A 53,704-nucleotide genomic window follows, 5' to 3' on the forward strand; every position below is an offset into this window, starting at 1 on the left:
CGAGCACCTGCAGCTGGGCCGCGCGCCGGAGGCGGCCGCCGTATTCGATTGCACCGTCGAGTCCATCGAGTTCATGGGCGCGCAGTCGCAGCTCAACCTGCAGAGCGTGACGGGGCCCATCGTCATCAACGTCGCCGATCGGCCGGGGCTGAGCGCCGGCGACCGCATCAGCGTGTCTGCCATGCACGACCGGCTGCATTTCTTCGACACGCAAAGCGGTCTGCGCCAGGAGGCCGCATGAAGCGGCGGACCCTGCTGCTCGGCCTGCTGGCGAGCCAGGTCCACGCGTCGCAGGGCCAGGCCCCGCTGTTGACGCTGGACCTCGCCGCCCTCGACGAAACGCGCCGCCGCCTCGCCGCCGGCGACCCGCAACTCGCGCCCGCCCATGTCGCCTTGCTCGCCCGTGCGGCCAAGGCCCTCAAGGCACCGCTGCGCAGCGTCGTCGACAAGACGATGACGCCGCCCTCGGGTTCGCGCAACGATTACATGAGCATGGGCCCCTACTGGTGGCCCAACCCCGCCACGCCCAATGGCCTGCCTTACGTGCGCCGCGATGGCCAGCGCAACCCTGAGGTGGCCGGCGATGCGCTGGACGCCGACCGCATGCAGGCCTTTGGTCGCGACGTGCTGGATCTGACACTGGCCCATCACTTCGGCGCGTCGAACGCTCATGCCGAGAAGGCCGTCGCTGCGTTGAAGCACTGGTTCCTTGCACCGGCCACGCGGATGCGGCCGCACCTGAACTACGCCCAGGGCATCCCGGGCATCGTCGACGGACGGGCCGAGGGCCTCATCGACACGCGCAACCTGTGGATGCTCATCGACGCCGCGTTGCTGCTGAACGCCAGCGGCGCGCTGAGCGATGCCGACCTGGCCGCGCTGCGCCAGTGGTTCACCGAGTTCACGCAATGGATGCATACCAGCCCCATCGCGCTGGAGGAAGACGCGGCCAAGAACAACCACGGCATGTTCTTCGACTCGCAGCTGGTGAACTACCTGCTCTTCGTCGGCGACACCGAGCGCGCGCGCGCCCGGCTGGCCACCGTGGTGGCGCGGCGCTTTGCGCCCCAGGTCGACGCCGACGGCCGCATGCCGCACGAGCTGGGCCGGACGCGGCCCTTCCACTACACCGCCTTCAACCTGGAAGCCGCCACGCGGCTCGCGCAGTACGGCCGCGCGCAGGGCACCGACCTCTGGCGCGACCGGCATCTGCTGCAGTCCATCGCCTTCATCCAGAAGGCAGCGCTGGCCCCCGACTCCTGGACCTACGCCACGCCCACCGAACCCCGGCCCGAGATTGACAAGCTGCTGCCCGTGCTGACGATGGCCCGCTGGGCCACGAAGGCCGACCAGCCGCTGCTGAAGCCGCTGTCGGCCTCACGGCCTGCCGAATTGGACTGGCTGCTGTGGCCCGAGCTCAGCCGAACCTGAAGCTGGAGGCGGTGACACCGCCCATGAACTCGGTCTCGTGATAGCTGCAGCTGGCGGTGTCGCCCTCGGCGGCACCGGCGGCAACCATCAGCGGCAGCAGGTGTTCCTCACGTGGGTGAGCCAGCCGCGCTGACGGTGCGCGTGCCCAGGCCTGCAGCCGCTCGGCGCGGCCATCCGCCAAGGGCAGGGCGTCCTGCAGCCAGCCGTCGAACTGCACCGACGGCTCGCGGCCGGCGGCGCCGTACAGGCGCAGGTTGTGGAAGCTGAAGCCGCTGCCGAGGATGAGCACGCCTTCGTCGCGCAAGGGCGCCAGCGCCCGGCCCAGTGCCAGGTGGTCCGCCGGGCTCAGGCCGCGCTTCAGCGACAGCTGCACGACCGGCACGTCGGCGTCCGGGTACATCGGCACCAGCGTGCAGAAGGCGCCGTGGTCGTAGCCGCGCTGGGCGTCCCGCGCGGCGGGCAGGCCGGCGGCCTGGATCAGCGCGACGACGCGCTCGGCCAGCACCGGGTCGCCCGGTGCCGGGTAGACCACCTCGTAGGTGTGCGCCGGAAAGCCGCCGTAGTCGTACAGCATGCCCGGCGCGGGCGAAGTCATCACGGTGAAGGCGTTCTCTTCCCAGTGGGCCGAGATCATCAGGATGGCCTTGGGCTTTTCCGGCAGCGTGGCCGGCAGCGCCTGCAGCGAGGCCTCCAGCTGGGCGTGCGCCCGGCGGTAGTCGCCGTCCATGAACGGCCAGGGGCCGCCGCCGTGGGAGAGGAAGAAGGTGGGCAGGCGAGGGGATTGCATGCCCGCAAGACTAGGCCCGGGCGGCTTGGTCTCGTTTCAACCAGCTTGACGCCGGCGTTCGCAAAACTCGAACGCCGGAGGTGCTGGAGGCTTTTCAGCCGCGGCGACGGCGGCTGGCCAGCAGCGCTGCGCCGCCGGCCAGGGCCAGCAGTGCGATGTTCGCCGGCTCGGGCAGGCGGCCGGGGCCGACGATGGAGGTGTCGTTGGCCAGCTGCCAGTTCAGGATGTCGTGGTTCTGCCACCCGGAGCCGGTTGCGGCTGTGAAGCCGACGAAGGCGTCGTTGGTGCCCAGTGCGGAGGCGATGTCGATGCTGTAGTTGGTGATCAGGTTGATCAGGGCCGAGCCATCTTCCTGCACGCTGACATTGAGTTTTTGCGTCGTGCCGTCGTAGTTGATGAAGGCCGACCAGATCTTGCCGTTGCTTAGGCAGCCCGTGGCGCCATAGTTGCCGGAGTCGCAGCTGCTGATGCCGTAGGGGCTGGCCGTGACCAGGCTGGCCAACGAGCCGCCGACGTCCAGCGCGACATGGTTGCTGCCCCCGACTTCACCGTTGTTGTAGGTGTCGAACTCGATGGCGACGCTGTCGGCCACACCCTGGTAGCCGAGGCCGCCACCCGCACCGCCCAGTCCCGAGGAGGCCTTGGACACCACGAAGGTGAAGCCGTCTGCCGGGTCGATGCCCCCGGCCTGGCTCATGCGGAACTGGAAGCTGGTGCTGAAGGTTGCGCCACCGCCGAGGGAAATAGCCGTCGTGCTGAAGCCTGCACCTGCGGTGTTGAAGGCGGACGGCGTCAGCCGCAGGTCGCCACCCGTCACGCCGGTCGCGCCGACGCAGGTCAGCGAGCCGCCACCGCCGCAGGCGCCGGTGAAGTTGGCGTAGTTGATGACGACGGCAGCCTGGGACTGCGGTGCGATGGCGGCCAGGGCCAGTGCGGCGGAGGCGAACAGCGTGCGGCGGGTCATGTCTCACTCCTCGTTATGGATGGAGTCGATGCAAATTTGGTGCCACTGATCATTTCTCATGGGCAGGCGAGCGGGGCCTGGGCCGGCTTGGGACTGGTTTGTCAAACCATCCGACACCCCTAGGTTGGCGATTTCGGGGCGCGTCGATAATCCGCGCCCCATGCTGACCCTGCCCCCGGATACCGACGACGCGCTGCGCCCCGACCGCCTGGAAGACTACTTCCGCGACGGCGCCGCGCCGGCCGATGCGCTGCTGTGGTGGCAGCTCGAGCGCCAGGACGCGCTGCAAACGGCGCTGAGGGCGCTGTTCCAGGGGCCGGCGGGCCTGACCCGGCTGCGCCTCTGGGTGTTCTTCGAGCTGATGGCGCTGCGCGAGTCGCGCCTGACGCGCGAGGCGCTGAACCAGGCCTTCCATGTGCTGCGCGACGAAGCGCTGGACGGTGTGCTGAAACGCTTCCGCGAGGCCGACCTGCTGGCCTGGGACGCCACCGCGCAGACCTATGCCGTCACGCCGCTGGCCCAGCAACTCGTCGGCCTGCTGCAGCCGCTGACGCAGGAGCAGGCGCCCGACGGCGACCTGGCCTCGCTGCTCGCCGGCGTTGCCGGCGCCCACCAGCTCGGCACCTTGCAGCCGGCACAGTTGCAGCACTTGCTGGCCCAGCTTTCGCGCTTGTATGACGAGTTTGCCGACGCCATCGCCAGCGGCAGCGAGTTCGCGTTGCGCCGGGCTCGCCAGCGTTTCGAGCGCGCGCTGACGCTGGTGGACCGGGCCGGCGAGGCGCTGGGCGCCATCATTGCCCAGGCCGAAGCCGCTGGCGACGCCCGCCTGGAGCGCCTGGCCCGCGAGCTGGGCCTGGCGCAGGCGCGGCTGCTGGCGATGGCCAGCCAGTTCAACCGCGCACTGCAGCAGGCCGACCGCCAGCGCGTGACGCTGGGCTCCACCGGCATCACGACGACCGACGTGCGCCGCTGGCTGCAGAGCCAGGGTGACTTGGTGGGGCTCATCAGCGGTGCCTGGGAGCGACCGGTGCACCCCGTGCTGGTGTCCCAGCACGACCTCGTCGACACGGCCGAAGCCGAATTCGAACGCGACCGCCCCAAGCCGGCCGAGATCTCTGCGTTGCCGCAAGGCCAGGCTGCGCCGACGGGCGAGCTGGCCGTCATGCAACTGCCGCCCGACATGGACCAGATGCAGGCGCTGCTCACCGCCTGGGCCGCTGCGGGTGCGACGGAGCGCGACCTGGCGCCCGCCGTCCTGGGCGACAGCTACGCCCGCTCCGCCTACCGCGCCCAGTTGCTGCCGCTGCTGGGCGATGCACAAGCCCGCCACCTCAAGGGCGCCACCGGCGACATGGCCCGCCAGCCGTGGAGCGTGCGCTGGTCTGCCGAGCAAGGCCCCGTGGACGACGAGTTCGTCAAATGGATGAGCCACGGCGTCCTCACACCTGAATCTTCTTCATGAGCCAACCTCTCGACGATGCCGCACAACTGGCGGCGCAACTGCTGGCCCGGCGCTGGCTGCCGCGCAGCCACCCGCTGGTGCGCCGCGCGCTGATCGACACCGAGCTGTGGACCCTGCTGGGCCAACGCCTGGGTGCCGTCGGGCTGAAGGTGGTGGACAACGTGCACGCCGACCACATCGCCGTGGCGCTGGTGCGCCCCGCCGAAAGCGCTGTGTTCGGCGAGATGGGCCTGGCCGCCAACAACAACCTCGACCTGCCGCGCGACGGCGTGGCGCTGCTGGTGGTGCTGTGGTCGCTCATCGTGCTGCCCAAGCGCCAGCGCCAAGTGGCACGCAGCGACGCCATCCACGCCGGCCAGGGCGAGATGTTCGCCGCCGACAAGCCCATGCCCCAGGCTGCCAGCGTGGCGCCTCTGATCAGCTACCGCAGCCTGCTGGCCGACTTCGGCGACCAGCTCGGCAAGAAGCTGCGGCTGGACACCAACCTCAAGCTGCTGGAGCGCCACGGCTTCGTTACGCGCCGCGGCGAGGACATTGCCGAGGGGCCGCTGCTGGACCTGCTGATCGACTACGACCTGCTGGCGCCGCGCATCCTCGACGGCGCCCTGGGCGACGTGCTCACGCGCGCCGGCCACGCGCTGCCGCGTGAAGAAGAACAACAACATATCGACGACTGATGTTCCACCTGCAATCGCTCGAACTGCTGCACTGGGACTACTGCCAGCGCGTCACGCTGCCGCTCGACGGCGCCATCATCACGATCGCCGGCCCCAACGGCTCGGGCAAGACCACGCTGCTGGATGCCATGCGCACGCTGCTGGGCCTGGAGTGCTCGGGCGGCCGCACCTACAAGACCTACGCCCGCCACGCCAACGCCGAGACGGCCTGGCTGCGCGCGCTGGTGGACAACCGCCCGCGCTCGCGCCAGAACAGCAGCCGGCCGTTCGCGTCGTCGCTGCTGTATGCCGACCAGGTGACGCTGGCCTGCCGCATCGAGCGCCATGGCGGCGACTGGGTGCGCCGCTACGTCATCCTGGATGGCGTGCACGAGATCGAGCAGCTGGCCGAACGCGGCGACCGCGACTGGCTGGGCATCGAGGCGTGGAAGAAGCGGCTCGAAGCCGCCGGCCTCACGCGCGCCATCGGCCGCGTGCTGGCGCTGGAGCAGGGCCAGACCGACCGGCTGTGCGAGCTGAGCGCGAAGGAGCTGCTGCGCCTCGTGTTCGAGGTGTTTGGCGACCAGGAAGTGCTGGACCGCTACGAACAGGCGCGCAGCCACCAGCAGCACCTGGGCAAGGAAGTGGAGCAGGCCGGTGCCGAGCTGGCGCATACGCAGGCCCAGCTCAGCGACCTGGCCAACCGCGTCAACAGCCATCGCCAGTACCAGCTCAAGATCCAGGAGCGCGAGCGCCTGGCCACCGAGGTGCTGCCCGTGCTGCGCTGGAGCGAGGCGCGTGAGCGCATCACCCGCGACGCGCGCGAGCTGCACCGCCAGCGCCTGTTTGCATCGGGCGATGTGAAGGCGCTGACCGAGAAGCGCGCGGCACTGCACAGCCTGTTCACGGCGCAGGAAGTTGCCAAGGAACGGTTGAAGGCGCTGGACGGCGAGCGGCGTGAGGCCCGTGCCTCTTTCGACGCGGCTCGCGAGGCCGAGCGGCCCGCCGAGGCGCTGGTCAAGCGTGAGGACGAGTTGAAGGCGTTGGCCGACGTGGAGGCCGACGCCGCCGCGTTGACCGCGCGCATGCAGGAGCTGGCCGGCGAGCGCGAGCGCCTGCGCGCCGACTACACCCGTGCCAGCGACAAGGCTGCGCGGGCTCAGACCGCCTTGGGCGAGCTGAGCGGCAAGCGCCTGCCCCCGCCGCCGCCCGAAGTCGCGCCGATGAAGCGCGCGCTGGACGACGCCGGCATCGCCCACCACCTCGTGGCCGACAGCATCGACATCGCCGACGAGACCTGGCGCGCCGCCGCCGAAGGCCTGTTGCGCCCGTCGCGCTGGGTCGTGGTGCTGAAGCATCGCAGCGACGAGGGCCGCGCCTTCGACATCGCCGCCAAGCAGCGCTACCGCCACTACGTCGTCGCCGACACGCAGGCCGCAGTCCAGGCGCCGGCCGGTTCGCTGCTGGCAGCACTCAACGTCAGCGCGCCGCTGCCGACCTGGCTGGTGCGCCAGCTGGGCGGTATCCGCTGCGTCACGTCGACGGAAGAGGGCGCCAAGGCCGGCGGCGAATGGATCACGACTGACGCGTACTACCGCGACGGCCGTGGCGGCCGCAGCGTGTTCGTCGAGCCGCGTGACCACCAGTTCGGCGCGTCGGCAGTCGATTCACGCCGCGGCGCTTTGGAAGCTGAACTCGCCCGCTGGGACGGTGAACTGAGCCGCATTGCCAAGGCCCAGGCGGAAGTCGAACGCCAGTTCAAGGACGTGCAGCGCGCGGCCGTGGGCCACAAGGCGGCGCAGGAGCTTTCAGAGCGGTCGGACGAGTTCGCCGAGGCCCGTGCCCGCCTGCCGGTGCTGCGCCAGGCGCGCGCCGAAGCGTCCACGCGCATGAGCGCGCTCGACAGCGAACACGACCGCGTCGTGCGCGACTCCACGCGCAGCGAGCAGGCCTACGAAGGCGCGCAGATCGCGCTGCGCGATGGCGAGGGTTCCGCCGCCGGCCGCGTGCGCGAGCACGAAGCCAAGCGCGAGGCGCTGCGCAAATCCTCCAAGGAGAGCCGCACACAGAAGGCCCAGTTCCCCAAATCCTGGGTCACGTCCATCGCACTGGCCGCGCTGCGCGACGAGTTCGAGAACGCCCGCCAGGCCGAGATCCGCGCCCATCACGTGGACCAGGAACTGCAAGGCGGCCACTGGGAGGTGGACGCCAGCGTGGTGGACCGCCACGCGCGCATGTCCGCCCAGGTGCATGAGCAGGACACCCAGCTCAGCGACCGCCGCGCCAGCAACGAGCTGGCCCGCATCGCCGCCTTCAACGCCCGTGAGCGCTATATCGACGTGATGCGCGCCACCGTGCGTCGCTACAAGAAGAACGTGGCCGAGCTGGGCGAGCTGGCCGGCGTCACCGCCGAAGCCGTGCTGCCGCACCTGGACAACGACGACACCGTGCTCGCCCAGGCCGGCCTGCAGGTGAAGTTCAACTTCGACGGCAAGGGTGAGGTGGGCTTGAACGACGGTGAGGCTTCGGGCGGCCAGCAGGTGTTGAAGAGCCTGATCCTGCTGGTCGGCCTGATGAAGGACGACGAGACACCCGGTGGTTTCGTCTTCATCGACGAGCCTTTCGCCCACCTGGACGTGCGCAACATCCAGCTCGTCGGCCATTTCCTGCGCAGCACCCGCGCGCAATACCTGCTGACGACGCCCATCACGCACAACGTCGAGGTCTTCGAGCCCAGCGAGATCACGCTGGTGACGAGCAAGAAGCCGCGCGGCGAACGCTGGGCGCCGCCGATTGCCGTGCTGGCGCGCCGGCCCGAGACTTCCGCGTATGAGTGACTGGGACTACCCGTCGCCGTTCACGCTGGCGCTGACGCCTGCGCCGGAGCACATCGACGGGCTGGCCCATACCAACAACGCGGTCTACGTACAGTGGTGCGAGCAGGCCGGATGGGCGCATTCCGATGCGCTGGGGTTGTCGCTCGACGATTACCGCCGTCTGGACCGCGCGATGGCCATCCGCGAAGGCCACTACGACTACCTGCTGCCGTCTTTCGAGGGCGAGGCTTTGACGCTTGGCACCTGGCTGACGGCAAGCGACGGGCGGCTGACGATGGAGCGGCGCTTCCAACTGCGCCGGGCCGCTGATGGGGTCACCTTGCTGCGCGGGCGATGGGCCCTGGTGTGCATCGAGATCAGCAGCGGCAAGCCCAAGCGCATGCCGCCCGAGTTCCTGAGCGCCTACGAAGCGGTGGTGGTGCCCAAGCCTGAGTGATATACGTTTCGTATACGAAGCGTATATAGTCGTGGCATGGGAATCGTCAAAATATCCGATCCGATGCACGAGAGCCTGCGCGTTGCGAGCCAGGCCTTGTCGCGCTCCATCAATGCCCAGGCCGAGCACTGGATGCGCATCGGCATGTTGGCCGAACTGCATCCGCAGCTGAGCCACAGCGAGATCTGCCAGCTGCTGATCCGCGCTGAGCAGGAGGGCGGGCTGGACCTGGCGCGCCTGGCCGGCTGGGCTCAACAGCCCAAAGCCAAGGGAGCGCGGGCATGAAGAGCCTCAAGCTGCGCACGCCCGCCGAGGTGGCCAAGGCCCGCGAGGCCGGGCATCTGATCGCCGAGGTGCTGGCCATGCTCAAGCCGCACGTCGTGCCCGGCGTGACGACGGAGGAGCTGGACGACATCTGCCACGACTACATCGTGGGCACGCTGAAGTGCATTCCGTCCAACGTCGGCTATCACGGCTACCCCAAGACGGCCTGCATCTCGCCCAACCACGTCGTCTGCCATGGCATCCCGTCCAAGGACAAGCGGCTGAAGAAGGGCGACATCGTCAACGTGGACGTCACGCTGACCAAGGACGGCTGGTTCGGCGACAGCAGCCGCATGTTCATCGTCGGCGAGGCCAACGTGCTGGCGCGCCGGCTGGTGACGACGACCTACGAGGCCCTGCGCGCTGGCATCCGCCAGGTGCGCCCGGGTGCGACGTTGGGCGACGTGGGCCATGCCATCCAAAAGGTGGCGCACGCGGCCGGCTTCAGCGTCGTGCGGGAGTACGGCGGCCATGGCATCGGTGACGTCTATCACGACGATCCGCACGTCAACCACTTCGGCCGCCCCGGTGAGGGCCTGAAGCTGCAAGAGGGCATGATCTTCACGATCGAGCCCATGATCAACGCGGGCGCGGCCGGCATCCGCGAGCTGAACGATGGCTGGACGGTGGTGACGCGCGACAAGTCGCTGTCCGCCCAGTGGGAACACATGGTGACCGTGACGGCCGACGGCTTCGAGATCCTGACGCCGTGGCCGGACGGCCTCGGGGACTATCCGGCCATCGAAGGGGCCTGACCGCTTCGTCAGCCCACGAACTGCGTCAGCGCGAGCATGTCCAGCTTGGCGGGCAGGCCCAGCAGCTCTTGCGAGGGATCCCCGCGGGGCTGAGGCAACGTGCAGCCGTCAGGCGTTGGGTCGAGCGGATTCCTCGGCGCGCATTCGTGCCTTCACGTCTGCGTAGGCTGCATCGATCAGTGCCTGCAGGGCCGTCGAGTCCGCGGCCTGGCCCGGCCTGAGCTTGACGTGGCGCATGAACTTGCCCGTGCCCTCCAGCAGGCCCGCGGGGTCGGGCAGCTCGGCGCCGCAGAAGAAGCCGACGTTGACGTGGGCCTTGAAGGCGTTGACGTAGGCGAACGCCGCATCGCCCACGCAGGCGGTGGGCATGCCGTCGTGCAGCAGCTCCGTCACGTCCGCGCCGCAGCCGCGCAGCGCCGTGAACCATTGGCGGGCGATGGCGCCCAGCTCCACATCTCGGGCAACCAGCCAGGCCTCGACCGCCGCGTCTTGCCCGGCCGCGGTAGGGAAGCGCATCAACGCGCGCATCACGGGCCGATGAACCTCAGTTGCGCGCGTGCGTGACGCGGTAGCTGGCCAGGCCGGCCAGCTCGGGCAGCCGGCTCGCGAACCGCGACAGCGTCTGGCCCCGGTAGTTGCGCCGCGCGGTGCAGACGAAGCGCCACTCCTGCTGGTCGCCCACGCATTCGATGGCGACCGAGCCGGGCGCGAAGTCGTAGCCCAGCGTGGCAGCAAAGGCGACCAGTTCGGCCTGCTCGAAGCTGCGCCCCGGCTGGCCCTGGATCTGCACCGAGATGGCCGGGTGCGAGGGCAGGGCGGCCTCCAGCTTGGCGCCCCACATCATCAGCGAGGCGCACAGCAGCGTCAGCGTGATGGCCGCGAAATAGAAGCCCATGCCGAGCAGGATGCCGATGGCCGACGCCGCCCAGATGGACGCGGCCGTCGTCAGGCCTGAGATGTTCATGCCCTCGCGCATGATGACGCCGGCGCACAGGAAACCGATGCCGGTGACGACGCCTTGGATGACGCGGGTCGGGTCCATCAGCGGCGGCACGATGGCTGCCGCACTGCCGCCGAACCACTGGTGCGGCAGACCCAGCAGCACGATGACGGCGGTGGAGGCCATGCAGACAAGGGCATAGGTGCGCATGCCCGCCGCGCGGCCATGAAACGCGCGCTCGTAGCCGAGCACGAGGCCCAGCAGCCCGGCGCCGACGAGGTGCATCAGCACCAGCAGATTGGCCTGCCATTGAGACAGGGTCCAGTAGCGCAGCAACTGGTCGGGTTCGAGCATGAAGGGGCGTGGGTGAAGTGGCGCTTCACCGTAGCCGAGTTCGCGCCAACGCGCCAGCGGGGCGAGCCCGGCGCTAGGGCCTGTTAACGCTACGGCAGCAGGTCGCGAAGGTCCGCAGCCAGGGGCCAATCAAGGCGCAGCACGCTGCCCGCACTGATGTGCGGGCAAGTGGTGCAACGCCGAGTGGCCCCTGGCTGCGGACCTTCCCTTCGGGTTGTGGCGAGAAAGGCCGCGCGCGGCGTTGCAAATCCTCGCCGGGTGGCCAACCCGGCTGCGGTTTGCGCCTTGCTCGCGGCCTTTCTGGCCACAACGCGACCTGCTGCCGTAGTGTTAACAGGCCCTAGGCACCCCTGTCAGGCCAGGGCGGTCATGCGTTCGACGAGCACGCAACGCACCCACTGGCGCGCGGTGATCTGCGCCGTTTGCGCGAGCAGGAATTCCTCGGCCTGGGAGTTGGACGACTCGAACTCGAAGCCGCAGAGCTGCACGCTGCGGCTCAGCGGCCGGCTCCAGACGCGGCGCACGTCGGCGCTGAACAGCGGCACGCCCTCGTCCTCCCCGAGCAGCAGGCGCAGTTCGTAGTGCTGGGCGTCCAGCGCAGGGTCGGCCGCGGTGAGGATCTGCAGGCCGGCCCCGCTGAGGTTGACGACAACCCCGGCACGTGCCCCGGCCAGGCCCTCGGGCTTGATGACCCAGACCGGCAGCTGCTCATGCTCGTCGGGCACGAGGAAGAACTCGACGCGGGGGAAGCGGCGCTGGTCGGTGGTGGACATGGCGGTGGGCTCCATACAAGTAGCGGGCAGATGATGCAAACGGCACGCAGAAGACCAGCGTGGCATGACAACGTGGTGAAGTCGATCGTTACGATCCCCCAAACGGCAAAGCAGCCGGTTGGAAAACGCTTTCATGACGCGGGCTGAAGGGATTTGGGATCGTTTGCGGCGGACCTTCGAGCTTTACGCCGACGGTGATGCCGAGTCCTCCCGCATCCGTGGTGAGCATCTGGGCCAACTGGCGCGGCTCACCCCGGTGCTGATGGGCGCCAACCTGATCGCCGGTGGATTCGTCTGGCTGGCCGTGGGTCGCAAGGGTGGTTTCTGGCTGGTGGGCTGGCTGAGCCTGTTGTCGCTGCTGGCGGCCTTGAGCATTGCCGGCTGGTGGGCCAGGCGGCATCGCCCGGCCGGCCGGGTGTCCAGCAGGGGCTACGGGCGCGGCACCTGGCATGCCGCCCTGCTCGGGCTTTGCTGGGGGCTGGCGGCGGCCCTGTGGTTTGCGCCGGCCGCGCCGGCAGAGCGCGTGCTGATCGCGACGCTGGTGACCGGCATGCTCGGGGCTGGTGCCTTTGCGCTGGCCATGCTGCCCTGGGCCAGCCTGACCTACGCTTGGCTCATCGTGGCCGGCGCACTGGTGGCGCTGTGGCGGGCGGGCGACCCCATCTTCCTGGCGGTGGCCGTGCTGCTGCTGAGCTATGCGAGTGTGGTGTCGCTCGCGGCCATGGCGCTGGCGCGCCAATCCACCGCGCTACTCAGAGCACGCTTCACGCATGTGCGCCAACAGCAGGTGGTGTCGCTGTTGCTCAGGGATTTCGAGGAAAACGCCAGCGACGCGCTGTGGGAGACGGATGCCGCGGGCCACCTCGTGCACCGCTCGGCGCGGCTGGCCAGCCTGCTGGGTACGCCCGAAGACCGGCTCGGCGAGGTCAAGCTGCCGCAGTGGTTCGCCTCGCGCTCGAAGGACGCCGGGCCGCTGCTGGCGGCCTGGGCGCTAGGGCAGCCGTTTCGTGACGTGAAGCTGCAGCTGGGCCGGGGCGAGCAGGCACGCTGGTGGGCGCTGAGCGCCAAGCCCATCGCCGCGGCCGACGCAGCGGCTGGCGGTGGCGGCTGGCGCGGCGTCATCGCCGACATCACCGAGGCCCAGCGCTTCGAAAACCAGCTGCGCATGCAGGCCGAGCAGGATGCGCTGACGGGGCTGGCCAACCGGCGCAGCCTGATGAACGCCGCGCAGGCCGCGATGTCGCTGGGCCGGCCGGGCTGGCTGCTGTCCATCGACCTGGATCACTTCAAGGTCGTCAACGACAGCGCGGGGCATTCCACCGGCGACGAGGTGCTGCGCGTCGTCGCGGGGCGGCTGCTGGCGCTGGTGGAAGAGGGCGACATCGTCGGCCGGCTCGGTGGCGACGAGTTCGCGATGCTGCGCCTGGGCGCCTCGCCGTCGCGCGCCCCGCAGGCGATGGCTGCCCTCATCATCGACAAGCTCAGCGAGCCCATCGAGCTGGGCGCCAAACGCATGCACGTCGGCGCCAGCGTCGGCCTGGCGCGGCTGGACACGAGCATCGCCAACGTCGACGACCTGATGGTCAACGCCGACCTGGCCCTGTACGACGCCAAGCGCTCGGGCCGAGGGCGCAGCGTCGTCTATGCCAGCTCGCTGGGCGCCGCGAGCCGGCGCATGCACACGGTGGAGCAGGCGCTGCGAGAAGGCCTGGAGCGCGGCCAGTTCGAGCTGCACTTCCAGCCCAAGGTCGACTCCCACAGCCTGCTGGCCCTCGGTGTGGAGGCGCTGATGCGCTGGGAGCATCCGGAGCTGGGTTCGATCTCGCCCGGCGAATTCATTCCGGCCGCCGAGCGCTGCGGCCTCATCCATGAACTCGGGGTGCTCGCCCTGCGCCAGGCCTGCCTTGCGGCGCGCGACCTGCAGGGCCTGAGCGTGGCGGTGAACGTGTCGCCGCTGCAACTGATGGAGCCCGGTTTTGTGGACGGCGTGGCGCACATCCTCGAGCGTAGCGACATGGCGCCGTCGCTGCTGCACCTGGAAGTCACCGAGTCGCTGATGCTGGAAGACGCCCAGGCCGCGCTGCGCCGCCTGCATGCGTTGCGCGAGCTGGGCGTGCAGGTGGCGCTGGACGACTTCGGCACCGGCTTCTCGTCGCTGGCCTACCTGCGCGCCTTCCCCTTCCACACGCTGAAGATCGACCGCTCCTTCGTGCGTTCCCTCACCGAGCACGCCGACGCGCGCGCCATCGTCAACACCATCGTGCAGATGGCCCGCGTGCTGGGCATGCGCACGGTGGCCGAGGGCGTCGAGACCGAGCGCGAGCTGGCCGTCATCCGCGCCATCCGCTGCGACGAGGTGCAGGGCTACCTCGTTGCGCGGCCCATGCCGCTGCCCAAGCTCAAGGACTGGCTGGCCGGCCGCCCCGTCACGGGGCCGGTCGACGACGTCGACTCGCGCATCCTGCCGTGGCGGCTCACCCAGCTGGCGCCGCCGCACACGATGTTCGGCGGCGATCTTTAGGAAGCGCTGAGAGTTCTTCGGGCCGAGCGCCGGGCCGCCCCAAGCCGGCCCGTTGTGGCGATGTGCTTGCCGGTCAATCCGGCAAGCATCGCCGTCCCCGCGGGGGACCGTCCAAGGTATTCCTTGGACGAGGGGCTTCAAACCGCCAACAGATCCACTTCGAACAGCAGCGTCGCGTGCGGCGGAATGACGCCGCCGGCGCCGTGCGCGCCATAGCCCAGTTCGGGCGGAAGCACCAGCATGCGCGTGCCGCCCACCTTCATGCCCTGCACGCCCTCGTCCCAGCCGGCGATGACCTCGCCGCCGCCCAGGCGGAACTTGAAGGGCTGGCCGCGGTCCTTGCTGGAGTCAAACTTCTTGCCGCGCATGCCGTCCTTGTAGAGCCAGCCGGTGTAGTGCACCGACACGCGCTGGCCCTTGGCGGCTTCGGCGCCATCACCGACGACACGGTCCTCGAACTGCAGGCCGCTGGACGCCGTATGCAGGTTCAGCTCCACGGCCTCGGGGCCGCCGGCCAGACCGAGCAGCTCCACCTCGAAGCACAGCGTCGCGTTCGGCGGGATCACGCCGCCAGCGCCGCGCGCGCCATAGCCCATCTCGGCCGGGATGATCAGCGTGCGCTTGCCGCCGATCTTCATGCCCTGCACGCCTTCGTCCCAGCCGCGGATGACCATGCCGGCACCCAACTCGAACTCGAAGGGCTCGCGGCGGTCCAGACTGGAGTCGAACTTGGTCGTCTTGGCGCCGTCGACCCAGAGCCAGCCGGTGTAGTGGACGGTGACGTCCTGGCCGGCCTGGGCCTGCTCGCCGCCGCCTTCGACGGTGTCTTCAAACTGCAGGCCGCTGGGCGTGGTGTTCATGGGGAATCCTTTGGGGGTTTGGGAAAGGCGGGGATTGTCGCTGCGGCGCTTGGCTGCCGGTGTTCTTCACCCATCGGCCAGGCATGCGTTCGGCAGGCTAAGCGGTTCCATCTCTGGCCCACCCAACTCGGCGGGACGCCGCAGCCCGTGAAATCGGACGAAGGCCGTTACCCCGTACGCACAGATCTCCTCAGCACGTAGGCTGCGAGAACTGGAGACGTTCGCGCAACCGATCCAGCTTGCGGCTTGCTCGCACAGGCGGCAAATCGGCCGCTGAGGGCCTGAGCCTCAGGTTTCCCCGAGATGGCTGGTTCGACAACTGGACTGGCATCATGAGCCTCCCAGCGGCATCGCATCTGTTCGACAAGAACTTGTAACTGCGCGCCGCTTTTGCCGGAAATTTAATGCTGTACACCCGTACAGTCAACGGGAGGAAGTTGTTGATAAATCAATTGCTTGTATCCGCAAGTCAGCGCAGATCTAGGCGCAGCCTTCCTGCCTAGGCGGCGGCACCTGTCTCCACAGAACACGTTAGGCCTCAGAGGAATACATAGTGCCTGATCACCAACTTGATCCCCATTTATTGCCGTGGGAAGAGATTCACGGCGAAGCGTGGAAATCTCTTCTGCTAGGTAATGGATTCAGTATCAATATCTGGCAGAAGTTTGGGTACACGAGCTTATTTGATGTGGCCAAGAGTGCGGACATTGAGACGTCGCTTGATGCAAACAGCATTGCCCTTTTTACAAAACTCGGCTCCAGCAACTTCGAGGACGTGCTGCGAGTGCTTTATCACGCACGCCTCGTGGATGAGCAACTGGGGTCACCGCAACAGGCTTCCATTGAGGCCCTCTACAACAACACGAAGAATGCGCTTGGCGCTGCAGTCAATTTCTCTCATGTCCCTCATGGATTTGGGGGATTGCCGGCGATAAATTCTGCTCTGCGTGGTTTTGGAAATGTATTTACCACAAACTATGACTTGATTCCCTACTGGGCAATCATGCATGACGAAATTTGGCGCTTCAAGGACCTGTTTTGGGGTGCCGAAAATACGTTTGATCCTGGCAATACGGCGGTCAACGCAGATCGATGCGTGATCTCCTATTTGCACGGCGCAATTCATTTGGTTGAGTTGCCTAACGGGAAAACGAAAAAATTGGTCGCAAATGCCGCCAATTCTCTTTCTGAGCTTTTCGATTTGGCACATCCAGAATATTTTCCGCTTTTTATATCTGAAGGCTCATCCGAGAGGAAGTTAAGCCGAATCAAGCGGAATGACTATTTAAGGTTCACCTTCGAAAAATTCCAATCGATGGGTGGCAACCTTGTTGTACTGGGGCATTCACTGCACAAGGACTACGACCAACATCTGATAGATGCGCTACGAGATGGCGATCTGAGCTCAATTGCCATTGGGGTTTGGCCGCATCAGAGCCCGGAGCAAATTCTTCTTTTCAAATCTCGCATCCTCACGGACATAACGGACAAGAAGGTTTACTTCTTTGACAGCACGACCCATCCACTAGGTAGCGTGGAACTGCGGCATGAGGCCTAACCGGTCGCTCGACCCGACGTCCCTTGGCAAGCCTCGGACTGCGGGTCAGCTTCAACGTTAGGCCCATGGGCAATTTTTCTACTTCACTTGCGCAGTTCCGGTTTTGGAACCGCGTCGGCGTTGTCGCGACATGCAGCCTTCCAGTGTGGCTCGCGGCGGTGCACTTCGCTAGAGGCGTGCCGTCCTTGGCTTGGCTCGCTGCCGCTGCATTCGTCGTGGCTCTTGCGTTGATTGCGGTTTCGTATGTTCGGATCAGAATGTTTCGCTGTCCTCGATGCCACAAGCGCTTCACGGCCAAGCATCTGTTCGGCACAAACAGCAATGGTCGTCGGTGCGTTCACTGCGGATTAGAGGCATACGCACATGCACGCGCCTAACCCGGTACTCCAGAGGATGGCTTCGCCGCTCGCTGAGCTAGCAAGCCAACCTCGCGCCAGCGACCTTTGCGGGCCGTGAACGAGCAGCCACGAGGGACGACACCTTGAAGATGATCCTCACCCCAGCAAAGACTCCGAACGAGTACTTCGCCTATCTCACCGAATGGCAGGGCGACTACGCCAGGGCGCTGCGCCTGGCAGTGCAGGGCGTAGATCCGACGTTGGAAGAGCGGCTGAAGTGGGGCCATGCCGTGTACTTCGCGAACGGCCCGGTGCTGCTGATTCGAGCGGAGCCGGCCCGCGTGCTGTTCACGTTCTGGAGAGGGAAGCGCTTGCGCCACATCGAACCGCGGCTCAAGCCAGGCGGGAAGTACGAGATGGCCACCTTGGAGTTGAGGCCGGAAACGCCGTTGCTGCGGGAAACCGTCGTCAAACTGGTGGAGGAAGCGGCAGCGCTCAATCGCACGGTTGGCGATCCAACCCTGCTTGCGGCGTCCGATGTTGGACGTTGAGCCAGCCCCACTTCACCCACGGATGACGCCTCGGATCGCCTCCTGCGGCTGTGGCCAGCTTCAGGCCGGCGGCCAAGCCTTTGCCAGGGCCTGCCATTGAGGCACCAGCTCGGCCAGCGTCTCGCCGGCGCTCTCAGGCCCATGCACCTGCGGATGCAAGCCCAGCCTCGTTGCTGCCTCGCGCAACCGCGCCGGCGGGTCGCTCAGGTCGAGCGCCGCGGCGCCGTTCTGCTTGGAGAGCTTGTGCCCGTCTTGCGCCAGCACCAGCGGCGTATGCAGGTAGCGTGGCGTGGGCAGGTCTAAACAGCGTTGCAGCGCGATCTGGCGCGCCGTGTTGTCGGTCAGGTCTTCGCCGCGCACGACGTCGGTGATGCCTTGGCTCGCGTCGTCCACGACGACGGCCAGTTGGTAGGCCCACAGGCCATCGGCACGCCGCAGGACGAAGTCACCCACCTCGCGCGCCAGGTCTTGCCGTTGCGGGCCGAGGCGCCGGTCCTGCCAGTCGACCGAGCCCTCGGCGCTGAATCGCCAGGCCCGCACCGGCCGGCCTTGCGTGCCGTCTCGGTCGGGTCTGCAGGTGCCCGGGTAAATCAGCTCGCCATGCTTGGGCCGTGGGCCGAAGCGCCGTTCGTAGGCCTCGGCGATTTCGGCGCGGGTGCAGGCGCAGCCGTAGGCGTGGCCCGATGCGATCAGCCCATCCAGCGCGGTTTGGTAGAGAGCGCTGCGGCGCGACTGCCAGACGGGCGGCTCGTCGGCGTGCAGGCCCAGCGCGGCGAGCTGGCCGAGGATGACGTCGTCCATGCCGGGCGGGCAGCGCGGGCCGTCGACGTCTTCGATGCGCACCAGCCACTGGCCGCCGTGGGCGCGCGCGTCCAGCCAACTGGCCAGCGCCGCCACCAGCGAGCCGGCATGCAGCGGGCCGGTGGGTGAGGGGGCGAATCTGCCGCGGTAGCTCATCGTGCCGAGGCTAGAGCAGCAGGCCTTCGTGCTGCTCCAGCAGCGCCTTGCGCGTGGTGTCGCTGCGCAGCCGGTCCAGCCACCAGGCCAGGGCCTTGCCGGGCGCGTGGCCGGTGTCGCGCCAGGCGTAGTGCATGACGCCCGCGCGCCGGCCTTCGTAGGTGGCCTTGCGCACCAGTCGCCCGGCGTCCAGGTGGCGGCGCACCATGCTGACCGGCAGCGAGCCGCAGCCCAGGCCGCGCATCATGGCCTCGAGCTTGGTGGCGAGCGACGGCATGGTCAGCACGTCCTGCCCTGGCAGCAGGCCAATGGTGATGGGCGCCAGCAGCCGGGCGCTGTCGGCCACGGCAATGATGCGGTGCTCGGCGATCTGCGCGGCCGTCAGCGGCTCGGGCAGGGCGGCCAGCGGGTGGTGCGGCGCGATGCAGAAGGCGAACTCCAGTTCACCGGCAGCTTCGCAATGGATGTTGCTGCTGACGGTCTGGGCAGGCACGCCGAGCGCCAGGTCGGCCTGGCCGTGCAGCAGGGCTTCCCAGGTGCCGGCCAGCACTTCCACGCGCAGCTTCAGCCGCGTCGGCGGCGGGCTGCCGTCATCGCAACGCTCGGCGTAGAAGGCTTCCATCAGGTCGAACACGGCGCGGCGGGCCACGGCGTCGTCCATGACCAGGGTGAGCTCGCTCTCCCAGCCGGTGGCGATGCGGCGCACGCGGTTGGCCACGGCGTCCAGCTCCTGCAGCAGGCGCCGGCCCTCCACCAGCAGCTCCTGGCCGGCCGCAGTCAGCACGGCCTGGCGGGAGCTGCGGTCGAAGAGCAGCACATCGAGCGCGTCTTCGAGCTGGCGCACCGAGTAGGTCAGCGCCGACGGCACGCGCCCCATCTCGCGGGCGGCAGCGGCAAAGCTGCCGGTGCGGGCGATGGTGTCCATCATGGACAGGGCTTCGGGGGTCAGCGCGCGGCGCTTGTCTTGCGGGTTCGACATCCGTTCAGTCTATTTGAATGGTGTCCTCAGAGCGGCTTGTCGATGGCGGTAACCCCGGCTCCTACATTGACTCCATCGCAAGCAAACCAAGGAGCCCAGCATGACCATCCAACTCATTAAGTCCAGTGATCGTGGCTACGCCGACCACGGCTGGCTGAAGTCCTTCCACAGCTTCTCGTTCGCCGACTACTACGACCCGGCACGCATGGGCTTTGGTGCCCTGCGCGTCATCAACGAGGACAAGGTTGCCGCCGGCAAGGGCTTCGGCACGCACGGCCACCGCGACATGGAGATCATCAGCTACGTGCTCTCGGGCGAACTGGCGCACAAGGACAGCATGGGCAATGGCGAGGTCGGCGGTGCCAACGCCGGCGTCATCCGCCCGGGCGACGTGCAGCGCATGAGCGCGGGCACCGGCGTGCAGCACAGCGAGTTCAACCACGCCAAGGACCAGACGACGCACTTCCTGCAGATCTGGATCCAGCCCGACCAGCGCGGCATTGCGCCAAGCTACGAGCAGAAGCACTTCGACGCCGATTCCAAGCGCGGCAAGCTGCGCCTGGTGGCGGCGAACGATGGTGCCGAGGGCTCGGTGACCATCCATGCCGATGCGCGGCTGTACGCCGGTCTGTTCGACGGCAATGAGGCCGCTGAGCTGGACGTGGCACCAGGCCGGCTGGTGTATGTGCATCTCGTGCGTGGCGCGCTTACCGCAAACGGGCAAGACCTGACGGCGGGTGATGCCTTGCAAGTTCGACAAACATCGCGCCTCGCTTTGACGGCGGGTCGCGACGCCGAAGTCCTCGTCTTCGACCTGGCAGCCTGAGTTCTCCCCACCCCCACCCACAGAGGAAATCCTCCATGAGCAAGATCGTTGTCGTCTATCACTCCGGCTACGGCCACACCAAGCGCATCGCCGAGACCGTGGCCGAGAGCGCCAGCGCGCAGCTCATCGCCGTCGATGCCGAGGGCAATGTGAAGGACTCGGACTGGGAGGCGCTGGCCGCGGCCGACGCCATCATCTTCGGCAGCCCGACCTACATGGGCACCGTGAGCTGGCAGTTCAAGAAGTTCGCGGATGCCTCCAGCAAGGTCTGGTTCACCCAGGGCTGGAAGGACAAGCTGGCCGCCGGCTTCACGAACAGCGCATCGATGAACGGCGACAAGCTGTCCACGCTGCACTACCTGTTCACGCTGAGCCAGCAGCACTCCATGCTGTGGGCCGGCACGGGTGTGATGCCGTCGAACAAGAAGAGCTCGACGCGTGACGACATCAACTACGTTGCATCGTTCAGCGGCCTGATGACGACGTCGCCGAGCGACGCGTCGCCCGACGAGATGGTGGCTGGCGACTTCGCCACCGCCAAGGTCTTCGGCGAGCGCATCAAGGCTGTGGCTGACCGCCTGACGCGCTAAATCAACGCCATATCGCGCGCGCTGGCCCCCGGGAACACCGTGGCCAGCTGCGTGTCGTTCAGGCCGTACATGCGCTTGAACAGGCCGCCGAGCAGCGCGCGGTATTCGTTGAGCACCGGGTAGTCGCGGTTCTGGAACAAGGTGGACGCATTGACCGCGACCTGCTCGCCCGCAATGCGCCCACCCTTCACGCCACCGCCCAGCACCCAGTAGGCGCTGCCGTGGCCGTGGTCGGTGCCGCGGTTGCCGTTCTCGCGGAAGGTGCGGCCGAACTCGCTCACCACGACGACGACGGTGTTGCTCCACTGCGGCCCCATCTCGTCGGCAAACAGCGCCAGGCCCTTGCCCAGCTCGCCCAGGCGGTTGGCCAGTTGGCCGGTGGCGCCGCCTTCCCCCACGTGCGTGTCCCAACCGCCCACGTCGATGAAGCCCAGCGTGACGCGCTCGCGCATCAGGCGGGCGATGCGCCGCGCCTCCAGCGCAAAGCCCTTGGCGGCGATGGCGCCGCGGCTGGCAGCTTCCATCTCGCCGGCCATCTCGCGCGACACCTCCTCGCGCACCTCGAAGCCCCCGCTGACCGTGCTGGCCAGCCGGGTGTTGGCATACATGCCGGCAATCGCCTGCGCCTGAGCGGCGTTGATGGCTGGCTTGCCAAGGTCGCGCAGAGCCTGGTTGGCCACGGGCAGCTGGCCGCGCAGGATCAGCGGCACCTGGTCGGTGAAGGCCATGGCCTCCAGCCGCGAGCCCGCGCCCAGCACGCCCGCCAACCGGTTCATGAAGCCGCTGCGGAAGTCGCGGCTTCCTTCATCCGCCTGGCCCAGCTCGATGTGGTCCTGCGTCTCGAAGTGGCTGCGCGACACGTCGTTGGTGCCGGCAAACGGCACGAACGCGGCCTGGCCCTTGAGCCACAGCGGGTGGATGCTGTCGGCCACCGCGGGCGCCAGGCCCCAGTCGGCATCCAGCGGCAGCGCGGCCGTCTTGGCGATGGCGATGTTGGGCCGGGCCTCGTAGTAGAAGCTCGACGACGTGGGCACCAGCAGGTTGGCCGCGTCGTAGGCGCCGCGCAGGAAGACGACGAGCAGGCGTGGCGCGGATGTCGAAGTAGAGGGCGATGCCGCCCAAAGCTGCGTTGGCAGTGCGGCCGTGCCGAGGCCAGCGAGGCCGAGTTGGAGCAGTAGACGTCGGTCCATGTCGTCACCCTAAGCGCGGCAGTGGAGCGTGCCCGAGCGGGCCGCAATCGGGCGGTCTGGCAAGGCGCGAAGCGCAGCGATGGGGGTTCCCATCGCGAGCATTTGCAACGCCGCCAGGGCGCTCGAGTGCGGGCCGAGCGGGCGCGCAGCGTTCATGGCTGAAGGGGATGGGTTGTCGTGGGTCTTGGTAGTGGCATGCATGACGGGCTCCAGCGGATGGTGAGCGGTCGACTGTCGGGCTTAGGGTTATCTGTGCATGAAGTCGGGGGAGGCCAGCAGGTAGGTGTTCCATTCCTGTGGCGAGGTGGCTGCGCTGAGCGCCTGCTGCGTGGCTGCGGCCAGGCGTGGCGCAATGCCGTCGTAGTACAGCGGGTGGGCAATCTGCGGAAAGGCCGGCCGGTCCTTGGCCTCGCCCTCGACCTTGAAGAGCCCCGCGCTGCCGCTGCCGATGGCGCGGGCGATCTCGAAGCGCGTCGTCATCTGGCCCGGCCCCGCCCAGGCGCTTTCATCCAGCGCGTAGCCGTCGGGCGTCTGTCGGTTGTAGGGGGCCTGCCCCAGGCGGTAGAGCCAGCCGAGCATGGGGCCGGTGTTCAGCACCACCTTGTCGGCATAGGCCAGGCGTACGGCGGAGACGACGTAATGCGTCGGGTCCTTGAACTTGCGGCCGAGCGACGCTTCGAACTCGGGCGAGCCGATCATGGCGCGCAGCACCTCGGAGATGCGCCCGTCGCTCTGCTGCCAGCGTTCGGCCATGCGTTCAACGAGGGCCGGTGGCGGTTCGTCGGCGACGTAGTACTGGGCCAGCTTGCGCGACACGAAGCGGGCCGTGCTCGGGTGCTTGGCCAGCAGGTCCAGCACCTGGTTCAGCTCGGCCTCGCCCTGGCCCTTCACGGTGATGCCCAGCAACTGCTTGTCGCCGAAGTCGTGCCGCGCGGGGTTGAATTCCATCAGCCCGTCGCGGCGGTACTGGGCTTCCTGCGCAGGCTTGAGCTTCGGCTTCACGTCGGTTGCGTTCACGCCCAACCCGGTCAGTACGCGGGCCAGCTCCTGCACGTCCTTCTGGCTGTAGCCACCGCCCACGCCCAGCGTGTGCAGCTCCAGCAGCTCACGGGCGTAGTTCTCGTTGATGCGGTTGGCGGCGTTCTGCTCGTTGTCGAGGTAGCGCAGCATGGCCGGGTGGTGCGCCGTGTAGCCGAGCAGTTCGCGAAAAGATCCGAGCGAGCGCTCGCGCAGCCCCTGCTCGTAGTCGCCCACCATGACGCGCAGGTTGTTCTTGTACTGGTGGACGTTGAAGTGGTTGAACCAGAACCAGGTCAGCTGCTCCTGCACCTGGTTGGGCGAGTACAGCGCGTTCAGCAACTGCCGGGCCGAGGCCTCGCGGGCCAGCTTGGTCAGCGCCTGCTGGTAGTTCTTCTGTGCTTCGGCCTTGGCGGCGTCGTCGGTCAGCGCGTCGGCGGCCTTGCGCTGGGTTTCCATGCGCTGCACCAACGGCAGCAGCGGTTCACGGATGGACAGCACCTGGATCTGGGCCTGTGCGGCCTCGGGCAGTGCTGCCGGGGTGGGGGGCTGGAGCTGGGCGTCCAGCCAGGCGGCGCGGCCTTGGCGGCGCACGGCTGCGAGGTCGGCACTGCTGGCGCCCCAGGTGAGACGGTCCAGCCAAAGGGTGTCCTGGGCCGCGGGGTGCGCCGGGGCCACCGAGCTTGGGGCGGCGGCGCAGCCGATGAGGCCCAGGACGAATGCGGTGCTGAAAGCGAGGTTTCTCATGGCGGCCTCATGATGAGGCCGCCCAACGCTGGCTGTCGAGGCCGGGTTGACCGGCGCAACAAGACTTCACAACTCGGCGTGGCAGGGCGCCACGCTGGGTGAGTTCTGAGGGCTTACTTCGAACCCGGGGCGTAGATCTGGTCGAACACGCCGCCGTCGTCGAAGTGGGCCTTCTGGGCCTGGCGCCAGCTGCCGAAGTACTCGTCGAGGGTGAAGAGCTTGACCGGGCCGAACTGCTTGGCGTACTTGGCCGCAACCTTGGCGTCACGTGGGCGGTAGTAGTTCTTGGCCGCGATCTCCTGGCCTTCGGGGCTGTAGAGATAGTTCAGATAGGCCTCGGCCTGCTTGCGCGTGCCGCGCTTGTCCACCACCTTGTCGACGATGGCGACCGGCGGCTCGGCCAGGATGGACACGCTGGGTGTGACGATCTCGAACTTGTCCGGGCCGAGTTCCTTGACGGCCAGATAGGCCTCGTTTTCCCAGGCGATCAGCACGTCGCCGATGCCGCGTTCAACGAAGGTCGTCGTGGAGCCACGGGCGCCCGAGTCCAGCACCTTGGTGTTGGCGTAGATGCGCTTGACGAAGTCCTGGGCCGAAGCCGGCGTGCCGCCGTTCTTCAGTGCATAACCCCAGGCGGCCAGGTAGTTCCAGCGCGCACCGCCGCTGGTCTTGGGGTTGGGCGTGATGACCTCGACGCCACTGCGGGCCAGGTCGGGCCAGTTGCTGATCTTTTTCGGGTTGCCCTTGCGCACCAGGAACACGATGGTCGACGTGTAGGGGCTGGCGTTGTTGGGCAGCTTCTTCTGCCAGTCCAGCGGCAGCAGCTTGTGGTCAGCCACGGCGTCGATGTCATAGGCCAGGGCGAGCGTCACGACATCGGCTTCCAGGCCGTCGATGACGGCGCGGGCCTGCTTGCCGGAGCCACCGTGGGAGGCCTTGATGCTGACGGTCTCGCCCGTCTTGGCCTTCCACTGCGCCGCGAAGGCCTTGTTGAAGTCCTGGTAGAGCTCGCGCGTCGGGTCGTAGGAGACGTTGAGCAGCGAGGTGTCGGCCAAGACGGGGAGGGCGGCGCCAGTGGCGGCGATGGCGAGGGCGAGGGTGGTGAGGAGGCGGCGCATGGGGTTTGAGTTAGGGGTGAAGCGGTTCACTCTAGGGATGAGGGGCGAGGTGGGCAAAGAAGAACTTGTCGCAAGCTCATGCAGCTTTCGACCACGCAAGCACAGGCTCGCGGGTGGAGTCCTGCACGGCCGGCAGCTCGTGGCGGGCGGCGTCTACCACCTCGCGCTTGAGCGGCGAGGCGAAGGTCTGGATGAACTCGTACACGTAGTCGCGCAGGTAGGCGCTGCGCCGGACGGCGAGGCGGGTCATGTTGTCTTCGAACAGGTGGCGTGCGTCGATGGCGCGCAGATGGCGGTCGCGCTCCTCGTCGAAGGCGATGGCCGCGACGATGCCCACGCCCAGGCCCAGCTCCACGTAGGTCTTGATGACGTCCGCGTCCATGGCGCTGAGCACGATGTGGGGCGTCAACTGCGCCGCGGCGAAGGCGTCGTCGATGTGGGATCGGCCGGTGTAGCCGAGCTCGTAGGTGACGATGGGGAACTGCGTCACGCGGGCCAGCGTCAGCGGGCCATCCAGCAAGGGGTGGCCGGGCGGCACGACGACCGAGTGCGTCCAGCGGTAGCAGGGCAGGGCGACGAGCTCGGGGTATTGCGCCAGTGCTTCGGTCGCGATGCCGACATCGGCCTCGCCGTCGAGCAGCAGGCGGGCGATCTGCTGGGGCGAGCCCTGCTGCAGATGCAGGCTCACGTCGGGATGATGTGCGCGGAAGTCCCGCACGGCGGGTGGCAGCGCATAACGTGCCTGGCTGTGCGTGGCGGCGATGCGCAGGCGCCCGCTGCCGGCCTGGGCAAAGTCGTCGGCTGCGCGCTTGAGGTTCTCGGCCTCCTGCAGCAGTCGCTCGATGACGGGCAGCACCTGCTCGCCCGGCTCGGTCAGGCCGGTGAGGCGCTTGCCGATGCGCACGAAGAGCTCGATGCCCAGCTCATCTTCCAGTTCGCGGATCTGGCGGCTGACGCCGGGCTGCGAGGTGTGCAGGGCCTGAGCGACTTCGGTCAGGTTGAAGCCGCGGCGCTGGGCCTCACGGACGGAACGGAGTTGCTGGAAGTTCATGCGGGGCGATTCTGCGAACTACCGCCTCGCTTGTCGTCGAACGATTCGCCATATCGTTATGCGATTCCTCGCAGTGCGGGGCGCCCGCACGACGCCTACAGTCACCACACCCTTCAGGAGCCCGTTCATGCATAAGCCCATTCCGCCCCAGGCCTGGCCCTTGTTCGACCGCTACGTGCACGGCGATCTCAGCCGCCGCGGCTTTCTAGAACAGGCCGCCACCTTTGCCGGCGGCCCAGCCGGCGCTGCTGCCTTGCTGGCCGCGCTGAGCCCCAATTTCGCCGCTGCCCAGCAGGTGAAGCCCGACGATGCGCGACTCGTCACGCGCCGCCAGGACTTCGATTCGCCCCAGGGCAATGGCAAGGTGCAGGGCTATCTGGCCAAGCCGGCCAATGTGTCGGGCAAGCTGCCGGCCGTGCTGGTGGTGCACGAGAACCGCGGCCTGAACCCGCATATCGAAGACATCGCCCGCCGCATCGCGCTGGCCGGCTACGTGGCTTACGCGCCGGATGCGCTGGCGCCGCTGGGCGGCTACCCGGGCGACGAGGACAAGGCGCGCGAACTCTTCGGCAAGCTGGACGCGGCCAAGGCGCGCGCCGACATCGTGGCCGGCGCGCGCGGCCTGCTGGCGCTGCCGGACGCCAACGGCAAGGTCGGCGTCGTCGGCTTCTGCTGGGGTGGGTCGCTGTCCAACCATGTTGCGACGCAGGTGCCCGAACTCGCTGTGGCCGTGCCCTTCTACGGCGGCGCGCCGGCGGCGGAAGACGTGCCGCGCATCAAGGCACGGCTGCTGCTGCATTACGCCGGCAATGATGAGCGCGTCAACGCCAGCTGGCCGGCCTACGAGGCCGCGCTGAAGGCGGCCGGCGTGCGCCATGAGCAGTTCGTCTACGCCGGCACCCAGCACGGCTTCAACAACGACACGACGCCGCGCTACGACGCGGCTGCAGCCCAACTCGCTTGGGACCGCACGCTGGCGGTCTTCAAGGCAACGCTGACTTGAGCAACTAGATCGCGAACGCCCATTCGCGGAACTCCGCGTGCCGAGGCCGCTGCTCGGCGGCCGCACGTGCGCGGGCTGCTTCGATCCAGCTCTTGGCGATCGGAAACGGCCCGAAGCCCGCCTCGGCATTGATGTGACCCACGGGGCCGAGGTTGCTGTAGCTCGAACCCCAACGGTGAGCCCAACGCGCGGCGCTGGCCGCGCTCATCCAGGGGTCCGTGCTGCTGGCAATCAGGCGCGAGCGCCGTGGCAGCCGGTGGTGGGGCAGGGACTCGGCGATGCCGAACTTGTCCGGCTCGGCCGGTGCCACGAACAAGGCCTCGCGGATGGGCGAGTCGGGATGGTCGGCCAGGTGGCGGGCCAGCGCCAGGCAGCCGAAGCTGTGAGCCACCGCCAGCCATTCGCCCTTTTCACCCGAGATCGCCGCAACTTCCAGCGTGCGCTGGATGCGCTCGGCCCAGCGCTCCAGCTCGGGTTTGCTCGGGTCGCGCTGTGTGACGCGCCGGGCATCGCGGTACTGGCCATGCAGCCAGGTCTGCCAGTGCGCCGGACCGCTGTCGTGCAGGCCCGGGATGATGAGAACGCGTGGAGGCTTGTAGCTCATGGCCGTGGCTTCACAGCGTCGCGATGGACACTTCGGTCGACTTGACGAGGGCCACGACCTCGCGGCCCACCTCCAGGCCCAGGTCCTTGACCGAGCGCGTCGTGATGACCGAGGTGACGATGTCGCCGTTGCGCGTGAGCACGTCGACCTCGGAGACGACCGGGCCTTCGATGATTTCCTTGATCGTGCCGCGGAACTGGTTGCGCACGTTGATGGCAGTGATGCTCATGAGAACTCCTGGAGAGGGAGTCTTGAGTGTGCTCAGTGCTGCAACGTTAGCGAACGAATGAAAACGCAGCAGCGCATGCACGGAGCGAGGAAGCGCTGAATGAGTTCAGCGCTTCCCTTAGATGCCAGCGCCGGCTTCGAACAGGCTGAGCCTGGCTGCGCTGAGCTTCACGCGCTGGCCGCCCTGCAGGCTCAGGGCCTCGGCCTGTTCGCGGGTCAGCTCGGCTTCCAGCGGCTGGCCATCCGGCCCGATCAGCTCGACCCGTGCACTTGCACCAAAGGACAGCACGCGCTCCACCGTGGCCGAGAGGCCCGGCGCCGAGACGTCGGTGAGGATCTGCAGCTCGTGCGGCCGGGCATAGGCCTGCACCTCGCCGTCGCCATGTGCGCCGTGGTGCGGCAGCTGGTGCTCGCCCATGTGCAGCACGCCGCCGCGCGAGTGGCCGACGAAGCGGTTGACCGCGCCGAGAAAGCCGTAGACGAAAGGCGTGGCCGGGCGCTCGTAGACCTCCTGCGGGGTGCCCACCTGCTCGACGCGGCCGTGGTCCATCAGCACGATGCGGTCAGCCACTTCGAGGGCTTCGTCCTGGTCGTGCGTGACGAAGATGCTGGTGATGTGCAGCTCGTCGTGCAGGCGGCGCAGCCAGCGGCGCAGTTCCTTGCGGACCTTGGCGTCCAGCGCGCCGAAGGGCTCGTCCAGCAGCAGCACGCGCGGCTCCACGGCCAGGGCGCGGGCCAAGGCGATGCGCTGGCGCTGGCCACCGGAGAGCTGGGGCGGGAAGCGGTCGCCCAGCCAGTCCAGCTGCACGAGCTTGAGCAGCTCGGTGACGCGCTTCTTGATCTCGGTCTCGTGCGGGCGCTGCTTCTTGGGCTTCACGCGCAGGCCGAAGGCGACGTTGTCGAACACGGTCATGTGGCGGAACAGCGCGTAATGCTGGAACACGAAGCCGACCTGGCGTTCGCGCACATGCGTGTCCGACGCGTCCTGGCCGTCCAGCAGCACACGGCCGCGGTCGGCCTGCTCCAGGCCGGCAATGATGCGCAGCAGCGTCGTCTTGCCGCAGCCCGAGGGGCCGAGCAGGGCGACGAGTTCGCCGCGCGGGAAGTCCAGCGACACGTCACCGAGGGCGGTGAAGTTGCCAAAACTCTTGTGGATGTTCTGAACCTGGATACCCATCACGCTTCCTTGGCCGACTGGCTGGCACGCCACTCGATGAATTGCTTGATCACCAGCGTCACCAGCGCAAGCAGCGCCAGCAACGATGCGACGGCGAAGGCGGCCGCGAACTGGTATTCGTTGTAGAGGATCTCGACGTGCAGCGGCAGCGTGTTGGTCAGGCCGCGGATGTGCCCGGAGACGACCGACACGGCACCGAACTCGCCCATGGCCCGCGCGTTGCACAGGATGACGCCGTACAGCAGGCCCCACTTGATGTTGGGCAGCGTGACACGGCGGAAGGTCTGCCAGCCGCTGGCGCCCAGCACGGTTGCCGCTTCTTCCTCGTCCTTGCCCTGGGCCTGCATCAGCGGGATCAGCTCACGCGCGACGAAGGGGAAGGTCACGAAGACGGTCGCGAGCACGATGCCGGGCACGGCGAAGATGATCTTCACGTCGTGTGCCTGCAGCCACGGGCCGAACCAGCCCTGGGCGCCGAAGATCAACACATACATCAGGCCGGCCACGACGGGCGAGACCGAGAACGGCAGGTCGATCAGCGTGATCAGCAGCTGCTTGCCGCGGAACTCGTGCTTGGCGATCAACCACGCCGCGCTGACGCCGAACACGAGGTTCAGCGGCACCGCGATGACGGCGGCGGTCAGCGTGAGCTGGATGGCTGAAAAGGTCTCGCTGTCGGCCAGCGACGAGAAGTAGAGCGCCCAGCCCTTGCGCAGTGCTTCCGTGAACACGGCCACCAGGGGCAGCAGCAGGAAGACGGCGAAGAAGGTCAGGCCCAGCGTCAGCAGCCCGAACCGCACCCACGTGGACTCGCGCGTTGCCGGGTTGTCCTGGTACTTGGCGCGAGCACGCGGCGGGGCAAAGTGTAGTGCGGTGCTCATTTCCTGCCTCCCCGGCGCGAACTCCAGGCCTGCAGGCCGTTGATGGCCAGCAGCAGCACGAAGCTGACGATCAGCATGACGGCCGCGATGGCGGTGGCGCCCACGTAGTCGTACTGCTCCAGCTTGGCGATGATCATCAGCGGCGTGATCTCGCTGACCATCGGGATGTTGCCGGCGATGAAGATCACCGAGCCGTACTCGCCGACGGCGCGCGCAAACGCCAGCGCGAAGCCGGTGAGCAGCGCGGGCATCAGCGTGGGCAGCACCACGTAGCGGAAGGTCGTCCATCGCTGGGCACCCAGCGACGCGGCGGCTTCTTCCAGCTCGGTCTCCATGTCTTCCAGCACCGGCTGCACCGTGCGGACGATGAAGGGCAGGCCGATGAAGATCAGCGCCAGCAGGATGCCCAGCGGCGTGAAGGCGATCTTGATGTCGTACTTGGCAAAGATGGAACCCACCCAGCCGTTGGGCGCGTACAGCGCCGTCAGCGCGATACCGGCCACGGCGGTGGGCAGGGCGAAGGGCAGGTCGATCAGCGCGTCGACCAGCTTCTTGCCGGGGAACTCATAGCGCACGATGCACCAGGCCAGGATGAGGCCGAAGAAGAGGTTGATGAGCGCGGCGATCAGCGAGGCGCCGAAGCTGAGCTTGTAGGAGGCCATCACGCGCGGCGCAGTGGCAGCGGCCCAGAAGGCGTCGAAGCCATGGCCTGACGACTTCAGGAAGACGGCGGCCAGCGGCACCAGTACGATCAGCGACAGGTAGAACAGCGTGAAGCCCAGCGTCGGCGCGAAGCCGGGCAGGACGCGGCGGCGCCCCGAGAAGACGAGAGCCATCAGCGCTTGATCCCCGCCATCACCTGGTCAAACGTGCCACCGTCAGCAAAGTGGGTCTTGCTGACCTTGGCCCAGCCGCCCAGCGTCTGGTCGACCGTGAAGAGCTTGATGTTGGCGAAGCGCTGCGCGTGCTTCTTGAAGATGGCCGGGTCGCGCGGGCGGAAGTTGTTCTTCGCGATGATTTCCTGGCCTTCCGCGCTCCAGTGGAAGTCGAGGTAGGCCTTGGCCAGCGCAGCCGTGCCCTTCTTGGCGTTGACCTTGTCGACCAGCGCCACGGGCGCGTCGGTCTCGATGGAGATGCTGGGGTTGACCTGCTCGAACTGGCCCTTGCCGAACTCGTTCTCGATCAATTCGACTTCAGCTTCGAAGGTGACGAGCACGTCGCCAATGCCGCGTTGCGTAAAGGTTGTGGTGGCACCGCGGCCGCCGCCGTCCAGCACGGGCACGTTGGTCAGGATCTTGGTGACCAGTTCCTTGGCCTGGGCGTCGCTGCCGCCGTTGGCGATGACGCTGCCCCAGATGGCCAGGTAGCTGTAGCGGCCGTTGCCGGTGACCTTGGGGTTGGGGATGATGACCTGCACGCCGGCACGGGCCAGGTCGCTCCAGTCCTTGATGCCCTTGGGGTTGCCCTTGCGGACGAGGAAGGTCATCGTCGACGAATAGGGGGCTGCGCCGTTGGGGAAGCGGCTGCGCCAGTCGGTCGACGTCAGCCCGGTGCTGGCGAGCTGGTCCACGTCGGTCGCCTGGTTCATCGTCACGACGTCGGCCTCCAGGCCGCCAATGACGGCGCCGATCTGCTTGCTGGAGCCGCCATGGCTCTGATTGATGACGACGGTCTGGCCCTTGGCCTTCTGCGCGGCGATGAACGCCGGGTTGATCTGCTTGTAGAGCTCGCGGGCCACGTCGTAGGAGACGTTCAGCAGCGTGGCGTCGTTGGCCAGGGCCGGCAGGCCGGACAAAGCTGAGGCCGAGGCAATCAGCGCCAGGACGGTACGGCGGGAGGGCAGGAAGAGGGGCATGGCGGGGCCGTCGAATGAACGAAGCCGCGAGAGTGCCAAACCTTGCTTATTCAGGGAACGATAGTTTTCCTATTTGTTTATTCGAATCTCAACTTTGAAGTGGCGGCGCCGTGCAGGCATGAAAAAAGGGAGCCGAAGCTCCCTTGCTGTTGCGTTTGCGGCGCTCGTTCAGGCGGCCGAGCGAGCCTTGCGGCGGCTCAGGCCGACACCGGCCAACGCAACGCCCAGCAGGCCCAGCGTGCCCGGCTCAGGCAGTTGGCCGACGTTGGCGGTTGCGAAATCGAACTCGCCGCCCAGCACGTAGCCGAGGTTCAGGCCGGTCTGCAGGTACTGGCCCGTCTTGCTGAACTGCTGCATCGAACCGCCGTTATCGACGAACCACAGCGTCTGGTCCAGGTGGTCCAGAGCCAGGCCGCCATTGGCTGTGGCGCTCAGATTGAAGCTGCCCAGTTGGGTGCCGCTCATGTCGTAGTGGCGCAGCACGTTGCTTTGGAAGCCCATGACCCACAGCGAGCTGTCGGTTTCGTCGTAGGTGATGCCGATAGTGGAGCGTCCCACGTTGAACAGCGAGGTCGCGCCGGCGAAGTTTCGGTCCGTGCGGATGACGTCACCGGTGCCATAGGAGACGGTGTAGTTGTAAGTGCCGTCGGTGGTCGAGTCGTCGGTGTCCTGGTAGCCGCCCACTTCTTCGGCGTAGTTCACGCCGGTGTAGGTGCCACCCAGGGTGTACTGCGCGCCGGCGCCGCAGTTGTTGCCGGCAGGGTTGGTACGCACGTCGTTGTAGACGTTGACCGACCATTCGCAGCCGTTCTGGGCGGCCCAGCTGTTCACGACGGCATTGCCTTGCACGACAGCGATGCGCTGCCCTTGGATGGAGGCGTAATAGCTACCAACCGGGCCAGCCAGGGCTGCGGAGCCGGCAATCAGCAGGGCGGCGGCGGACAGGAGTTTCTTCGTCATGGGGTGAACCTTGTTGGTTGTTGGTGTCATCCCTAAAACTAGGGGTGAGGCTTGGCATCAGCTACGCAAGTGCTGGGCCAGCCCCACCCCCTGATCCGGTGGTTCTCCTATGACGATGTGATGGTGCGGTGGCGCCCCCGTGCGAGGGGGGCGATGGCGCTGTCATGCAGCCCGACACGCCCGTTCGAGTGGGGTTGCGAGCTGTTCGTGAACTGGGTCACGCGCCGTTAGAGGAGCCTTGCTGGGCTAGCTGCGTACGGCGAGCATGACGGCATAGGCCTTGAAGCAGGCCGTGGCCGGCTGGCCCACGGCCAGGCCCAGGGCGTCGACCGCGTCATTGGTGACGCTGGCCGTGACCGTGGTGCCGCCCGGCAGCGTCAGGCCGACGAGGGATGACACGGCGCCGCGCTCGACGCGGGCGATGGTGCCGGCCAGCTGGTTGCGGGCGGAGAGCCGGTAACCGGCGAAGTCGCTGACCAGCACGATCTCCGACGCCTTGACGAGAGCCAGCGCATCCTGGCCGACGGCGACGCCCAGCTCCTCGGCGGCGGGGGTGGTCAGCGAGATGCTGATGTCCGGGTCGCCACCGGTCAGTGCCATGCGCACGAGGGTGGTGGACGGCCCCGGCTGCACGGCCTTGACCGTGCCGGTGAACTGGTTTCGGGCGGTGGTCTTCATGGCCATCCTCTTCAGCAGTGCGTCGAGCGCGGGTTGGGTTGTCAGCCAGTCGGCCTGCTCGCGCAGGAACGCGGTGTGGCGGGTTTGAAGCGTGCGCCAGGCGGCGAGCAAGGCCTGGCCTTCGGCCGTCAGGTGCGAGCCGCCGCCGCCATGGCCGCCGGTGGCGCGTTCCAGCAGCGGCGAGTGGGTCAGCAGCGCGGCGGCGTCCAGCACCAGCCAGGCGCCCTTGTAGCTGTAACCGGCCACGCGAGCAGCCTTTTGCAGCGAGCCGGTCAGGTCCAGCGCGGCGAGCAGGTCGAAGAAGCGAGCATCGAGCCGGCCGGCGAGACGCAGCTCGCCCTGCAGCAGTGGGTGGTCGCCGGTGTTGTTCAAGGTGAGACGAGCCGCAATGTGTCGAGCTGGCGCATCCAACGCGCCGGGCGTGCATCTGCCGGCACGACGAGACGCAGCGGGCCTTCGTCGGGCTTGAGGCCGTCCGTCACGAGAAAGACGCGCCGGCCGCCGAGGGCTGGGTCCAGCTCGGCCCAGGAGAAGGCCACGACATAGCCGTCCCGCGCGCCGGCCAGCAACACCTGGCGCAGCGCCGTGCCACGGATCTGCTGCGGCGGCTCGATGCCGGCGGCGCGCAGCACCTCGCGCAGGTCCACGCCGTTCACGTCGACCTTGTGCCCATGCGCCTCCGCCTTGACGGCTTCGCGCGGCAGCGCGGCGAGCTTGGCGGCGTCCAGTGTGACTTGGCTGCCGTCCAGGCGCTGCACCTGCAACTGGGCCTGGGCGGCCGAGCACAGCAGGGCGATACAGAGGGCGAGAAGGATCTTCATGTGAGTTGGGCGCGCAGCCAACCGCGGCGTTGTTCGTCTTCGGGCCGGGCCGGCGCAGGCTCCAGCAGCTCGCGGCTCTGGCCACCGTCGAGGTCGACCTCGCGCGTGACGCGGCCGCCGTCCACGAGGTAGGCGCGGTTGGCGAGTGCAGCGACGTCGTCCAGGTCGTGGGTGATCATGACGGCCGGGATGCCCCAGCGTTCACGCACGGCGCGCAGCTCTTCGCGCAGCTGCTGGCGCAGCATGGGGTGCAGGGCCGCGAAGGGCTCGTCCAGCAGCAGCACCTGCGGGTTGCTGGCCAGGGCCCGCGCCAGCGCCACGCGCTGCTGCTGGCCCCCGGAGAGCGTGGCCGGCCGGCTTCGCGCCATGGCGGTGAGGCCGAAGGATTCGATCAGCTCGTCCACCCGCGCTGCGTCGTCGGCCTTGAGGCGGCGGCGCCAGCTCGTCAGGCCGAAGGCGATGTTGTCGCGCACGCTGAGGTGGGGGAAGAGGGCGTAGTGCTGGAACAGATAGCCCACGCCGCGCTGCTCGGGGGGCAAGCTGATGCCGGCACCGGTGTCCAGCAGCGCGCGGCCATTGAGCCGTACATGGCCGGCGCGCACGGGCAGCAGCCCGGCCATGGCCTGCAGCGTCAGCGACTTGCCGGCGCCCGACGGGCCGTAAAGGGCGACGAAGGGCGCATCGGTGGCGAACGCGATGTCGAGGTCGAAGCGACGGCGGTTGTCGCTGACGGAGAGTTCCAGGCGAACGTCGATCAAGGTTTGCCGAAGCCGTACTTGGCCAGGATGGCTTGTGCCTCGTTGCCGCCAAGGAAGGTGACGAAGTCGCGCGCCAGCGCTGCCTGCTTGCTGTCCGCCACGACGGCGGCCGGGTAGGTGACGGGCGCGTGGCCGCCAACCGTCATGGCGATGCGCACCTTGCCCTGGGCCAGTTCGGCATCGGTGCGGTAGACGAAGCCGGCCTCGACCTCGCCGCGCGACACGTAGTCCAGCACCTGGCGCACGTTGTCGGCGAAGACGAACTTGGGCTGCAGGCCTGCCCAGAGCTGGGCGCTCTCCAGCGCCTGCTGGGTGTAGCGGCCCACGGGCACGGAGGCGACCTTGCCGATGGCGATGCGCTTCACATCGGGCTTGGGCAGGTCAGCCAAGGCATTGACCGTGCTGGCCGGCGGCGTGACCAGCACCAGCGTGTTGGCCGCGAAGTCGCGCCTTGTGTCTGCGGCAATCAGCTTTTGCTCCGCACCGCGGTTCATCGTGTCCTGGTCGGCGCTGGCGAAGACATCCACCGGCGCGCCCTGGACGATCTGCTGCAGCAGCACGCCCGACGCGGCGAAGTTGAAGCGCAGCGTGGCGCCGGGCTTGGCGGCCTCGAAGCGCGGGCCGATCTCCTTGAAGGCGTCGGTCAGGCTGGCGGCGGCCGAGACGGTGAGCTGCTGCGCCGAGGCGAACAAGGGCAAGGCAGCGCAGAGGGCAAGCAGGGAGCGTTTCATGGCGAGGGGCGTTGCAGATAGCGGTTGGACAGCACGAGCACGGCCACCGAGATGGCTGACACGATGAGCGCGAGGGCGAGAGCCAGGTCGTCGCGGCCGGCCTGGACGGCGTCGTAGATGGCCATGGAGGCGGTCTGCGTCTGGCCCGGGATGGAGCCGGCCACCATCAGCGAGGCACCGAACTCGCCCATCGCGCGGGCAAAAGCCAGCAGCGTGCCGGCCAGGATGCCGGGCCAGGCCAGCGGCAGCGTCACGCGCACGAAGGCGCTCCAGCGTGACTGGCGCAGCGTGCGGGCGGCGGCTTCGAGGTTGCGGTCCACCTGGGCGAAGGCGCTGCTGGCGCCCTTCAGCACCAGGGGCAGGGCCACCAGCGTGGACGCGATGACGGCGCCGTGCCAGTTGAAGATGACCGTGTAGTCGAAATGCTCGCGCAGCCAGCCGCCCAGGGCGCTGCGCCGGCCCATCAGCACGAGGATGCCGTAGCCCAGTACGGTGGGCGGCAGCACCAGCGGCAGCATGCAGACGGCCTCCAGCACGCCGCGGCCGGGCAGCCGGGTGCGGGCGAACACCCAGCCCAGCGCCACGCCGAGGATCAGCGCCAGCAGCGTGGCGACGAGGGCGACGCGCAGCGTCAGCGCCAGGGGCGCGGCGTCGAACTGGCTCCAGAGGTCGGCTGGCATGAGGTCGTAATGTACTCAACTACATCACGATGAGCCTGGGCCTACAGGGGAAAGACCTCCGCGGCTATGCTGATTGCCACTGCCATGGACCTGCTCACCGATCTCTTCTCCCGCCACGGCCTCATCGCCGTGGCGCTGGCCGTGCTGCTGGAGCAGCTCGGTGCGCCGCTGCCTTCCACGCCCGTGCTGCTGCTGGCCGGCGTGGAGTCGGCGCAGCGAGACGGCTTCGCGCTGCGGTCCTTCGCCGTCGCGACACTGGCGGCGATGGCGGCCAACGGTCTGTGGTTCTGGGCCGGCCGTCGCCTCGGGCGGCGCGTGCTGGCGGCGCTTTGCGTCATCTCCATCTCGCCGGACAGCTGCGTGCGGCAGAACGAGGCCAGCTTTGCGCGCCGGGGCGTGCTGACGCTGGTGATCGCCAAGTTCGTGCCGGGCCTGTCCATCCTGGCGCCGCCGCTGGCCGGCGCCTTGGGCATGTCGGCGCGTCGCTTCCTGGGCTGGAACCTGCTGGGGTCGGCGCTGTGGGCTGGTGTGGCCATCGCCATCGGCCGTGTCTTCCACGAGCAGATCGGCGTGGTGCTGCGCGCGCTCAGCAGCCTGGGCAGCGCCGCCGTGCTGCTGGCGCTGACGGCCGTTGCCGCCTACCTGGCCTGGCGGCTGTGGCGGCGCGCCGTTGTGCGCCGCGAGCTGAACCGCTTCGAGCGGCTAGGCCCGAGCGAGGTGGCCCAACTGCTGCTGCAGGGGCGGAACCTCGTTCTCGTCGACGTGCGGGCGGTGTCGCCGGAAATGCCGCTGGCCAGTCGCATCCCGGGCGCCCGCCACCTCGACCTCGGTGCGCTCGGCGACGCGGCGCTGGCCGACTGGCCCCTGGCCGGCGAGTTCATCACCTACTGCGCCTGCCCGAACGATGCCTCTGCCGTGCGGGCCGCCCAGTGGCTGAAACAGCAGGGCCGCCAGGCCCGGGTGCTGCGCGGCGGTATCGACGCTTGGACCCAGGCCGGCTTGGCGCTGGAAACGAGCTGAGGCGATCCGCTCCTGGGTGGTTGCGTCAAAACTAGTATTAACCCTATAATGGGGTATACCCTAGTGAACGACATGAGGGCCACGAGCCCCAAAACACCATGAGCCTGATCCAAAACCTCCTGCATTCCCTGCGCAGCGCGCTGACCGTCGACACCCAGTCCGGCGCCGAAGAGCGTTACCTGTCCGACGCCATCGACCACGCCGACCTGGAGCGCCGCATCGCCAGCCAGTCGCGCGCCGCCGTGTCCATGGCACCGCTGAACATCGGCCGCTGAGCCCAGCGCCAGCCGCAAGAAGTAACGGCCCCGTGAGGGGCCGTTGTCGTTTTCGCAGCCGCTGCGCCTACTGGATGAGCCCGTTCTTCAGCGCGTAGTAGGTCAGATCGCTGTTGGTTTCGAGCTTGATCTTCTCCAGCACCCGCGTGCGGTAGGTGCTGACGGTCTTCACGCTGAGGAACATGGCCTTGGCCATGTCGCCCACCGTCTCGCCCTTGGCCAGGCGCAGGAAAACCTGCAACTCGCGCTCGGACAGCGACTCGTGCAGTGGCCGGTCGCTCCCACCGCCGGCCACGCCGTCGGCCAGCAGTTCGGCCACGGCCGGGCTGATGTAGCGCCGCCCACGCGCCACCGTGCGGATCGCGTTGGCGATCTCCTCGGGGTCGCATTCCTTGTTCAGATAGCCGCTGGCGCCCTGGCGCAGCAACGTCGTGGCGTAGTGCGTCTCCGGGAAGCCGCTCAGGATGAGCACGGGCAGGTCGGGGAAGCGCGTCTTGATGGCCGACAGCGCGTCCACTCCGCTTTGGCCGGGCATGGAGATGTCCATCAACATCACGTCCACGTCGCCGCCGCGCGCAAGCTCGAGCGCATCGCGCCCATTGCCTGCTTCGCCGGTGACGCGAAGGTCGACGTTTTCGCTGAGGAACTGCCGCAGGCCGGAACGCACGATGGCGTGGTCGTCAACGATGCCGATGCGAATCATGTTGCACTCCGAATCAATTGAGGGGAATGCGTAAAGCCTAGCAACGCCGCGTTGGTTTAGCGATCAGCGCTGTCCTACACGGCGCACGTCCTGTCCTACGGCGGCTCAAGGGGCCGGCCGGCATCGCAGGCGATCGGTTTTCTGCAAAGTTTGCTCATGCGGCCATGTCGGCCGTTACGGAGTGAGCGATGAAAGCCCTGACCGACTCCCTGGCCCGTTTCGCACCGCCGCTTTGGCTGACTTCAGCCTTGGCCGCGTTGCTCGGCGCCGCGTTGCTGGTGGCCTTCGTCGACACCCTGCGGGAGAACGTTCGCCGCGGCGAGGAAATGCGCCAGTGGCAGCGAGTCGGCATCGTCCGACAAACGATAGGCACGGTGGCCACCGCCGCGCCGCGAGCCCAGGCAACACAGTTGGGGGCATCGCTCTCGCAGATCTCCCCGAGCTTCCAACGATGACGAAAGGACGCAACATGAACCGCAACACTCACTTCCGCGCGCCGCTGATTGGCGTGCTGGCCCTGGCCGCAGCCCTGGCGGGTTGCAACAAGCAGCAGGATGAACGTACCGCCGGCCAGAAGCTGGATGGCGCCATCGCCGAAGCCAAGCAGGCCGGCGCCGAGGCCAAGGCCGAAGCCGGCCAAGCCATGGACAAGGCCGAGAACAAGCTCAAGAACGCCACCGCAGCGGCGTCCGACGCCGTCAGCGACGCGACCATCGTCACCAAGATCAATGCGGCGCTGATGGCCGACGACCGCCTCAAGGCCACCAAGATCGACGTCAAGGCCGAGGACGGCCGCGTGACGCTGACCGGCACGGCGCCCGACGCCGGCTCTCAAGCCCGCGCGACGACGCTGGCCGCCGCGGTGAATGGTGTCCGCTCGGTGGACAACCAGCTCGTGGTGGCGCGCAATGGCTGACCAGCAACTCTCTCTCCAGCTGGATGAGGCCGGCCTGGAGGCAGCGCGCACGCATCTGGACGAAGGTGCCGTCACGCCGGCCTACGGGCCCTGGCGCGACGACATCGTCAAGCTGCTCAACGGCGCGCTGGCCACCGAGCTGGTCTGCGTGCTGCGCTACCGCCGCCATCACTTCACGGCCGACGGCCTGGAGTCGCCGAGCATCGCCGAGGAATTCCTCGTCCATGCCAACGCGGAACTGGGCCACGCCGACCGGCTGGCCCAGCGCATCGTGCAGCTCGGCGGCGAGCCGGACTTCAACCCGGTGGGCCTGCTGGACCGCGGTCACGCGGACTACGACGACGTGGGCGACCTCAAGGCCATGATCAAGTCCAATCTCATCGCCGAGCGCGTGGCGGTGGAGAGCTACCGGCAGATGATCGGCCTCGTCGGCGACAAGGACTCCACCACCCGGCGCCTGCTGGAGGACATCCTGGCCGATGAGGAAGAGCACGCCGATGAGCTCAAGGACTGGATGGCACGGGCTTGAACCGGCCTGGAACCGACATGCCCCAGCTGCGCGCCTTCATCGTCGAGAACAGCCCGGTCATCCGGGAGAACCTCGCGGGGGCGCTTGAAGAGCTGTCCCATGTCGAAGTCATCGGCAGCGCGGCCGACGAAGCCTCGGCCGTTCATTGGATGAGCCGTGGCTCGTCCGCCCAGGTCGACGTCGTCATCGTCGACGTCTTCCTGAACTCCGGCACCGGCCTGGGCGTGCTGCGTGCCGCCCAGCGCCTGGGCGTGGTTGCGCGCCGCATCGTGCTGACCAACTACGCCACCGACGACATGCGCCGCCGCTGCCTGAGCCTCGGCGCCGAGCGCGTCTTCGACAAGTGCCGCCAGCTCGAAGAACTGTTCAGCTACTGCGCCGGTCTTGCCGGCCGGCCCTTGCTGCCTTTACCGCTGTGATCCAGCGGCTTGGCTTCTTTGCCACTTACCAGCTGGCTGAATAGCTGAGCATGACGCGCCGCGCCTGCGGGCGCAGCGTCAGCCGGCTCTGCGCAGACAGCTGGTACGAGAAAGCACCGCGCAGCCCTGCCAGGCCTTCGCTCTTGGGCTTTTCGAACGACATGCGTGATGCCCAGCCGCTGTCGCGTTGCCAGACCGGTGTTTCGACGCCGCCGCTCAGTTTGGGCGAAATGTCGTAGCTGACCCCCGCCCACAGCGCCTCGCGCACGGCGGCCTGCGGGCCGAGCTGCGCAGGGGAGCGCTGCTGCTGCTCCAGGCCGAGCTGGTAACGCCAGCGCGAGCGCTCGCGCTGGCTGCTCAACCATTGCGGATCGCGCCAGTTCAGGTCGGGGTCGGGCGATGCGCTCAGGCTGGCGGTTTGGCCCGCTAGCGTGGCACCGCCTGAAGCGGTCAAGCCCTGCGCGTGGGCGCCCGAGGCCATCGACAGGCCGAGAAGCGGCAAGAGCAGGTGGGACTTCATGGCAGCACCGCTGGAGGGGTTGATGAAGCGGATGTTGGCTGGACGCCGGCGCCTGCCGTGTCGGCCTGATCCGGTAGTGCCTATCGGACAAGCGGAGGGCGACTTGCGCGCGTCGGCGCCGTGGCGTGCGGTCCTACAGCCGGCACGTGCGCCGGCCGATGGGCCGTGGGGTGGCTGCCGAGCAGACTTGCTGCACAGGGGCCTGCCAGGCCCATCAGGAGGCCGCCATGAGATCAGCCGCCAACAACCGTGCCGATGACTGGCGCGACAGTCTTCCGCCTTACGGCCAAACCGCCGAGCCGCCCGTCCCTACGGCGGCACCGGTCGTCGTTGAACATCGTCGGCGTTCTCGCGCCGGCGGCTGGTTCGTCGCCCTGGGCGTTGGCGCGGCCATGACGGCGCTGGCGGTGTTCAGCCTGCAAGACCCGCGCAGCCTGGGCACGCAGCTGGACGATACCGTCGGCCGTGTGCGCGGGGTGGGCAGCGATGTCGGCCAGACGGTCAGCAATTCGCAGAACGCCGCCGTCGAGGCCTCGCACCAGGCGCTGAACGGTGTCACCACGGCCATCGACGACAGTGCCATCAGCCTGAAGGTGAAAACGGCGCTGGCCGCCGACCCGGCCTTGAGTGCGGCCCGCATCGAGGTGGCCACCTCACAAGGCATCGTGCGCCTGGACGGCCCCGCGCCAGACGCGGCCGCCAAGCAGCGCGCCACCGTGCTGGCTGGCGCGCCCCAGGGCGTTCGTGGCGTGGACAACCGGCTGAGCCTGCCGCAGCCCGGCAACGTCGTCGCCGTGGCTGAGGGCGTGCCCCGCACCCAAACCGAACCGCCAGCCGCACCGCGCTGACATCTCACGGTTGCCGCAAAAGCAACGCCGGCCCATCCAAGGATGGGCCGGCGTTCTATTTGGTTCTCTCGGGTGCTCTGTTGCCCGCTGCCTCAGGCAGCGGGCAGTCCTCCATTACTGGAAGTAGCGTGCCTTGGCGCCGGCCTGGCAGCTGTTCTTGGCATCGCCGGCCAGCGCGTCGCAGCGCTCGTTGGCGACCTTGTAATCGGCCTTGAGCTTGGTTTCCATCGCGTCGGACTGCGCCTCGGCAACGGCCTTGTTCGCCTTCAGATCGGCCTTGGCCTTGTCGTGCTCGGCCTTGGCCTCGGCGACGCAGACATCCTTGGCATTGCCAGTCTTGTCATCGCACATTTCCTTGGCGAACTTGTAGCGCGCCTCGTAGCGCGACTCCAGGTAATCGTTGCGGTCCTTGACCTTGCCGGTGTACTGGTACTCGAGGTTGGCGAGAGCGACCTTTTCCTGGCCCTTGGCGCGTTCGGCGCACACGTCCTTGGCGTTGCCCGCCAACGAGCTGCACTTGTCGCGCTCGCCCTTGAACATGGCCTTCACTTCATCCTTGGCCGCCGTGTAGACCGGCTTGGTGAGGGTGGCCGAGGCCGTGCCGACCAGACCGATCAGCGCGAGTGCGCACAGCAGGCGAGAGGTGCGGATTTGTTTCGTCATGAGAATCTCCTTTGACTTGATGGGTGGTGCCCTCGGTCCAAAGGAGCGAGGGAGATGCCACGTTGGTCAGCTTAGGAAATTCGGCATCGCGGCCCTGTCGGCGCCAGGGCCTGGGCAAAGTCGGACAACACCGCGCGTGATTCGCTTGGCAGCAAGCTTTGTCGGATCAGCTGGGGAACCAAAATTCCAACGGACCTGCACGTCAGGCGGTTGAACCTTCATATTTCAACGCGCAAACTGGCTTTTCGACGTAGGAGCCGTCATGCAAGTCGATCTCAATTCGCTGTTGCACCATCCCATCTTTCGGCCACGCGATGTCGTGGGTCGAATCCAGCAACCAGCCGAAACGAGCTCTCCAGAGGCTCAGGCGCCGGTGCCCTGGCCTGGCGTCGAAATCCCGGTACCGGACGTCGTCGCATGGGAAGACACCGAGATTGATGTGCGCCGCATCGTGCTCTAAGGAGCTCGAGCCTCACGATCGAGTCCAGGGTCCCGTTCAGCGGATGATCCGACGCGCCTCCAGTTCGGTGCGGAGCTTCTCGGCCTGGTCTTCAAAACGCACGGTGGTCAGGCCAAGCACTGGGTCCTGCAGCAGCGCTGTGTCCGGTGTCGGGCGCCCCTGCCAGCGCTTCACGAGATCCTGGCCCAGCGTGTAAAGCTGGTGGTTCTTGGCCTCGGCGTCGGCCAGGGCCTGGGTGCTGCGCTCGAGCAACTGGGTGAGAGCCTGGTTGGTCTGCAGGCGTGAAGCACTCTCCTGTCGGGCGACCAGCAGTTGCTGCTGCAGCGCCTGTTCTCGTTCGCCGGCCTTGGCGGCGGCGTCCTGCTGGGCCTGATCGGACTGCCGGGCCGCCAGCAGCTGCGCGCGCAGCGTCTCCAGTTCGGCTTCTCGAGCCTTGAGCCTGGTGGCGCTGCCGGCGATCTGGGCCTTGGCGCTTGAGGCCTCCTTGTGCGCTGCCGCCGCATCAGCCTCGGCCTTGGCCTTGTCGGCCTGCAGGGCGGACTGCTGCTCCTGTGCGGTGCGCAGTGCGGTCTGGGCGCGGCGCAGGGCCTCGCGTTCCTTGGTGGCCTTGGCGTCCTGGGCCTGTGCGCCCAGCGCCAGCAAGGCGGCGAAGAAGAGGGTGGCAAAGCGTTTCATCATCAGAACCTCACGTTGAGATCCATCTGGAACACATCGATGCGCAGCGGCGCGCTGCTCAGGTTGCCGCTGAGCGAGGTCGGGTCGCCGGGTACGGCGAGGAAGCGCACGCCGTCGTCGAGGTTGCGCGTGCTGGTCCAGCGGGCGCCCAGCCAGAAGCCGCGGTCCAGGCCGTAGTTGCCGCCGATGCTCCAGCCCTTGTAGTTGGTTCCGCCGAGGTGCCAGGTGGTGTCGGTGAAGCCGTCCACCCAGGCATCGCGTTCAACCAGGCGCAGCGCTGCGAAGGCCTGCCAGTCGCCGCGGCGTGCAAGCTTGGGCGTGCCCACCTGCAGCCGGCCCTGCAGGGCCAGCGTCTTCTCGCGCAGGTCGGGCAGTGCCACACCGGCGCGGGTCTCGATGTCCTTGCGGTCGAAGCCGGTGTTCTTGATGTAGTCCAGCGTGAAGCCGACCGGCACGGGCAGCACGCTGTCCAGCTGCAGGCCCAGCGTCAGGTTGACGGGGCGAAAGCGCGAGGCCAGGCCCCAGGTCGGCGCGGCCGTGCTGGTGGGGTCGTTCAGGTTGATCAGCGTGTTGCCCTTCAGGCGCAAGCCGGCTGCGTACTGGGAGGCGAAGTAGTTCGTCGCGCCATTGCGCGGGCCGCTGGGCGGCGGGTTGGCCTCGCGCTGGCCTTCCATGCGGTGAAACTCATAGGCCGCCAGGCCTGCCTTGAACTGCACGCCGCGCGCCAGGTCGATCTCACCACCCACCTGTGCGCCAACCAGCCATTTGTCGCGCGTGCTGAGGTTGAGTTCCTCCAGCGGGAAGACGCCGGCCGTCGCGAACAGCGAGCGCTGCGGCGTGAAGGCATGGCTGAGCTTGGCGGCCACGCCGTCGAAGGCGATGTCGTCGGGCCAGGCCAGGTCGGTGCTGTAGAAGGGGTTGGGCAGGCGGCCGAAGTCGGCGGAGATGCCGTTGCTGAACAACGGCGGCTGCCAGCGGATGTAGGCGCGATCCAGCCCCAGCGTGTAGCGGTTGAAGTCGTTGCCCAGCGTTTGCGACGTGGACGTGGCGCTGTTGCCGGTGCTGCCGGTGGCCAGGCGCACGCTGGCCAGCACCTGGTCGCTGAGCTTGGCGTCTACCTCCAGCCGGCCACGCAGCGTCATGCGCTGGCGGTCGGTCGTGGTGTTCGTCAGGTCGGGGGCCCAGGCGGGCGAGGCGGTCTGGGCGCGGTAGACCTCGGCGGGCACGTTGTGGTCGTCGAAGAACTCGGCTTGAGCGCGCGCGCGCAGGTCACCGCTGATGCGGATGCGGCCCACCCAGTCCGGCAGCGCGTCGGGCTGGCCCCAGCGTTCGCCCTTGGCCTGGGCCAGCACCTCGGCCTTGATCTCGTCGCGCATCTGCTGGCGCACGGTCTCGGGCACGTAGGGGATGCGCAGCACCTTGGGTGCCGAGGCGTCGGCCTGCGGCTGTGGCGCTGGCGTTGTGGCCGCGGTCTGGGCCTGCCGGAGGATGGCCTCGGCCTTGTCGCGCGTCAGCAGGCCTTGTGCCACGAGGGCGTCGATGAGGGCTTGCGTCGTCGCGCGCAGGCGGGCGATCTCCTCCTTGTCGGCAGTCTGCGCTTGCACAGGCAGCGCGGAGGCGATGAGGCTGACGAGCAGCAGGGTGCGGATGGGCTTCATGGGATGGGAGGGAATCGGAATCAGGCTTGGGGCCGCACGCTCAGGCGAAAGCGCATCGGCTGGGACAGCGCCAGGGCCGGTGGCGGCGGCAGCTTGTAGAGGCGGCGGGTTTCGTCGAGCGCGGCACGCAGCGCGTTGTCATTGGCGTCATTGCCGCTGGGAGACAGCTCGAAGCGCTGGATGCCGCCATCGCCCGTCAGCCAGACGGCGAAGGTCGCGGTCAGCGTCTCGGCGTCCGACTTCAGATGCTTCTCGATCTCGCCTTGCAGCAACTGGCGCGCGGTGTTGGCATAGAAGCGCTCCTGGGCGCGGTCGGCCACCGTGCCCACGGGGCCGGCGCTGCCGCCCGTCGTTGGTGCTCCGCCGGCATAGTCCTTGGCGACGCTGCCGGTCGCGAAGGCGCTGGGGCCGTCTCCGGCCGCGCCTTCCATCTTGATCGTCTCGGCGGCCTTGGGCGCTTCCGCCTGCTTGATCTGCTCCTCGCGCATCACCTGCTTGGGCTCGTCCTTCGGAGGCTCGGGCTTCTTCTCCTCCTTGGGTGGAGGCGGCGGGGGCGGCGGCGTGTCCGGCAGGATGGAGATCTTGGCGACCTGGCGCTTGGGCGAGTCGGGCTTGATGTTCTTCACGGCCCACCACACGGTCAGGCCGAGCAGCAGGCAGGCAGTGGCGACGAGGATCTTGACGTGTGCGGCCTTCATGTCAGCTCCCGATGCGGCTCGTCACCAGGCCCATGTTGACCTGCAGCTTGTTGCACAGGTCGATGACGGCGATGACGCTGGCGTACTGCGTGCGCGCATCGCCCTTGATGGCCACGGACATCTGCGCGTCGCGCGCCTTGGCCGCCCCCAGCTGCGCCTCCAACTCGATCAGGCTCACGCCCACGCCGTTGAGCAGCACGCCGCCGTCGGGCATCACCTGCACGATCTTCAGCTCGTGCTTCTCGGTGCTGGGCTTGTTGCTGGGCTTGGGCATGCTGATGTTCAGGCCCTGCACCGAGGCCGTCGTCATCAGGATGAAGACGACGAGCAGCACATAGGCCAGGTCCAGCATCGGCGTCACGTTGATGCTGTCGTAGGGCTTGGCGTCCTGGTTCACCTGCATGACATCAACCCCCTTCCGCGCGCTTGGTGACGAGGCCGATCTCGGTGATGTCCAGCTTCTTGGCCACCTCCAGCACCTGCATCACCTTCTCGTACTGCGCGGCCGCGTCGGCCTTCAGCACCACCGGCAACGCCGGGTTGGCCGACTTGTACTGGGCCAGGCTCGTGCGCAGCTGCTCCATGTCGACCGGGTAGGCGTCCAGGAACACGCCGCCGTCCGCGGTGATCGTGATCGCGCGCGTCTGCGGCTTGGCGAGGTTGTTCGCCGCCCGCGTCGTGGGCGAGTTCACCTTCACGCCCTGCACGGAGGCGGTGGTCAGGATGATGAAGACGACGAGCAGCACGTAGGCCAGGTCCAGCATCGGCGTGACGTTGATGTCGTCGTAGAGCTGGTTGTCGCCCTTGATGTCGGCAGACATGGCTCAGGGCGCGCCGTACAGCTCAGCCACGCGAGTGATGAACTCGTCGATGAAGATCTGCATGTCCGACGTCGCGTTCTTGATCTGCGCGGCCAGGTAGTTGTAGCCAAACAGCGCGGGGATCGCGACGCCCAGGCCCGCCACCGTCGCGAGCAGCGCCGCGGCAATGCCCGGCGCGATCGCGTTGACGTTCACGTCGCCCGCGGCAGCAATCGCGGCGAAGGTGATCATCACGCCCACCACCGTGCCCAGCAGGCCCAGGAAGGGGCCGCCCGAGATCGCGATGGTCAGCAGCACCATGCCCGAGTTGAGGTTCGCGTTCTCGCGCACGTAGTCGGCATCCACCGAGGCCTTCACCGCGTCCAGCGACGCGCCCGACAGCGGTTTGGCGCCCGCCTCGCCCACCTTGCGCTTGGCCAGCTCGCGCACGCCCGCCTGGTAGAGGCGGTAGATCGGCGACTGCGGATGCGGCGCGTGGGTTTCGAGCTTCAGCAACTCGTCGCTGGCCTCGCGGAACTTCAGCACGAAGCTGCGGTTGGCCCGCGCCACCTTCGTCACCAGCACGCCCTTGCTCACCATCACCCAGCACGCGATCGCGAACATGACGCCCAGGATGCCGATGACCACCCAGGCATCCACGGTCAGGTTCTTGACCAGCACGCCCATGTAGCCGTGGCTTTCGCCCTCGGCGCCCGCGCCGTCCTTGGCCTCGCGGTTGGATGCCACCAGCTTGCTTTCGGCCCCTTGCGCGCCGGCCGCCACAGCGATCCAGTCCGCGCTGCGCAGCGTGGCCGCCACCTGCACCTCGTCCATCAGGCCGCGGGCACCTTCGCCCAGGCGCACGCTGCTGCCCAGCGTTGGCGTGGCCAGATCGCTCTGCGCCACCTGGGCGCCGTTCACGAACAGCGTCGCCTTGCCCAGGCCCAGGCGCAGCGCCACTTGCGTCCAGCGCGCCACGGGCACGTCGCCGCCGCTGACTTCGGCCTTGTCCGCTCGCGCAACGACCTTGCCGCTGCTCAGGCTCAGCGTCAGCCCGCCCCAGTTCAACAGCGTCGCGCGTTGTACATCGTCGAGCTTGACCCACAGGCTCACGGTCAGCTGGTTGCCGGCGTCGATGACGGGCTTGTCGGACAGCGCATAGACGATGGCCTCGCCGTTCAGCTTGGCGCTCGTCGCCAGCAGCCCGTTGGGCTCGGTCACCAGCGTGCCCTGCGGCTTGACGGCGCCGAGCTGATCCGCCCCTGCCGGCTTGTCGCTGAAGTGCAGGGCGATGACGGTTGCTGCGTCGAAGCCGTTGGCGTCACCTTCGGCCGCGGCCTTGGCATTGCCGCCGTAGACGTAGAACACATTCTTGTCGGTGCCCGGCAGCACGCTGGGCAGCTGCACCCACAGCACGGCCAGCTCGTTGATGCTGTCGAAGCGCTCGATGCTGAACTTCAGCGGCGTCTTGTCGTCTCCGGCCACCACGCGCAGGTCGCTGCCGTCCTCCTTGGCGGCCGTGAAGTCGAAGTTGCCCGAATGAAGGCGCACCGCCACGGCCACGCCGCTGGCGGCCTCCTTGGTTTCCAGCCCCTGGGCCGAGGTGTTCAGCGTGATCTTGGCGCGCTCGGCCCAGTCGGCGTTCCACCAGGCGTGGGCGGTGGCGGGCAGCAGGGCGGCTAGAACAAGTGCAGTGAGGGCTTTGCGCATGGGTCTTCTTTCGTGATCACTGGCTGCCGAAGCCGAGGAACTCCAGCAGCAGATTGCGGCGGCGGCGGCGTTTCTTCTTCTCGTCGTCGTCGCTGTCGGTGCTGGCGGGGCCGGCGCTCGTCGGGCCCAGGGCGGTGTTGACCGGCGCCGAGATGACGGCGGTGGGTGCTTCCACCTTGCCGCCACCCGACACCTTGCCGGCCACCTGGATGTCGACCGCGTTGACGACGCGATCCGCCGCAAGGAAGGCGTTGCCCTTGGAGCGGATGCCCGCTTCGCCGGCGTTGATCTCGCCGGCCGGTGCGAACAGGTCGAGATTGCTGTCGGCGTTCAGCACCGCGATGCCCGAGCCGCTGAAGGAGCCCGAGGTGTCGAACACCAGCTTGCCGTCGCTGTCCAGGCGCAGCACGGGTGCCGGTGCGCCGGTCACCGTCTTGGCGCCGCGGCCGGCGTCGATGTCGCCCGCGCCGGACCACAGCAGCAGGTCCCCCTTGGCCAGCGTGAAGACGCGCGACTGGTTGACGGCGAAGTCGCCCGCCACGGCCGCCGAGATGCTGCCGCCGTTGACGGTGACGATGCCCAGCTCGGTGGCCTTCTTGGCCAGGCCGCTGGCGACGATCTCGCCCGCGTTGGCACCGCCGCCCGGGGCCAGCAGCGTGATGTCGGCCTGCTGCAGCGTCTTGATCTGGCTCGTCGGCAGGCGCAGCTCGCCGCTCGGGCGAGCGCCGTTGGCGGGCAGCGGGAACAACAGGTTGACGGCCTGGTAGCCCGGCGCATAGGCCGCCCAGCGCGCATCGCCCTCTGTCTGCGCGGCGGCGCGGCCGGCGCTGCGCAGCTCGGCGACGAGCTGACGGTTCAGCCAGGGGATCTGGCGAGCCAGCGGCAAGGCCTCGAAGGCGACCAGGGCCTGGGCGTCGCTGAGGTTCGCGTTCGCATCGGCCAGGCTGCGCACGTAGTCCCCCAGGGCTTTCGTCTGGGCGGTGGGCGCGACCGCGAGCAGTAGCTGGCGGCGGCTGGGCGCGTCGAGGCGGCCGAGCTCGGCCGTCAGCAGCGGCGTGACGGCGGCGGCCTGCTGCGCCGCGGGCAGTGCCGCGAAGGCCACCAGCGCCTGGGCCGTGCTGAGATCGCTCCAGGCCGGCTGCGTCGTGCCGCCGAGCTTGTCGGCATAGGCCTGCACCGCGGGGTCGTCGGCCGACTTGCCGAGCAGAGCGGCGATGCGCTGGCGCTGCTCGCCCGCGTCGGCCCGTGCTGGCAGTGCCTGCACATAGGCCGCGATGCCGGCGTCGACATGCGCAGCCCCGAGGAGCTGGCGCAGCGCGGCGAACTGGTCGCCGGCGCTCAGCTTGTCGAAACCGGCACGCGTGCCGCCCAGGGCCTGGTAGACGGTGCCGAGCTGGCCCTGCCAGCCGCTGCTGCCCAGCAGCTCGAAGCCCTGGGTGACTGCCGTGCGGTAGTCGGCCCCGTCGGCGCGCAGGCCGGCGACGACGGTGATGCTGCTGCCGCCCGGCGGCAACAGGCTGCTGTTGCGCACCGCGCCCAGCGACACAAGGCCGCCGTTGGCGCCCAGGTCGGCATCGCGGCCAGCCAACACCAGCAGGTCACCCGGGCCGGCAATCTCGACCGCCACACGGGTGATGTCGCGGCCGGCCTGCAGCACGCTCATCTCGCGCATCGCGGCACCGGGGCTGCCGTCCACGGCGTAGCTGCGGTCCTGCTGCTGCACGGCCAGGCGCTGGCCAATCGAGAAGACGATGTCCCGGCCGGCGCTGAAGTCCACCGGGCGCACCGAATCGGCCAGGTTGTTGACGAAGAGGTCGCGCCCCGCGGCGATGCGCACCGGGCTGCGGTCGCTGGCGTCCAGCCGGTCCGGCACGGTTGCCGGCGTGGCCGTGTCGCCCACGTCGGGCACTCGGGCCACGGCACGGGCGACCGGGTAGGCGCCGAGGGCCTCTTCGAGCAGCGTGCGGTTGTACAGGCCGGCCTCGCGCGGCCCGGTCGCGGCGCCAATGATCAGCGACGAGAGCCGCACATCGCCTGCCGCGAGGAGGGCGAAGCGCGGGTCGCCGGACTGCGGCGCCTGCACGACGCTGCCGTCCAGGCGCAGGTCGCCCTGGGGCGCCAGCATTTGCACCTGGTCGGGCAGCCGGCTTTCCAGCCGGTTGGGCTCGCCGTCCTGGCCATTGGCGCGCGCGGCTTCGCCGCGCAGGCGCAGGTCGCCGCCGCTGAGCAGGCTCAGGCTCGCGCCCTGGCTCAAGCCGCCGAGCACGCTGCCCAGGCCCAGCGTGTTGGCCGAGTCCGTGACGGTGGTTTCGGCAGCGCGCACGGCGGCGAGGTCGACGTCGCCCGCCGCGCGCAGCTGCACCTGGCTCGTGCCGTAGAGCAGCTGCAGGCCGGCGTCGGCCCTGACGGTGGCGGTGGCGTCGCGGGCGATGGCGCCGCCAGCCGTCACATCGAGGTTGCTGCCGCTCGCGAACAGGCGGCCGCCGACGACGTCGCGGCCGACGTTCAGCGCCACGCTGCCGCCGCCTTGCTGATAGACGGCCGTGGCATCGCTGGCCGAGCCCTCGGGTACGCCGCGCCAGCCGCTGCTGGCGGCGGAAGCGTGGATCTGGACCGCGTCGCGGCCGGCGGACAGCCGCACGTCACCGCCGCCGAACGTGGCGATGCCCTGGCTGAACAGGTCATAACGCGACCACCAGGCGGTGGGCGAATTGCTGTCCACGCCCGAGCGCCACCACCACTGGCTGATGTCGTCCTGCGCACGGCCGAGTTGGGCGCCCTTCAGGTCGCGCCCGGCGGTGATCGTCACCGAGCCGCCGCGCGACAGGAAGGGGCTCAGGCCGGGGCGCATCAGGTCGGCGCTCACCAAGCTGAGGTCGATGCCGAGCTGGGCTTCGCTGGGCAGGGGGTCGGGCTGCGGCGCCACGGGCGGTGCCGGGGTGGGTGTTGGAGGAGGCGCAGGCGCCGGGCCGGGTTCGGGTGTCGGCGCCGGCGTGGGGGCCGGTGTCGGTGCGGGTGAGGGCGCAGGCGCGGGCGGCGGCGAAGTCACTTCGCCGGGGTAGGTCGGGGGCCGTGGCGGCAGCTGGTCGCGGGTGCCGCCGTCGCCGTTGCCGCTGCTGGGCGCGGTGGGTGTGGCCTCGCCAGCGTCCGCGGTGCGAACGACACCGGCCGATGCGGGCTGGCTCACCGGGGGCGGCGGCAGCGTGACCTGGGTGCTGTCGTTGCCGTTGCCCTGGGACGGTTGGGTTGGCACCGCCGGTGGTGCTGGTGGCAGCGGGGGCGGTGGTGGCAGCGTGTCCCGCGTGGTGCCATCGACCGGGGCCGATGGGGCCGATGGGGCCGGCGGGTTCGGTGCTGGCGGCGTTGCGCTGGTGGGCGGTGCCGGCGGCAGTTGGTTGTGGGTGCTGCCGTTGCCGTTGCCGACGGAAGGGGTCGTCGGCACGGGGGTGGCTACGGGTGGCAGCACCACGGGCGGCGCCGGCGGATTGGTGTCGGACGTGTCGCTGCCCGGAATGGAGGGCGCAGGCGCGGGGGCGGGTGACGGCGTGGGGCCAGGTGCAGGAGGCGGAACCGGCGTTGGCGTTGGCGCCGGTGCCGGCGCTGGCGTCGGAGTTGGGGCAGGGGTTGGCGGCGTCGTGGGCGGCGCTGGCGGCAGGTGATCCCGGCTGGTGCCGTCGCCATTGCCTGCCGAGGGAGTGGTCGGGCCAGGTGCAGGTGCAGGTGCAGGCGCAGGGGTCGGAACCGGTGCTGGGACCGGCGCCGGCGTTGGCGCGGGCACTGGCGCCGGAGTGGGCGCTGGACTGGGCGACGGCGTTGGCGGCGTTGTGGGTGGCGCCGGCGGCAGCTGATCCCGGCTCGTGCCGTCGCCATTGCCTGTCGAGGGAATGGTGGGGACGGGCGTTGGAGCCGGTGTCGGTGTTGGTGCTGGCGATGGCGGCCTGACGGGCGGAGCCGGCGGCAGGTGGTCGTGCGTCGTGTCGTCGCCGTTGCCCACGGACGGGATGCCGGGGGCCGGCGCGGGAGTCGGGCTGGGCGCCGGCGCAGGGCTCGGTGCAGGCGCGGGCGTTGGCGCCGGTGCCGGTGCAGGGGTCGGAGCAGGTTCTGGCGCTGGCGCCGGTGAGGGCGATGGCGATGGAGCAGGCGCCGGAACCGGAGCAGGCGTGGGTGCCGGGGTCGGCGCGGGCGCCGGAGAGGGGGCCGGTGCCGGCGCCGGATTGGCGGGCGCCGCGTCGCCCTGGGTCAGCACGGGGGCGCCGGTCGTGTAGACCTTGGCACCCGTGTTGAGAAGGCTCACGTCACCGGCGGAGGCCAGGCTGATGCTGCCCGTCGTCGTGCGCAGCGGCACGGTGGGGATGTCCTGGCTGCCGCTGCCGTTGCGGCCCACGCTGAGCTGCACGTCGCTGCGGTCGCGCTGCGTGGCGAGCACGTCGGCGGCTGCCAGGTCGGCGCCCGCCACGGCGCGCAGGCTGCCGGCCAGGTGGCTGACGGCAACCCAGCCGTCCAACGTGCTGTTGTTGCCGGGCGACTGGAAGCCGGCGCTCAGGCCGTGCTCGAGCTTCAGGTTGCCCGCAGCGCGCAGCGTCACCGAGGTCTCGGCGGCGTGCGGCAGGGCGGCGCGGTCGGCTGCCACCAGCAGGGGCAGGTTCCAGTCGGTCGCCAGCACCAGGTCGCCGGTCGAGCGGATCTCGACGCCGGCGCGCACGCGCAGCAGGGGCTGGAGGTCGGGCTTGATCGTGGTCAGGCGCCAGGCCGTGGACTCCGAGGCCGCGTCGAGGAAGGCGCGGCTTTCGGCATCGACGGTGGCCGTGCCGAGCTGGCCTTGCGGCAGGGGGACGGGTGCCGGCGTGGGCGCAGGCGAGGGTGTCGGCGCGGGGCTCGGGCTCGGGCCGGGCGAAGGAGCGGGCGCTGGCGTAGGCACCGGTGTGGGGGCCGGGCTGGGCGAGCCCGCGCCGGGCGGCAGCTGATCGCGGGTGCTGTTGTCGCCATTGCCGGCGGACGGCGTGGTGGGCTCGCCGGCGTCGAGGGTCTGGATCGTGGCCGAGCCACCGGAGATTGCGCGCGGCGCTGGCGGCGGCGTCAGGGGCGGGCTCGGCGGGTTGGTCGTCGACGTGTCGCCGTTGCCGTTGCCCGGCGAGGGCTGGGTGGCTGGTGGTGTCGGCGGGCCCACGGGCGGGGCTGGCGGCAACTGGCCGCGCGTGCTGCCGTTGCCGTTGCTGCCGGGCGCTGGGGCGGGTGTCGGTGCGGGCGCTGGCGTGGGTGTCGGCGCAGGTGCAGGCGCTGGCGAAGGCTGCGCCACCGGCGGTGTCGGCGGGTTGGTGGTCGAGGTGTCGCCGTTGCCATTGCCCGGCGAGGGCTGGCTGGGCGGCGGGGGCGTGGGGGTAGGCGTGGGTGCCGGGGTGGGGCTGGGCGGGC

At 68.6% G+C, this 53,704-nt stretch carries 56 protein-coding genes and 1 pseudogene (2 of these 57 only partly in view); 22 read left to right on the forward strand and 35 right to left on the reverse strand.

The genetic code is table 11. The features are described from left to right. Positions 1–241 carry the final stretch of an ABC transporter ATP-binding protein gene (locus AC07V5_RS16740; protein WP_495116806.1) on the forward strand. Its footprint begins 788 nt before the window's first position, so 241 of the gene's 1,029 nt are visible here — the last part of the coding sequence; its start codon lies beyond the left edge, outside the window; it ends in the stop codon at positions 239–241. Continuing rightward, positions 238–1,431, forward strand: coding sequence for an alginate lyase family protein (locus tag AC07V5_RS16745; RefSeq protein WP_495116807.1), 1,194 nt, complete (start codon positions 238–240; stop codon positions 1,429–1,431). The genes AC07V5_RS16740 and AC07V5_RS16745 overlap by 4 nt, the downstream gene beginning before the upstream one ends. On the opposite strand, the gene AC07V5_RS16750 is transcribed toward AC07V5_RS16745, so the two are convergent. Both AC07V5_RS16750 and AC07V5_RS16755 read right to left on the reverse strand, forming a co-directional pair. After that, on the reverse strand, positions 1,418–2,218 hold the full coding sequence (locus AC07V5_RS16750; protein WP_495116808.1) for a DODA-type extradiol aromatic ring-opening family dioxygenase: 801 nt from the start codon (positions 2,216–2,218) through the stop codon (positions 1,418–1,420). The genes AC07V5_RS16745 and AC07V5_RS16750 overlap by 14 nt on opposite strands. A gap of 94 nt (positions 2,219–2,312) precedes the next feature. Then, the gene (locus AC07V5_RS16755; RefSeq protein ID WP_495116809.1) at positions 2,313–3,182 is read right to left on the reverse strand and encodes an L-type lectin-domain containing protein; all 870 of its coding nucleotides are present in this window, start codon (positions 3,180–3,182) and stop codon (positions 2,313–2,315) included. A 160-nt stretch (positions 3,183–3,342) separates the two neighbouring features. On the opposite strand from AC07V5_RS16755, the gene AC07V5_RS16760 reads away from it, so the two are divergent. Genes AC07V5_RS16760 through map form a run of 6 tightly spaced genes read left to right on the forward strand, consistent with a single transcriptional unit; the run spans position 3,343 to position 9,652 of the window. Then, a complete protein-coding gene (locus AC07V5_RS16760; protein WP_495116810.1) occupies positions 3,343–4,644 on the forward strand; it encodes a hypothetical protein in 1,302 nt (433 codons plus the stop codon). Next, positions 4,641–5,321: a hypothetical protein gene (locus AC07V5_RS16765; protein ID WP_495116811.1), complete on the forward strand. Its 681-nt coding sequence runs from the start codon at positions 4,641–4,643 to the stop codon at positions 5,319–5,321. The genes AC07V5_RS16760 and AC07V5_RS16765 overlap by 4 nt, the downstream gene beginning before the upstream one ends. Continuing rightward, complete coding sequence (locus AC07V5_RS16770) at positions 5,321–8,137, forward strand: ATP-binding protein (RefSeq protein WP_495116812.1); 2,817 nt, start codon at positions 5,321–5,323, stop codon at positions 8,135–8,137. Before AC07V5_RS16765 ends, AC07V5_RS16770 begins: the two co-directional genes overlap by 1 nt. Further along, positions 8,130–8,573 carry an acyl-CoA thioesterase gene (locus AC07V5_RS16775; protein ID WP_495116813.1) on the forward strand — a complete coding sequence of 148 codons (444 nt, stop codon included), beginning with the start codon at positions 8,130–8,132 and terminating at the stop codon, positions 8,571–8,573. Before AC07V5_RS16770 ends, AC07V5_RS16775 begins: the two co-directional genes overlap by 8 nt. Positions 8,574–8,609: 36 nt before the next feature. Then, the gene (locus AC07V5_RS16780; RefSeq protein ID WP_495116814.1) at positions 8,610–8,858 is read left to right on the forward strand and encodes a ParD-like family protein; all 249 of its coding nucleotides are present in this window, start codon (positions 8,610–8,612) and stop codon (positions 8,856–8,858) included. Next, complete coding sequence (map, locus tag AC07V5_RS16785; RefSeq protein ID WP_495116815.1) at positions 8,855–9,652, forward strand: type I methionyl aminopeptidase; 798 nt, start codon at positions 8,855–8,857, stop codon at positions 9,650–9,652. Before AC07V5_RS16780 ends, map begins: the two co-directional genes overlap by 4 nt. A 108-nt stretch (positions 9,653–9,760) precedes the next feature. Here the strand turns inward: map and AC07V5_RS16790 are convergent, their stop codons facing one another. From AC07V5_RS16790 to AC07V5_RS16800, 3 genes are all read right to left on the reverse strand, one after another. Further along, positions 9,761–10,168, reverse strand: coding sequence for a DUF1801 domain-containing protein (locus AC07V5_RS16790; RefSeq protein WP_495116816.1), 408 nt, complete (start codon positions 10,166–10,168; stop codon positions 9,761–9,763). A 28-nt stretch (positions 10,169–10,196) separates the two neighbouring features. Beyond that, positions 10,197–10,946, reverse strand: coding sequence for an MgtC/SapB family protein (locus tag AC07V5_RS16795; RefSeq protein WP_495116817.1), 750 nt, complete (start codon positions 10,944–10,946; stop codon positions 10,197–10,199). 353 nt (positions 10,947–11,299) lie between these two features. After that, entirely contained in the window at positions 11,300–11,719 is a 420-nt protein-coding gene (locus AC07V5_RS16800) for a PilZ domain-containing protein (RefSeq protein ID WP_495116818.1), read from the reverse strand. 163 nt (positions 11,720–11,882) lie between these two features. Here AC07V5_RS16800 and AC07V5_RS16805 point away from each other — a divergent pair, with 163 nt between their 5' ends. Further along, on the forward strand, positions 11,883–14,240 hold the full coding sequence (locus tag AC07V5_RS16805) for a putative bifunctional diguanylate cyclase/phosphodiesterase (protein ID WP_495116819.1): 2,358 nt from the start codon (positions 11,883–11,885) through the stop codon (positions 14,238–14,240). Between the two features lie 137 nt (positions 14,241–14,377). Here the strand turns inward: AC07V5_RS16805 and AC07V5_RS16810 are convergent, their stop codons facing one another. Beyond that, positions 14,378–14,725, reverse strand: coding sequence for an FKBP-type peptidyl-prolyl cis-trans isomerase (locus AC07V5_RS16810; protein WP_495117080.1), 348 nt, complete (start codon positions 14,723–14,725; stop codon positions 14,378–14,380). A 30-nt stretch (positions 14,726–14,755) separates the two neighbouring features. Next, a pseudogene (locus AC07V5_RS16815) lies at positions 14,756–15,100 on the reverse strand (FKBP-type peptidyl-prolyl cis-trans isomerase); the annotation flags it as partial. A gap of 553 nt (positions 15,101–15,653) precedes the next feature. Between AC07V5_RS16815 and AC07V5_RS16820 the strand changes: the two are divergent. Both AC07V5_RS16820 and AC07V5_RS16825 read left to right on the forward strand, forming a co-directional pair. After that, on the forward strand, positions 15,654–16,658 hold the full coding sequence (locus AC07V5_RS16820; protein WP_495116820.1) for a DUF4917 family protein: 1,005 nt from the start codon (positions 15,654–15,656) through the stop codon (positions 16,656–16,658). A 487-nt stretch (positions 16,659–17,145) separates the two neighbouring features. Next, positions 17,146–17,547 carry a DUF1801 domain-containing protein gene (locus tag AC07V5_RS16825; RefSeq protein ID WP_495117081.1) on the forward strand — a complete coding sequence of 134 codons (402 nt, stop codon included), beginning with the start codon at positions 17,146–17,148 and terminating at the stop codon, positions 17,545–17,547. A gap of 60 nt (positions 17,548–17,607) precedes the next feature. Here the strand turns inward: AC07V5_RS16825 and gluQRS are convergent, their stop codons facing one another. Together gluQRS and AC07V5_RS16835 are read right to left on the reverse strand one after the other, a co-directional pair. Further along, the gene (gene gluQRS / locus AC07V5_RS16830; RefSeq protein WP_495116821.1) at positions 17,608–18,504 is read right to left on the reverse strand and encodes a tRNA glutamyl-Q(34) synthetase GluQRS; all 897 of its coding nucleotides are present in this window, start codon (positions 18,502–18,504) and stop codon (positions 17,608–17,610) included. A gap of 10 nt (positions 18,505–18,514) precedes the next feature. Beyond that, on the reverse strand, positions 18,515–19,483 hold the full coding sequence (locus tag AC07V5_RS16835) for a LysR family transcriptional regulator (protein ID WP_495116822.1): 969 nt from the start codon (positions 19,481–19,483) through the stop codon (positions 18,515–18,517). A gap of 100 nt (positions 19,484–19,583) precedes the next feature. Here AC07V5_RS16835 and AC07V5_RS16840 point away from each other — a divergent pair, with 100 nt between their 5' ends. Beyond that, positions 19,584–20,309, forward strand: a complete 726-nt coding sequence (locus AC07V5_RS16840; protein ID WP_495116823.1) for a pirin family protein — start codon at positions 19,584–19,586, stop codon at positions 20,307–20,309. A 35-nt stretch (positions 20,310–20,344) separates the two neighbouring features. After that, on the forward strand, positions 20,345–20,899 hold the full coding sequence (locus AC07V5_RS16845) for a flavodoxin family protein (protein WP_495116824.1): 555 nt from the start codon (positions 20,345–20,347) through the stop codon (positions 20,897–20,899). On the opposite strand, the gene AC07V5_RS16850 is transcribed toward AC07V5_RS16845, so the two are convergent. From AC07V5_RS16850 to AC07V5_RS16865, 4 genes are all read right to left on the reverse strand, one after another. Then, positions 20,896–22,089 (reverse strand): DUF1501 domain-containing protein, encoded by a 1,194-nt coding sequence (locus AC07V5_RS16850; RefSeq protein WP_495116825.1) that lies wholly within the window; start codon positions 22,087–22,089, stop codon positions 20,896–20,898. The genes AC07V5_RS16845 and AC07V5_RS16850 overlap by 4 nt on opposite strands. A gap of 246 nt (positions 22,090–22,335) precedes the next feature. Then, positions 22,336–23,853, reverse strand: coding sequence for a DUF1800 domain-containing protein (locus AC07V5_RS16855; RefSeq protein ID WP_495116826.1), 1,518 nt, complete (start codon positions 23,851–23,853; stop codon positions 22,336–22,338). A gap of 113 nt (positions 23,854–23,966) precedes the next feature. Then, on the reverse strand, positions 23,967–24,971 hold the full coding sequence (locus AC07V5_RS16860) for a sulfate ABC transporter substrate-binding protein (protein WP_495116827.1): 1,005 nt from the start codon (positions 24,969–24,971) through the stop codon (positions 23,967–23,969). Positions 24,972–25,047: 76 nt separating this feature from the next. Continuing rightward, positions 25,048–26,022, reverse strand: coding sequence for a CysB family HTH-type transcriptional regulator (locus AC07V5_RS16865; protein ID WP_495116828.1), 975 nt, complete (start codon positions 26,020–26,022; stop codon positions 25,048–25,050). A 127-nt stretch (positions 26,023–26,149) separates the two neighbouring features. On the opposite strand from AC07V5_RS16865, the gene AC07V5_RS16870 reads away from it, so the two are divergent. After that, positions 26,150–27,025, forward strand: coding sequence for a dienelactone hydrolase family protein (locus AC07V5_RS16870; protein WP_495116829.1), 876 nt, complete (start codon positions 26,150–26,152; stop codon positions 27,023–27,025). A gap of 4 nt (positions 27,026–27,029) precedes the next feature. Here the strand turns inward: AC07V5_RS16870 and AC07V5_RS16875 are convergent, their stop codons facing one another. The 12 genes from AC07V5_RS16875 to modB form a co-directional block, all read right to left on the reverse strand. Then, positions 27,030–27,629: an RBBP9/YdeN family alpha/beta hydrolase gene (locus tag AC07V5_RS16875; RefSeq protein ID WP_495116830.1), complete on the reverse strand. Its 600-nt coding sequence runs from the start codon at positions 27,627–27,629 to the stop codon at positions 27,030–27,032. Positions 27,630–27,639: 10 nt separating this feature from the next. Next, on the reverse strand, positions 27,640–27,858 hold the full coding sequence (locus AC07V5_RS16880) for a TOBE domain-containing protein (RefSeq protein ID WP_056197604.1): 219 nt from the start codon (positions 27,856–27,858) through the stop codon (positions 27,640–27,642). Positions 27,859–27,975: 117 nt separating this feature from the next. After that, complete coding sequence (locus tag AC07V5_RS16885; protein ID WP_495116831.1) at positions 27,976–29,034, reverse strand: sulfate/molybdate ABC transporter ATP-binding protein; 1,059 nt, start codon at positions 29,032–29,034, stop codon at positions 27,976–27,978. Further along, positions 29,034–29,915: a sulfate ABC transporter permease subunit CysW gene (gene cysW / locus AC07V5_RS16890; protein WP_495116832.1), complete on the reverse strand. Its 882-nt coding sequence runs from the start codon at positions 29,913–29,915 to the stop codon at positions 29,034–29,036. The genes AC07V5_RS16885 and cysW overlap by 1 nt, the downstream gene beginning before the upstream one ends. After that, complete coding sequence (gene cysT / locus AC07V5_RS16895; RefSeq protein ID WP_495116833.1) at positions 29,912–30,751, reverse strand: sulfate ABC transporter permease subunit CysT; 840 nt, start codon at positions 30,749–30,751, stop codon at positions 29,912–29,914. Before cysT ends, cysW begins: the two co-directional genes overlap by 4 nt. Further along, positions 30,751–31,770 (reverse strand): sulfate ABC transporter substrate-binding protein, encoded by a 1,020-nt coding sequence (locus AC07V5_RS16900; RefSeq protein WP_495116834.1) that lies wholly within the window; start codon positions 31,768–31,770, stop codon positions 30,751–30,753. The genes cysT and AC07V5_RS16900 overlap by 1 nt, the downstream gene beginning before the upstream one ends. A gap of 168 nt (positions 31,771–31,938) precedes the next feature. Further along, positions 31,939–32,730, reverse strand: a complete 792-nt coding sequence (locus AC07V5_RS16905; protein WP_495116835.1) for a PEP-CTERM sorting domain-containing protein — start codon at positions 32,728–32,730, stop codon at positions 31,939–31,941. A gap of 246 nt (positions 32,731–32,976) precedes the next feature. Continuing rightward, positions 32,977–33,780, reverse strand: a complete 804-nt coding sequence (locus AC07V5_RS16910) for a TOBE domain-containing protein (protein ID WP_495116836.1) — start codon at positions 33,778–33,780, stop codon at positions 32,977–32,979. Next, on the reverse strand, positions 33,777–34,229 hold the full coding sequence (locus tag AC07V5_RS16915) for a hypothetical protein (protein WP_495116837.1): 453 nt from the start codon (positions 34,227–34,229) through the stop codon (positions 33,777–33,779). Before AC07V5_RS16915 ends, AC07V5_RS16910 begins: the two co-directional genes overlap by 4 nt. Next, positions 34,226–34,987: an ABC transporter ATP-binding protein gene (locus AC07V5_RS16920; protein WP_495116838.1), complete on the reverse strand. Its 762-nt coding sequence runs from the start codon at positions 34,985–34,987 to the stop codon at positions 34,226–34,228. Before AC07V5_RS16920 ends, AC07V5_RS16915 begins: the two co-directional genes overlap by 4 nt. After that, positions 34,984–35,718: a molybdate ABC transporter substrate-binding protein gene (modA, locus tag AC07V5_RS16925; RefSeq protein ID WP_495116839.1), complete on the reverse strand. Its 735-nt coding sequence runs from the start codon at positions 35,716–35,718 to the stop codon at positions 34,984–34,986. The genes AC07V5_RS16920 and modA overlap by 4 nt, the downstream gene beginning before the upstream one ends. Continuing rightward, positions 35,715–36,398 carry a molybdate ABC transporter permease subunit gene (gene modB / locus AC07V5_RS16930; RefSeq protein ID WP_495116840.1) on the reverse strand — a complete coding sequence of 228 codons (684 nt, stop codon included), beginning with the start codon at positions 36,396–36,398 and terminating at the stop codon, positions 35,715–35,717. Before modB ends, modA begins: the two co-directional genes overlap by 4 nt. Positions 36,399–36,482: 84 nt before the next feature. Between modB and AC07V5_RS16935 the strand changes: the two genes are divergently transcribed. Both AC07V5_RS16935 and AC07V5_RS16940 read left to right on the forward strand, forming a co-directional pair. Then, a complete protein-coding gene (locus AC07V5_RS16935; protein WP_495116841.1) occupies positions 36,483–37,418 on the forward strand; it encodes a VTT domain-containing protein in 936 nt (311 codons plus the stop codon). 98 nt (positions 37,419–37,516) lie between these two features. Then, positions 37,517–37,693: a hypothetical protein gene (locus tag AC07V5_RS16940; protein ID WP_495116842.1), complete on the forward strand. Its 177-nt coding sequence runs from the start codon at positions 37,517–37,519 to the stop codon at positions 37,691–37,693. Positions 37,694–37,760: 67 nt separating this feature from the next. Here the strand turns inward: AC07V5_RS16940 and AC07V5_RS16945 are convergent, their stop codons facing one another. Further along, complete coding sequence (locus tag AC07V5_RS16945; protein WP_495116843.1) at positions 37,761–38,396, reverse strand: response regulator; 636 nt, start codon at positions 38,394–38,396, stop codon at positions 37,761–37,763. A gap of 188 nt (positions 38,397–38,584) precedes the next feature. Between AC07V5_RS16945 and AC07V5_RS16950 the strand changes: the two genes are divergently transcribed. From AC07V5_RS16950 to AC07V5_RS16965, 4 genes are read left to right on the forward strand one after another with little or no spacing between them, the layout of a single operon-like run. Then, positions 38,585–38,851, forward strand: a complete 267-nt coding sequence (locus tag AC07V5_RS16950) for a hypothetical protein (RefSeq protein WP_495116844.1) — start codon at positions 38,585–38,587, stop codon at positions 38,849–38,851. Between the two features lie 14 nt (positions 38,852–38,865). Continuing rightward, the gene (locus AC07V5_RS16955; RefSeq protein WP_495116845.1) at positions 38,866–39,312 is read left to right on the forward strand and encodes a BON domain-containing protein; all 447 of its coding nucleotides are present in this window, start codon (positions 38,866–38,868) and stop codon (positions 39,310–39,312) included. Continuing rightward, on the forward strand, positions 39,305–39,841 hold the full coding sequence (locus AC07V5_RS16960; RefSeq protein WP_495116846.1) for a ferritin-like domain-containing protein: 537 nt from the start codon (positions 39,305–39,307) through the stop codon (positions 39,839–39,841). The genes AC07V5_RS16955 and AC07V5_RS16960 overlap by 8 nt, the downstream gene beginning before the upstream one ends. Positions 39,842–39,858: 17 nt before the next feature. After that, on the forward strand, positions 39,859–40,260 hold the full coding sequence (locus AC07V5_RS16965; protein WP_495116847.1) for a response regulator transcription factor: 402 nt from the start codon (positions 39,859–39,861) through the stop codon (positions 40,258–40,260). A 25-nt stretch (positions 40,261–40,285) separates the two neighbouring features. Here the strand turns inward: AC07V5_RS16965 and AC07V5_RS16970 are convergent, their stop codons facing one another. Beyond that, positions 40,286–40,780 carry a hypothetical protein gene (locus tag AC07V5_RS16970; protein WP_495116848.1) on the reverse strand — a complete coding sequence of 165 codons (495 nt, stop codon included), beginning with the start codon at positions 40,778–40,780 and terminating at the stop codon, positions 40,286–40,288. A gap of 227 nt (positions 40,781–41,007) precedes the next feature. Here AC07V5_RS16970 and AC07V5_RS16975 point away from each other — a divergent pair, with 227 nt between their 5' ends. Then, a complete protein-coding gene (locus AC07V5_RS16975) occupies positions 41,008–41,628 on the forward strand; it encodes a BON domain-containing protein (protein ID WP_495116849.1) in 621 nt (206 codons plus the stop codon). 114 nt (positions 41,629–41,742) lie between these two features. On the opposite strand, the gene AC07V5_RS16980 is transcribed toward AC07V5_RS16975, so the two are convergent. Continuing rightward, a complete protein-coding gene (locus AC07V5_RS16980; RefSeq protein ID WP_495116850.1) occupies positions 41,743–42,291 on the reverse strand; it encodes a hypothetical protein in 549 nt (182 codons plus the stop codon). Between the two features lie 262 nt (positions 42,292–42,553). On the opposite strand from AC07V5_RS16980, the gene AC07V5_RS16985 reads away from it, so the two are divergent. After that, entirely contained in the window at positions 42,554–42,751 is a 198-nt protein-coding gene (locus AC07V5_RS16985) for a hypothetical protein (RefSeq protein WP_495116851.1), read from the forward strand. A gap of 36 nt (positions 42,752–42,787) precedes the next feature. On the opposite strand, the gene AC07V5_RS16990 is transcribed toward AC07V5_RS16985, so the two are convergent. The 7 genes in view from AC07V5_RS16990 to AC07V5_RS17020 are tightly spaced (at most 20 nt apart) and all read right to left on the reverse strand, a layout consistent with a single transcriptional unit that may run on beyond the window. Next, complete coding sequence (locus AC07V5_RS16990) at positions 42,788–43,426, reverse strand: hypothetical protein (protein WP_495116852.1); 639 nt, start codon at positions 43,424–43,426, stop codon at positions 42,788–42,790. 2 nt (positions 43,427–43,428) lie between these two features. Then, on the reverse strand, positions 43,429–45,084 hold the full coding sequence (locus AC07V5_RS16995) for a putative porin (RefSeq protein WP_495116853.1): 1,656 nt from the start codon (positions 45,082–45,084) through the stop codon (positions 43,429–43,431). A 20-nt stretch (positions 45,085–45,104) separates the two neighbouring features. After that, complete coding sequence (locus tag AC07V5_RS17000) at positions 45,105–45,782, reverse strand: TonB C-terminal domain-containing protein (RefSeq protein ID WP_495116854.1); 678 nt, start codon at positions 45,780–45,782, stop codon at positions 45,105–45,107. Between the two features lies 1 nt (position 45,783). Next, positions 45,784–46,185, reverse strand: coding sequence for an ExbD/TolR family protein (locus tag AC07V5_RS17005; protein WP_495116855.1), 402 nt, complete (start codon positions 46,183–46,185; stop codon positions 45,784–45,786). 4 nt (positions 46,186–46,189) lie between these two features. Beyond that, positions 46,190–46,603, reverse strand: coding sequence for an ExbD/TolR family protein (locus tag AC07V5_RS17010; RefSeq protein ID WP_495116856.1), 414 nt, complete (start codon positions 46,601–46,603; stop codon positions 46,190–46,192). Between the two features lie 3 nt (positions 46,604–46,606). Further along, the gene (locus AC07V5_RS17015; RefSeq protein ID WP_495116857.1) at positions 46,607–48,292 is read right to left on the reverse strand and encodes a DUF2341 domain-containing protein; all 1,686 of its coding nucleotides are present in this window, start codon (positions 48,290–48,292) and stop codon (positions 46,607–46,609) included. A 16-nt stretch (positions 48,293–48,308) separates the two neighbouring features. Next, positions 48,309–53,704 carry the 3' portion of a filamentous hemagglutinin family protein gene (locus tag AC07V5_RS17020; RefSeq protein WP_495116858.1) on the reverse strand. The gene runs 7,576 nt beyond the window's last position, so the window shows 5,396 of its 12,972 coding nt (coding positions 7,577–12,972); the start codon falls outside the window, past its right edge; its stop codon occupies positions 48,309–48,311.

This window comes from Roseateles sp. GW821-FHT02E12 (genome assembly GCF_059421665.1).

What these genes read in the sequence shown, in the direction of transcription:
- AC07V5_RS16945 (WP_495116843.1), bottom strand. Translation starts at nt 38,396, where the DNA reads ATGATTCGCATCGGCATCGTTGACGACCACGCCATCGTGCGTTCCGGC.
- AC07V5_RS16870 (WP_495116829.1), top strand. Translation starts at nt 26,150, where the DNA reads ATGCATAAGCCCATTCCGCCCCAGGCCTGGCCCTTGTTCGACCGCTAC.
- AC07V5_RS16980 (WP_495116850.1), bottom strand. Translation starts at nt 42,291, where the DNA reads ATGACGAAACAAATCCGCACCTCTCGCCTGCTGTGCGCACTCGCGCTG.
- AC07V5_RS16770 (WP_495116812.1), top strand. Translation starts at nt 5,321, where the DNA reads ATGTTCCACCTGCAATCGCTCGAACTGCTGCACTGGGACTACTGCCAG.
- AC07V5_RS16970 (WP_495116848.1), bottom strand. Translation starts at nt 40,780, where the DNA reads ATGAAGTCCCACCTGCTCTTGCCGCTTCTCGGCCTGTCGATGGCCTCG.
- AC07V5_RS17010 (WP_495116856.1), bottom strand. Translation starts at nt 46,603, where the DNA reads ATGTCTGCCGACATCAAGGGCGACAACCAGCTCTACGACGACATCAAC.
- AC07V5_RS16935 (WP_495116841.1), top strand. Translation starts at nt 36,483, where the DNA reads ATGGACCTGCTCACCGATCTCTTCTCCCGCCACGGCCTCATCGCCGTG.
- AC07V5_RS16875 (WP_495116830.1), bottom strand. Translation starts at nt 27,629, where the DNA reads ATGAGCTACAAGCCTCCACGCGTTCTCATCATCCCGGGCCTGCACGAC.
- AC07V5_RS16775 (WP_495116813.1), top strand. Translation starts at nt 8,130, where the DNA reads ATGAGTGACTGGGACTACCCGTCGCCGTTCACGCTGGCGCTGACGCCT.
- AC07V5_RS16765 (WP_495116811.1), top strand. Translation starts at nt 4,641, where the DNA reads ATGAGCCAACCTCTCGACGATGCCGCACAACTGGCGGCGCAACTGCTG.
- map (WP_495116815.1), top strand. Translation starts at nt 8,855, where the DNA reads ATGAAGAGCCTCAAGCTGCGCACGCCCGCCGAGGTGGCCAAGGCCCGC.
- AC07V5_RS16900 (WP_495116834.1), bottom strand. Translation starts at nt 31,770, where the DNA reads ATGCCCCTCTTCCTGCCCTCCCGCCGTACCGTCCTGGCGCTGATTGCC.
- AC07V5_RS16960 (WP_495116846.1), top strand. Translation starts at nt 39,305, where the DNA reads ATGGCTGACCAGCAACTCTCTCTCCAGCTGGATGAGGCCGGCCTGGAG.
- AC07V5_RS16750 (WP_495116808.1), bottom strand. Translation starts at nt 2,218, where the DNA reads ATGCAATCCCCTCGCCTGCCCACCTTCTTCCTCTCCCACGGCGGCGGC.
- AC07V5_RS16825 (WP_495117081.1), top strand. Translation starts at nt 17,146, where the DNA reads ATGATCCTCACCCCAGCAAAGACTCCGAACGAGTACTTCGCCTATCTC.
- AC07V5_RS16965 (WP_495116847.1), top strand. Translation starts at nt 39,859, where the DNA reads ATGCCCCAGCTGCGCGCCTTCATCGTCGAGAACAGCCCGGTCATCCGG.
- AC07V5_RS16985 (WP_495116851.1), top strand. Translation starts at nt 42,554, where the DNA reads ATGCAAGTCGATCTCAATTCGCTGTTGCACCATCCCATCTTTCGGCCA.
- AC07V5_RS16865 (WP_495116828.1), bottom strand. Translation starts at nt 26,022, where the DNA reads ATGAACTTCCAGCAACTCCGTTCCGTCCGTGAGGCCCAGCGCCGCGGC.
- modB (WP_495116840.1), bottom strand. Translation starts at nt 36,398, where the DNA reads ATGCCAGCCGACCTCTGGAGCCAGTTCGACGCCGCGCCCCTGGCGCTG.
- AC07V5_RS16835 (WP_495116822.1), bottom strand. Translation starts at nt 19,483, where the DNA reads ATGTCGAACCCGCAAGACAAGCGCCGCGCGCTGACCCCCGAAGCCCTG.
- AC07V5_RS17015 (WP_495116857.1), bottom strand. Translation starts at nt 48,292, where the DNA reads ATGCGCAAAGCCCTCACTGCACTTGTTCTAGCCGCCCTGCTGCCCGCC.
- AC07V5_RS16905 (WP_495116835.1), bottom strand. Translation starts at nt 32,730, where the DNA reads ATGACGAAGAAACTCCTGTCCGCCGCCGCCCTGCTGATTGCCGGCTCC.
- AC07V5_RS16975 (WP_495116849.1), top strand. Translation starts at nt 41,008, where the DNA reads ATGAGATCAGCCGCCAACAACCGTGCCGATGACTGGCGCGACAGTCTT.
- AC07V5_RS16760 (WP_495116810.1), top strand. Translation starts at nt 3,343, where the DNA reads ATGCTGACCCTGCCCCCGGATACCGACGACGCGCTGCGCCCCGACCGC.
- AC07V5_RS16840 (WP_495116823.1), top strand. Translation starts at nt 19,584, where the DNA reads ATGACCATCCAACTCATTAAGTCCAGTGATCGTGGCTACGCCGACCAC.
- AC07V5_RS16790 (WP_495116816.1), bottom strand. Translation starts at nt 10,168, where the DNA reads ATGCGCTTCCCTACCGCGGCCGGGCAAGACGCGGCGGTCGAGGCCTGG.
- AC07V5_RS17000 (WP_495116854.1), bottom strand. Translation starts at nt 45,782, where the DNA reads ATGAAGGCCGCACACGTCAAGATCCTCGTCGCCACTGCCTGCCTGCTG.
- gluQRS (WP_495116821.1), bottom strand. Translation starts at nt 18,504, where the DNA reads ATGAGCTACCGCGGCAGATTCGCCCCCTCACCCACCGGCCCGCTGCAT.
- cysW (WP_495116832.1), bottom strand. Translation starts at nt 29,915, where the DNA reads ATGAGCACCGCACTACACTTTGCCCCGCCGCGTGCTCGCGCCAAGTAC.
- AC07V5_RS16995 (WP_495116853.1), bottom strand. Translation starts at nt 45,084, where the DNA reads ATGAAGCCCATCCGCACCCTGCTGCTCGTCAGCCTCATCGCCTCCGCG.
- AC07V5_RS16915 (WP_495116837.1), bottom strand. Translation starts at nt 34,229, where the DNA reads ATGAAGATCCTTCTCGCCCTCTGTATCGCCCTGCTGTGCTCGGCCGCC.
- AC07V5_RS16860 (WP_495116827.1), bottom strand. Translation starts at nt 24,971, where the DNA reads ATGCGCCGCCTCCTCACCACCCTCGCCCTCGCCATCGCCGCCACTGGC.
- modA (WP_495116839.1), bottom strand. Translation starts at nt 35,718, where the DNA reads ATGAAACGCTCCCTGCTTGCCCTCTGCGCTGCCTTGCCCTTGTTCGCC.
- AC07V5_RS16800 (WP_495116818.1), bottom strand. Translation starts at nt 11,719, where the DNA reads ATGTCCACCACCGACCAGCGCCGCTTCCCCCGCGTCGAGTTCTTCCTC.
- AC07V5_RS16745 (WP_495116807.1), top strand. Translation starts at nt 238, where the DNA reads ATGAAGCGGCGGACCCTGCTGCTCGGCCTGCTGGCGAGCCAGGTCCAC.
- AC07V5_RS16940 (WP_495116842.1), top strand. Translation starts at nt 37,517, where the DNA reads ATGAGCCTGATCCAAAACCTCCTGCATTCCCTGCGCAGCGCGCTGACC.
- AC07V5_RS16845 (WP_495116824.1), top strand. Translation starts at nt 20,345, where the DNA reads ATGAGCAAGATCGTTGTCGTCTATCACTCCGGCTACGGCCACACCAAG.
- AC07V5_RS16880 (WP_056197604.1), bottom strand. Translation starts at nt 27,858, where the DNA reads ATGAGCATCACTGCCATCAACGTGCGCAACCAGTTCCGCGGCACGATC.
- AC07V5_RS16795 (WP_495116817.1), bottom strand. Translation starts at nt 10,946, where the DNA reads ATGCTCGAACCCGACCAGTTGCTGCGCTACTGGACCCTGTCTCAATGG.
- AC07V5_RS16990 (WP_495116852.1), bottom strand. Translation starts at nt 43,426, where the DNA reads ATGAAACGCTTTGCCACCCTCTTCTTCGCCGCCTTGCTGGCGCTGGGC.
- AC07V5_RS16755 (WP_495116809.1), bottom strand. Translation starts at nt 3,182, where the DNA reads ATGACCCGCCGCACGCTGTTCGCCTCCGCCGCACTGGCCCTGGCCGCC.
- AC07V5_RS16780 (WP_495116814.1), top strand. Translation starts at nt 8,610, where the DNA reads ATGGGAATCGTCAAAATATCCGATCCGATGCACGAGAGCCTGCGCGTT.
- AC07V5_RS16855 (WP_495116826.1), bottom strand. Translation starts at nt 23,853, where the DNA reads ATGAGAAACCTCGCTTTCAGCACCGCATTCGTCCTGGGCCTCATCGGC.
- AC07V5_RS16850 (WP_495116825.1), bottom strand. Translation starts at nt 22,089, where the DNA reads ATGGACCGACGTCTACTGCTCCAACTCGGCCTCGCTGGCCTCGGCACG.
- AC07V5_RS16950 (WP_495116844.1), top strand. Translation starts at nt 38,585, where the DNA reads ATGAAAGCCCTGACCGACTCCCTGGCCCGTTTCGCACCGCCGCTTTGG.
- AC07V5_RS16955 (WP_495116845.1), top strand. Translation starts at nt 38,866, where the DNA reads ATGAACCGCAACACTCACTTCCGCGCGCCGCTGATTGGCGTGCTGGCC.
- AC07V5_RS16885 (WP_495116831.1), bottom strand. Translation starts at nt 29,034, where the DNA reads ATGGGTATCCAGGTTCAGAACATCCACAAGAGTTTTGGCAACTTCACC.
- cysT (WP_495116833.1), bottom strand. Translation starts at nt 30,751, where the DNA reads ATGGCTCTCGTCTTCTCGGGGCGCCGCCGCGTCCTGCCCGGCTTCGCG.
- AC07V5_RS17005 (WP_495116855.1), bottom strand. Translation starts at nt 46,185, where the DNA reads ATGCAGGTGAACCAGGACGCCAAGCCCTACGACAGCATCAACGTGACG.